This window comes from Massilia sp. Leaf139 (assembly GCF_001424165.1).
GTDB lineage: Bacteria > Pseudomonadota > Gammaproteobacteria > Burkholderiales > Burkholderiaceae_D > Telluria.
The window spans coordinates 1-57,671 of record NZ_LMOJ01000022.1 but is presented as its reverse complement, the minus strand read 5'-3'; the positions used below and the strand labels follow the sequence as shown (position 1 = coordinate 57,671).

General features: G+C 67.3%; 48 protein-coding genes and 1 tRNA gene (1 of these 49 running past the window's edge). 5 read left to right on the top strand and 44 right to left on the bottom strand.

The features are described 5' to 3' along the window. On the top strand, positions 1-746 hold the final stretch of the coding sequence (gene murJ, locus ASF77_RS11690; protein ID WP_056339240.1) for a murein biosynthesis integral membrane protein MurJ. The gene continues 805 nt to the left of window position 1, outside the view; only the last 746 of its 1,551 coding nucleotides appear in the window; its start codon lies off the left edge, out of view; its stop codon occupies positions 744-746. Positions 747-752: 6 nt separating this feature from the next. On the opposite strand, the gene ASF77_RS11685 is transcribed toward murJ, so the two are convergent. From ASF77_RS11685 to ASF77_RS11620, 14 genes are all read right to left on the bottom strand, one after another. Then, on the bottom strand, positions 753-1,484 hold the full coding sequence (locus ASF77_RS11685) for a type II secretion system protein (protein ID WP_056339239.1): 732 nt from the start codon (positions 1,482-1,484) through the stop codon (positions 753-755). A gap of 2 nt (positions 1,485-1,486) precedes the next feature. Then, positions 1,487-1,873 (bottom strand): type II secretion system protein, encoded by a 387-nt coding sequence (locus tag ASF77_RS11680; protein ID WP_056339237.1) that lies wholly within the window; start codon positions 1,871-1,873, stop codon positions 1,487-1,489. Positions 1,874-1,875: 2 nt separating this feature from the next. Then, positions 1,876-2,352 carry a type II secretion system protein gene (locus tag ASF77_RS11675; protein WP_056339234.1) on the bottom strand — a complete coding sequence of 159 codons (477 nt, stop codon included), beginning with the start codon at positions 2,350-2,352 and terminating at the stop codon, positions 1,876-1,878. 2 nt (positions 2,353-2,354) lie between these two features. Then, positions 2,355-4,433 (bottom strand): secretin N-terminal domain-containing protein, encoded by a 2,079-nt coding sequence (locus ASF77_RS11670; RefSeq protein ID WP_156648865.1) that lies wholly within the window; start codon positions 4,431-4,433, stop codon positions 2,355-2,357. After that, the gene (locus ASF77_RS11665; RefSeq protein WP_056339230.1) at positions 4,433-5,017 is read right to left on the bottom strand and encodes a hypothetical protein; all 585 of its coding nucleotides are present in this window, start codon (positions 5,015-5,017) and stop codon (positions 4,433-4,435) included. The genes ASF77_RS11670 and ASF77_RS11665 overlap by 1 nt, the downstream gene beginning before the upstream one ends. Beyond that, positions 5,014-5,625 carry a hypothetical protein gene (locus ASF77_RS11660; protein WP_229445403.1) on the bottom strand — a complete coding sequence of 204 codons (612 nt, stop codon included), beginning with the start codon at positions 5,623-5,625 and terminating at the stop codon, positions 5,014-5,016. Before ASF77_RS11660 ends, ASF77_RS11665 begins: the two co-directional genes overlap by 4 nt. Continuing rightward, positions 5,622-6,179, bottom strand: a complete 558-nt coding sequence (locus ASF77_RS11655; RefSeq protein ID WP_056339229.1) for a hypothetical protein — start codon at positions 6,177-6,179, stop codon at positions 5,622-5,624. The genes ASF77_RS11660 and ASF77_RS11655 overlap by 4 nt, the downstream gene beginning before the upstream one ends. Positions 6,180-6,187: 8 nt before the next feature. After that, positions 6,188-7,012 (bottom strand): hypothetical protein, encoded by an 825-nt coding sequence (locus ASF77_RS11650; RefSeq protein WP_056339227.1) that lies wholly within the window; start codon positions 7,010-7,012, stop codon positions 6,188-6,190. Further along, positions 7,005-8,690 carry a GspE/PulE family protein gene (locus tag ASF77_RS11645; RefSeq protein ID WP_056339224.1) on the bottom strand — a complete coding sequence of 562 codons (1,686 nt, stop codon included), beginning with the start codon at positions 8,688-8,690 and terminating at the stop codon, positions 7,005-7,007. Before ASF77_RS11645 ends, ASF77_RS11650 begins: the two co-directional genes overlap by 8 nt. Further along, complete coding sequence (locus ASF77_RS11640; protein ID WP_056339222.1) at positions 8,687-9,874, bottom strand: type II secretion system F family protein; 1,188 nt, start codon at positions 9,872-9,874, stop codon at positions 8,687-8,689. The genes ASF77_RS11645 and ASF77_RS11640 overlap by 4 nt, the downstream gene beginning before the upstream one ends. Positions 9,875-9,903: 29 nt before the next feature. Next, the gene (gene gspG, locus ASF77_RS11635) at positions 9,904-10,359 is read right to left on the bottom strand and encodes a type II secretion system major pseudopilin GspG (RefSeq protein WP_056339220.1); all 456 of its coding nucleotides are present in this window, start codon (positions 10,357-10,359) and stop codon (positions 9,904-9,906) included. Positions 10,360-10,629: 270 nt separating this feature from the next. Continuing rightward, the gene (locus tag ASF77_RS11630; protein WP_056339218.1) at positions 10,630-13,827 is read right to left on the bottom strand and encodes a S8 family serine peptidase; all 3,198 of its coding nucleotides are present in this window, start codon (positions 13,825-13,827) and stop codon (positions 10,630-10,632) included. A gap of 44 nt (positions 13,828-13,871) precedes the next feature. Then, positions 13,872-14,600, bottom strand: a complete 729-nt coding sequence (locus ASF77_RS11625) for an NF038120 family PEP-CTERM protein (protein ID WP_056339216.1) — start codon at positions 14,598-14,600, stop codon at positions 13,872-13,874. Between the two features lie 496 nt (positions 14,601-15,096). Beyond that, on the bottom strand, positions 15,097-15,570 hold the full coding sequence (locus ASF77_RS11620; protein WP_229445401.1) for a hypothetical protein: 474 nt from the start codon (positions 15,568-15,570) through the stop codon (positions 15,097-15,099). Between the two features lie 262 nt (positions 15,571-15,832). Between ASF77_RS11620 and ASF77_RS11615 the strand changes: the two genes are divergently transcribed. Beyond that, complete coding sequence (locus tag ASF77_RS11615; protein WP_056339211.1) at positions 15,833-16,096, top strand: hypothetical protein; 264 nt, start codon at positions 15,833-15,835, stop codon at positions 16,094-16,096. A gap of 78 nt (positions 16,097-16,174) precedes the next feature. On the opposite strand, the gene ASF77_RS11610 is transcribed toward ASF77_RS11615, so the two are convergent. The 29 genes from ASF77_RS11610 to ASF77_RS11470 all read right to left on the bottom strand — a co-directional run bounded on the left by ASF77_RS11610 (position 16,175) and on the right by ASF77_RS11470 (position 54,106). Further along, positions 16,175-16,738, bottom strand: coding sequence for an NF038129 family PEP-CTERM protein (locus ASF77_RS11610; RefSeq protein WP_056339209.1), 564 nt, complete (start codon positions 16,736-16,738; stop codon positions 16,175-16,177). Between the two features lie 11 nt (positions 16,739-16,749). Beyond that, on the bottom strand, positions 16,750-19,743 hold the full coding sequence (locus ASF77_RS11605; protein WP_056339207.1) for an ExeM/NucH family extracellular endonuclease: 2,994 nt from the start codon (positions 19,741-19,743) through the stop codon (positions 16,750-16,752). A 167-nt stretch (positions 19,744-19,910) separates the two neighbouring features. Continuing rightward, complete coding sequence (locus ASF77_RS11600; protein WP_082493733.1) at positions 19,911-20,990, bottom strand: TIGR03790 family protein; 1,080 nt, start codon at positions 20,988-20,990, stop codon at positions 19,911-19,913. Between the two features lie 10 nt (positions 20,991-21,000). Beyond that, positions 21,001-21,777: a PEP_CTERM-anchored TLD domain-containing protein gene (locus ASF77_RS11595; RefSeq protein ID WP_056340326.1), complete on the bottom strand. Its 777-nt coding sequence runs from the start codon at positions 21,775-21,777 to the stop codon at positions 21,001-21,003. A gap of 165 nt (positions 21,778-21,942) precedes the next feature. Then, positions 21,943-23,361: a mannose-1-phosphate guanylyltransferase/mannose-6-phosphate isomerase gene (locus ASF77_RS11590; protein ID WP_056339205.1), complete on the bottom strand. Its 1,419-nt coding sequence runs from the start codon at positions 23,359-23,361 to the stop codon at positions 21,943-21,945. Positions 23,362-23,372: 11 nt separating this feature from the next. Further along, complete coding sequence (locus ASF77_RS11585; protein ID WP_056339203.1) at positions 23,373-24,536, bottom strand: sugar phosphate nucleotidyltransferase; 1,164 nt, start codon at positions 24,534-24,536, stop codon at positions 23,373-23,375. Positions 24,537-24,650: 114 nt separating this feature from the next. Beyond that, positions 24,651-25,655 (bottom strand): UDP-glucose 4-epimerase GalE, encoded by a 1,005-nt coding sequence (gene galE, locus ASF77_RS11580; RefSeq protein ID WP_056339201.1) that lies wholly within the window; start codon positions 25,653-25,655, stop codon positions 24,651-24,653. Positions 25,656-25,803: 148 nt separating this feature from the next. Then, entirely contained in the window at positions 25,804-26,553 is a 750-nt protein-coding gene (locus tag ASF77_RS11575; RefSeq protein WP_056339199.1) for a WecB/TagA/CpsF family glycosyltransferase, read from the bottom strand. Between the two features lie 8 nt (positions 26,554-26,561). Next, positions 26,562-27,680 (bottom strand): non-hydrolyzing UDP-N-acetylglucosamine 2-epimerase, encoded by a 1,119-nt coding sequence (wecB, locus tag ASF77_RS11570; RefSeq protein ID WP_056339197.1) that lies wholly within the window; start codon positions 27,678-27,680, stop codon positions 26,562-26,564. A gap of 40 nt (positions 27,681-27,720) precedes the next feature. Next, positions 27,721-29,715, bottom strand: a complete 1,995-nt coding sequence (locus tag ASF77_RS11565) for an alginate lyase family protein (RefSeq protein ID WP_056339195.1) — start codon at positions 29,713-29,715, stop codon at positions 27,721-27,723. Then, a complete protein-coding gene (locus ASF77_RS11560; RefSeq protein ID WP_229445397.1) occupies positions 29,712-30,785 on the bottom strand; it encodes a glycosyltransferase family 4 protein in 1,074 nt (357 codons plus the stop codon). Before ASF77_RS11560 ends, ASF77_RS11565 begins: the two co-directional genes overlap by 4 nt. A 118-nt stretch (positions 30,786-30,903) precedes the next feature. Next, entirely contained in the window at positions 30,904-32,193 is a 1,290-nt protein-coding gene (locus ASF77_RS11555) for a phenylacetate--CoA ligase family protein (RefSeq protein ID WP_056339193.1), read from the bottom strand. Then, a complete protein-coding gene (locus ASF77_RS11550) occupies positions 32,175-33,404 on the bottom strand; it encodes a glycosyltransferase (RefSeq protein WP_056339191.1) in 1,230 nt (409 codons plus the stop codon). The genes ASF77_RS11555 and ASF77_RS11550 overlap by 19 nt, the downstream gene beginning before the upstream one ends. A gap of 97 nt (positions 33,405-33,501) precedes the next feature. Further along, complete coding sequence (locus ASF77_RS11545) at positions 33,502-34,401, bottom strand: beta-1,6-N-acetylglucosaminyltransferase (RefSeq protein ID WP_082493731.1); 900 nt, start codon at positions 34,399-34,401, stop codon at positions 33,502-33,504. 116 nt (positions 34,402-34,517) lie between these two features. After that, on the bottom strand, positions 34,518-36,755 hold the full coding sequence (locus tag ASF77_RS11540) for a DUF4962 domain-containing protein (protein ID WP_056339189.1): 2,238 nt from the start codon (positions 36,753-36,755) through the stop codon (positions 34,518-34,520). Between the two features lie 272 nt (positions 36,756-37,027). Beyond that, entirely contained in the window at positions 37,028-37,804 is a 777-nt protein-coding gene (locus ASF77_RS11535) for a glycosyltransferase family 2 protein (protein ID WP_082493730.1), read from the bottom strand. Next, positions 37,794-39,011: a glycosyltransferase family 4 protein gene (locus ASF77_RS11530; RefSeq protein ID WP_056339187.1), complete on the bottom strand. Its 1,218-nt coding sequence runs from the start codon at positions 39,009-39,011 to the stop codon at positions 37,794-37,796. The genes ASF77_RS11535 and ASF77_RS11530 overlap by 11 nt, the downstream gene beginning before the upstream one ends. Before the next feature lie 8 nt (positions 39,012-39,019). Beyond that, positions 39,020-40,507 carry an oligosaccharide flippase family protein gene (locus ASF77_RS11525; RefSeq protein ID WP_056339185.1) on the bottom strand — a complete coding sequence of 496 codons (1,488 nt, stop codon included), beginning with the start codon at positions 40,505-40,507 and terminating at the stop codon, positions 39,020-39,022. 10 nt (positions 40,508-40,517) lie between these two features. Continuing rightward, complete coding sequence (locus ASF77_RS11520) at positions 40,518-42,023, bottom strand: O-antigen ligase (protein WP_056339183.1); 1,506 nt, start codon at positions 42,021-42,023, stop codon at positions 40,518-40,520. Between the two features lie 12 nt (positions 42,024-42,035). Further along, a complete protein-coding gene (gene epsI / locus ASF77_RS11515; protein ID WP_056339181.1) occupies positions 42,036-42,779 on the bottom strand; it encodes an exosortase-associated protein EpsI, B-type in 744 nt (247 codons plus the stop codon). Continuing rightward, positions 42,776-43,807: an exosortase B gene (gene xrtB / locus ASF77_RS11510; RefSeq protein ID WP_082493729.1), complete on the bottom strand. Its 1,032-nt coding sequence runs from the start codon at positions 43,805-43,807 to the stop codon at positions 42,776-42,778. Before xrtB ends, epsI begins: the two co-directional genes overlap by 4 nt. Continuing rightward, positions 43,808-44,689, bottom strand: a complete 882-nt coding sequence (gene epsG / locus ASF77_RS11505; protein ID WP_056339180.1) for a chain length determinant protein tyrosine kinase EpsG — start codon at positions 44,687-44,689, stop codon at positions 43,808-43,810. Positions 44,690-44,702: 13 nt separating this feature from the next. Then, the gene (gene epsF, locus ASF77_RS11500) at positions 44,703-46,112 is read right to left on the bottom strand and encodes a chain length determinant protein EpsF (RefSeq protein WP_056339178.1); all 1,410 of its coding nucleotides are present in this window, start codon (positions 46,110-46,112) and stop codon (positions 44,703-44,705) included. A gap of 19 nt (positions 46,113-46,131) precedes the next feature. After that, positions 46,132-46,929, bottom strand: a complete 798-nt coding sequence (epsE, locus tag ASF77_RS11495) for a polysaccharide export protein EpsE (RefSeq protein WP_056339175.1) — start codon at positions 46,927-46,929, stop codon at positions 46,132-46,134. A gap of 33 nt (positions 46,930-46,962) precedes the next feature. After that, positions 46,963-47,970 (bottom strand): EpsD family peptidyl-prolyl cis-trans isomerase, encoded by a 1,008-nt coding sequence (locus tag ASF77_RS11490; protein WP_056339173.1) that lies wholly within the window; start codon positions 47,968-47,970, stop codon positions 46,963-46,965. A gap of 81 nt (positions 47,971-48,051) precedes the next feature. Next, on the bottom strand, positions 48,052-49,026 hold the full coding sequence (locus ASF77_RS11485; RefSeq protein ID WP_056339172.1) for a GDP-L-fucose synthase: 975 nt from the start codon (positions 49,024-49,026) through the stop codon (positions 48,052-48,054). A 282-nt stretch (positions 49,027-49,308) separates the two neighbouring features. After that, a complete protein-coding gene (locus ASF77_RS11480) occupies positions 49,309-50,691 on the bottom strand; it encodes an undecaprenyl-phosphate glucose phosphotransferase (RefSeq protein ID WP_056339168.1) in 1,383 nt (460 codons plus the stop codon). A gap of 10 nt (positions 50,692-50,701) precedes the next feature. Further along, on the bottom strand, positions 50,702-51,898 hold the full coding sequence (epsL, locus tag ASF77_RS11475) for an XrtB/PEP-CTERM-associated polysaccharide biosynthesis outer membrane protein EpsL (RefSeq protein WP_056339166.1): 1,197 nt from the start codon (positions 51,896-51,898) through the stop codon (positions 50,702-50,704). A 294-nt stretch (positions 51,899-52,192) separates the two neighbouring features. After that, entirely contained in the window at positions 52,193-54,106 is a 1,914-nt protein-coding gene (locus ASF77_RS11470) for an ATP-binding cassette domain-containing protein (RefSeq protein ID WP_056339164.1), read from the bottom strand. 234 nt (positions 54,107-54,340) lie between these two features. Here ASF77_RS11470 and ASF77_RS11465 point away from each other — a divergent pair. After that, positions 54,341-54,415: transfer RNA gene (locus tag ASF77_RS11465), tRNA-Arg, on the top strand. 22 nt (positions 54,416-54,437) lie between these two features. Then, positions 54,438-55,637: an integrase arm-type DNA-binding domain-containing protein gene (locus tag ASF77_RS11460; RefSeq protein ID WP_307180921.1), complete on the top strand. Its 1,200-nt coding sequence runs from the start codon at positions 54,438-54,440 to the stop codon at positions 55,635-55,637. Between the two features lie 171 nt (positions 55,638-55,808). On the opposite strand, the gene ASF77_RS23650 is transcribed toward ASF77_RS11460, so the two are convergent. Further along, a complete protein-coding gene (locus ASF77_RS23650) occupies positions 55,809-56,033 on the bottom strand; it encodes an AlpA family transcriptional regulator (RefSeq protein ID WP_082493727.1) in 225 nt (74 codons plus the stop codon). A gap of 468 nt (positions 56,034-56,501) precedes the next feature. Here ASF77_RS23650 and ASF77_RS11450 point away from each other — a divergent pair. After that, positions 56,502-57,652 (top strand): IS3 family transposase gene (locus ASF77_RS11450; RefSeq protein WP_156648864.1). Its coding sequence is split into 2 segments (ribosomal slippage): positions 56,502-56,739 and positions 56,739-57,652, totalling 1,152 coding nucleotides; the frame shifts between segments, so codons are not numbered across the junction. Positions 57,653-57,671: the final 19 nt, after the last annotated feature.

Below are 57,671 nucleotides of genomic sequence, written 5' to 3'. Positions count from 1 at the left end.
TGCAGTACGCGGATCGCCTGATGGAACTGCCGACCGCCCTGCTCGGCGTGGCGCTGGGCACCATCCTTCTGCCGGGCCTGGCAAAAGCCAATACCGAGGGCGACACCACCGAATACTCGTCCCTGCTCGACTGGGGCCTGCGCCTGACCTTCCTGCTGTCGATCCCGTCGGCAGTGGGCCTGGCGACCCTGGCCACGCCGATGATCGCCACCCTGTTCCACTACGGCGCGTTCGATGCCGCCGACGTCGCCCACTCCTCGCTGCCGCTGATGGCTTACAGCGCGGGCCTGCTCGGCTTCATCCTGGTCAAGACCCTGGCGCCCGCCTTTTTCGCGCGCCAGGAAGTGCGCACGCCGGTGAACATCGCGGTCGGCGTGCTGGTCGCGACCCAGCTCTTGAACCTGGTCTTCGTGCCGCTGTTCGGCGTGGCCGGCCTGGCGCTGTCGATCGGCGTAGGCGCCTGTCTGAATGCCGCGCTGCTCTACAGCGGCCTGCGCCGCCGCCGCATCTACGTGCCGCAGCCCGGCTGGCTGGCCTTCTTCCTGAAGCTGATGGCGGCCGTGGCGGTGATGGGCGCAGTGGCCTGGTTCAGCCAGATCCAGTTCGACTGGATCGCCCTGCGCGCCCGGCCCTTCCTGCGCGGTGGCGCCCTGCTCGGCATCATCGTCCTGAGCGCTGCCAGCTATTTCGCCGTCCTGATCGCGCTGGGCTTCCGTCCGCGCGACTTCAAGCGCCGCGCAAAATAAGTCCCTTCAAAAGCCCGACCGGGTTGCTTCCGATGCGGGTTCGGGCGGCGGCGTTTCTTCTTTCGTTTCTTCTTCTTTCGTTTCTTCTTCTTTCGTTTCTTCTTCCTCGTCGGGCTTGGGCGGTTCCGGCGGCGGTTCCGGTTCGGGCAGCGCGGCCTGCTCCCCGACCGGAGCGGCGGTCGGGGCGGCCGGCGCGGCCGGCGGCGGGAACATCGTCGCTCCAGGCGGGGCGCCCTGCCCCGGCGCGGCGCCGTTCCCGGCCAGCGCCTGGCTATTGGCCACGAAGCGCCATTCCGACAGGTGGCGCTTGTGCTCGAAATTGACGAAGCGCGCGTCGAAGTTGGCGACCTTGAGCGGCTGCGCCTGCGACAGGCTGTGCACCCCGACGATCGGCCCGCCCTCGGCCGCCCGCACCAGCCCCCACTCGGCGCGTCCGGTGATGGGGTCAACGAAGATCCTGCGCAGGTGGCGCCGCGGATTGGGAAAGCGCGGATCGCGCAGGAGGGCCTCGAGCGAGGCCGGCTGCGTCGGCTGGCCTTGCGGCGTGGCCGCTGCATAGCTGGCGAGCGCCGCGCTGAACTCGGCGCCGATGGCCAGCAATTCGTTTTCCGCTTCCGCGCGCTGCAACAGCGCGCCGACTTTCAGCGTGGCCGCGCCGACGAGACCGATGATCGTGACGAACACGATCATGCCGACATAGGTAAAGCCGGCCTGGCGCCGGTGCGGGCACCGCCCCATGCTTACCAGTCGGCGTACGGCTTGCCGCTGCCGTCGTTGCCGGGCGCGCCGCTGCGCAGGTCGTAGACGCCGCCCAGGGTCGTGTCCTCGGGTGGCACCAGCGTCCAGGTCGCGCTGCTTTCGGTCAGCGGATCGAAGGGCGGCGCACGCAGGTATTTCTTCTCCACCAGCTGCTCGAGCGAATCGGGATAGCGTCCCGTGTCGCTGTAGTACTGCCCGATGATCTCGCGCGTGTTGCGCAGGTTCTCGGCCAGGATCGTCTCGCGCGACTTGTCGATGCTCGGGAAAAAGCGCGGTACCGCCAGCGTCAGCAGCAAGGCGATGATGCCGAGCACCACCAGCAGTTCGATCAGGGTAAAGCCGCGCGCTCGCGTGAAGTTGGCGTTCATGGTCACCACCGGTTGTACGGCACGCCGTTCAGGCCCGGCCGCGTCGAGGTCGAATACACGTCGTACACGTCGTCGCCTTCGCGCGGTTCGGCCGCTTCGCTGGCGTAGCTGCGCTTGCCCCAGGTCTCGGCGTCCTGCAGGCCGGGATCCGGATTGAAGGGATCGCGCGGCAGGCGGCGCAGGAAAAAAATCTTGGCGCGCTTCGGGCTGCGCAGATCCGGCACGCCCTCGACCAGCAGTTCCAGCTTCGGCGGATAGCCGCTGGCGCCGACGCGGCGCATGATGCGGCCGTCGTCGAAAGCCTTCTTGTAGGCGTCGATCCCGGCGCGTATCTCGCGCAGCGACCTGCGCAGCTCGCCCTCCTGCTTGCGCTGCGCCGTGACCTGCGCCACCGGCGCCACGAGCGTGCCGAGCAGCGCCAGGATCGCCAGCGTCACCAGCAGTTCGATCAGCGTGAAGCCGCGGGCGGAGCGACGCATGGCTACTGGCCCTGGGGCTGCGGCGCCGCCGGTGGCGTCACGATGGGCGTGACCACGACGCCGGACGGCGCCGGGGTGACCAGCACGCCGGCCGGCGCGGCCGCGGATGCCGGCACCGGCGTGCCCAGCGAGGGCGTGCTTGGCAGCGCCGACGCCGGCACGCTCTGGCCCGAACCCGGCGCCGGCGCCGGCGCGCTCGCAGGCGCGCTTGGGGGCGCATTTGCAGGCGCATTTGCAGGCAAACCTGCAGGCGCCGGCTGGCTGGCCGGGACGCGCACCGGCGTTCCCGTCACCACCACGGCCTGCGACTCCGGACGGCGCCGGAAGTTCGCCTCGGTACCGGCCGTGAACTCCGACGCGCTGGCCGGCGGACGCTGCACCTTGCGCACCAGGTGCGGCGTGATCGACAGCACGATCTCGGTCTTGTCGAACGTATCGTTGGTGCGTCCGAACAGGCGCCCGACGATCGGCAGGTGGCCCAGCCCCGGCACCTTGCTGCCGCTGCTGCGGTCTTCATTGTTGATCAGCCCCGCCAGCACCTGGTTCTCGCCATCCTTCAGCTGCAGCATGGTGTTGGCCGAGCGGGTGCCGATCCGGTAGGCCACCGAACCGGACGCGGTGCGCAGGGTATCGACCACGTTGCTGACCTCGAGCGCAATGCGGATCGCCACTTCATTGTTGAGGTAGATGGTCGGCTCGACGTTGAGCGTGAGGCCGACGTCGACATAGGTGACGGTGTCGGTCGACACACTGTTGGTGCCGCCCAGGGACACGGTGGCCGAGATGTTCGGCACCTTGTCGCCGATGACGACCTTCGCCTTTTCCTTGTTGCGCACGCGGATGCGCGGGTTGGCGAGGGTGTTCGAATCGCCGTCGGTACGGTTCGCGCTCAGGCTGGCCGACACGCCGCTCACGCCGATCCTGCTGCTGGCCAGGCCGCGCAGCGCATCGATCGTCAGCGGTGCGCCGCCGGCCGCCTGCAGCGGCGCGAAGCCCAGCGTCGTCGGCCAGGCAACGCCGAGTTCGGTAATGCTGCTGCGCTTGATCTCGAGGATCTCGACGTCGAGCATCACTTCCGGCTCGGCCACGTCCTGCAGGGCGACCAGCTTGGTGGCCAGGCGGATCGCTTCCGGACTGTCGCGCACGATCACGAGGTTCAGCTTTTCGTCGACCACGACGTCGCGCGACTTGACGATGGTTTTGAGGGTATTGCCGATGGTCTTGGCGTCGGCGTTCGCCAGGTAAAAGGTCTTGACCGTCTGCTCCTGGTATTCGCGCAGCTTGGCCGCGGTGTTCGGATAGATCATCACGGTGTTGCCGTCCATGACCTGCTGCTCGAGCTGATTGCTCATCAAGAGGAAGTAGATGGCGGCTTCGACGTTGCTGTTCTTCAGGAAGATCGAGGTGCGGGCGTCGGTCTTGACGTCCTTGTCGAACACGAAGTTCAGGCCCGAGCGCAGCGCGATCACCTCGAAGGCCTGCTTCAGGGCGACGTCGCGGAATTCGATGCTGATCGGCGTGCGGTAGGCGGCTGCCAGGCCCTTCTCTCCCGGGCGCGCCGCCGCCTCGTTGATCTTCGCCAGCAGCAGGCGCGCCGGCTCGTGATCCGGGCGCTCGGTCAGGATCGCCGTGGCGTGCTGGCGCGCCGTCTCGTGATCCTTTTGCTCGTATGCCTCGTTCGCCGCGTTCATCAGCCTGACGTGGCGGGCATCGGCCTCGACCTGGCGCAGGCCGGCGCGGGCCCGTTCGTTGGCCGGATCGAAGGCGAGCACGCGCGCGTAATCCTGGGCCGCGGCGCCGGCGTCGCCGGCCGCCAGCCGGCGTTCGGCGCTGTCGATGAGGCGCGTGGCGGCGCGGTCGCGCGCGCCCAGCAGGGCGCTGCGGAAAGCGGCATTGCCCGGATCGGCGGCCACGGCTTCGCGGTACTTCGCCAGGCCGGCGTCGATCTGGTCGCGCGCGATCAGCTCGTGGCCCTCGCGGAAGGCGTTCTGGCCGGCGCAACCGGCCAGGAACAAGGCGAGCAGCGATGCGGCGAGTGCGCGCGGCGCGCGCCGCAACATGCCATGCGGATGACTAGCCATCAGTCGAATGCTCCAATATTTAGCTGCTGAATCTGGTTCAGGGGCAGATAGGTCAGGGTCAGGATCGGCGGCGCGATGGCCTCGACCCGGTAGGTGCCGTCGATGACGGTCTTCGGTTTTACGACATAGGTCTTGCCGGCGCGCGCCAGGTAGACTTCCCAGGCGCCGTTCTCGAGCGCCTTGCCGAGCAGGGTAAACGGCAGCGGCGGCGCGCTCGGCGGCGGCGGTGGCGGCGGCGCGGCCGGAGCCGGCGGCGGCGCCGGCGGCGGCGTCCAGTCGCGGCTGCCGAAGACGTCGGCGCCCTCCTTCGCATCGCCCGGCGCGAGCAGCGCATGGCGCGGCAGCAGGCGCAAGATATGCGGTGCGGCCTGCGGTGCGGCGCTTGCCGACGACTCGCTGCGCCCCTGCGCCGGCGCGGGCAGCACGGCCGGCGTCCGCGCGCGCTCGGCCAGCTTGCCGTCCGCCGCCGGCGCGGTGCGCACCACCGCTTCGGCCACCTCGCCCTCGGGGCTGTTGTCGCCAAAGGCGAGCAGCGCCGCCGCTCCGACCAGGGCAGCGCCCATCAGCAGGTGACGCGGCTTCATGGCGCCGCTCCAGGGGTGTCTTGCAAAGGCGTGTCTTGCAGAGGCGTGTCCTGCAGATACAGGGTCAGGCGCAGGCGCGCTTCCACCTGCGCCTCGCCGATCGCATCGCGCCTGAAACTGATGTCGTCGAGCGAGGCGAACGGAATCGCACGCAAGGCCGCCAGCGCGAATTGCCAGATCGCGCCGTAGCTGCCCTTGACCGGCAGGGTCACCTGGTAGGTGTGCAGGCGCGCGTTGCGCTCGAAGGCCGCCTTGTACTCGCCCTGGCGCAGCACCAGGCTTGACTCTTCCGCCAGCGCGAACAGGGTCTTGACCTGCTGCCCGGCGTGACGCCGTTCGCCGAGTGTGCCGTGGAACAGGGACAGGTGATAATCGTCCGTGGCCGGCGCCGCCTGTTCCACGGGCGCCGCCGGCAGGGCCGCCACGCGGCGCGCCAGCACGCGCTGCTGCTCGAGCAGTTCGCGCGCCGGAAGCAGCCAGGCGATGGCCGCCGCCGCGCAGACGGCGAGCAGCAACGCGCCGAGGGCCACCGGGCTGGCCGTGGCCAGCGCGATCCGCAGGCGCAGCCAGGCGGTTCTGGCGCCGTGCGTGTTCATCGTGGCCTTCATCGTTGCGGCCTCCATTGGGCATCGAACTGGAAGCGGATCGGCCGGTTCGGATCCTGTTCGTTGATTTCGTGGCGGGTCAGGGCCACGCCTTCGAACCACGCCAGACTCCCCATGCGCTCCACATAGGCGAGCATGTCGTCGCTGTTGCGCGCTTCGGCCGTGATGCGCAGCACGCGCCGCCTGGCGTCCGGCTCGAGGGCCAGCAGCGCCACCGTGGGCGGGGTCGCGGCCGCGACCGCATCGTGCAGGTCGCGCCAGGGCAGGTTCAATTGCATGATGGCCGCGTTCACGGCGCCGGCCTGGGCCGGGGTGAGGAGCGGCGCGCGGGCGGCGGCCTGCGAAGCCATTGGTGCTGCGGGCGCCCCGGCGGCTGTAGCGCGCGCCGCCAGTTCCGCCTCGAACGCGCGTTCCTCGGCCAGGTACCGGCTGGCGAGCAGCGCGGCCGGCACGCACAGGGCCATCCCGGTTGCGAGCAGCGCCCAGGCCAGGCGCGGCGTATGGAACAGCGTGCGGCGCAGGCTCGGCTCGGCAAAGTCGATGCGGATACGTTTCATTCCCCAGCTCATGCAGCGCTCCCGGTGGCGGCCAGCCGCGCCGCGCCCGACAGCCGGGAATCGTCGCCGGCGCCCAGCAGCATGCAGGCTGGCCCGGTGCCGCCGGCCTGGCACGCCCAGGCGCGTGCGGGGTGGCCCTCGCCCGCGCCGCAGACCTGCACCAGGGCCGGCTCCCCTGCCCCGACCAGCAAGGCTTCGCGCGCGATGTGCGCCTCGAACCAGTCGCGGCCGGCGCCCGCCGGCACCAGCGCGGTGCGCACCGCCGCGGGGGCGCCGGCGTCGAACACGGCCAGCGTCAAGACCGCGCCCTCCACCTGCGCGAACCAGGCGCCGGGGCGGCGCAGCTTGCGCCAGCCGTTCAGGGCGGCGACGAAGCGGGGGGCGATGTCCACCAGGTGCAGGCGCTGCTCGAGGGCGACTTCCTGCAGGCTCGCCAGCAGCGGCGCCGGTACGGCCGCGGCCAGGAAGGGACGGTCGGCATCCCAGTCGGCGCTGATCTTCCAGCCGGCCGCCGGCGCGCCGAACAAGCCCTGGAAGCGCAAGGCTGCCGCTGCCTCGAGGTCGGCCATGCGGCTGGCGCCCCGCGGCGGCGCGACATGCCAGATGCGCGCCAGTTCGTCGGCCAGCACGACCGTCACCGCACGGCCCGCGGCCGGCACCTCGGCCAGCAGGCGGCGCAGGCCGTTGCCGACCGCAGCGCCGCCGTCGGCCGCGTCCATGCGCGCCTCGGCCAGCAGGCGGCTGCGCGGACGCAGGCCGCGCGTGCGTTCCAGCAGGGCCAGGCCGTCGGGCGCCACGCCGATGCGATAGGAATGAGTTAAGCGTTCAAGCATGCAGGGTCACCCGCCTGATTTCGTCGAGGGTGGTGGCGCCGCGCCGCACCAGGTCGAGCGCCGCCAGGCGCAGGCTGCGGGTGCCGTTCGCGTGGGCCGCGGCCTTGATCTGGCGGATCGGGCGCTTGTCGACGATCAGCTCGCGGATCTCGTCGTTCAGGGTCAGGATCTCGGCGATCGAACGGCGGCCCTTGTAGCCGGTGCCGCGGCAGTCGCCGCAGCCCTTGCCGCGCTTGAACACGTAGTCGCCGACGTCCGCGCGCGCCAGGTGCACGCCGTCCAGTTCCGCGTCGGTCGGCGTGTACTCGCTGGCACAGTGCGGACAATTGGTGCGGATCAGGCGCTGGGCCCAGATCCCGTTCAGCGCGGAGACGAAGGCGTACGGATCGATCCCCATGTGAGTGAAGCGGCCGAACACATCGAACACGTTGTTGGCGTGGACGGTCGTGAGCACCAGGTGCCCGGTCAAGGCCGACTGCACCGCGATCTCGGCGGTCTCGCGGTCGCGGATCTCGCCGACCATGATCTTGTCGGGGTCGTGGCGCAGGATCGAACGCAGGCCCTTGGCAAAGGTCAGGCCCTTCTTTTCGTTGACCGGAATCTGCAGGATGCCGGGCAGCTGGTATTCGACCGGGTCTTCGATGGTGATGATCTTTTCGCGTCCGTTGTGGATCTCGGTGAGCGCGGCGTACAGCGTCGTCGTCTTGCCCGAGCCGGTCGGGCCGGTCACCAGCAGCATGCCGTAGGCTTCCTGCGCCAGGGTGCGCAGGGTCGCCAGCGAAGGCGCGTCGAAACCGAGGGCTTCGAGCGTGAGGGCGCCGTAGGCTTCGATCATGGCGCGCTTGTCGAGGATACGGATCACCGCGTCTTCGCCATGGATGCTTGGCATGATCGACACCCGCAGGTCGATCTCGCGCCCGCCCGCCTCGACCCGGAAGCTGCCGTCCTGGGGCACGCGGCGTTCGGCGATGTCGAGTTCGGCCAGCACTTTCAGGCGCGAGATGATCTGCTCGGCCGTCTCGATGCCGCCCACCGAGGTGGCGTGATCGAGCACGCCGTCGATGCGGTATTTCACCGCCAGGCCGCCGGCCGTGCTCTCGAGGTGGATGTCCGAGGCCCCGGCTTTCAGGGCGTCGTACAGGGTCGAGTTGACCAGCTTGACGGCAGGACTGGCCCCTTCCGACACCGAAGCGAAAGACAGCACGGCGGCCGTCTTGCCGTCGCGCCGGCCCTCGCTCGCGCCCGGCGCCAGGGTGTCGACCGCGCGCGCCGATTCCTCCTGCTTCGACAGGTAGGCCTGGATGTCGGACTGCAGCGCCAGGCGCAGGTGCAGGGGCGCGCTGGCGCTGGTACGGGCCTGGGTGGCAAGCCAGGTCTGCAGGTCGAGGTCGAAAGGATCGGGCACCACGCCGGTCAGCCTGCCGTCGGCGCCGCGCAGCAGCACGCAGTGGCGCGCCAGGGCGGAGGCCAGCGGCAGCAGGTCGAAGGCCGGCGCCTGGCTCAGCATCTCGGCCGTTTCCATCACGGACAGGCCGAAGGGCTGGGCCAGCGCCTGCACGATCTGGCGCGGCTCCAGGCCGCTGGCCGCTTCCAGCTCGGCCACCAAAGGGCGGTGCGAGGCGCGGCTGGCGGCGCGGGCGCGCGCCAGCAAGGCCGAATCGAACAGGGGCGCGTTCAGGACATGTCTCCGGCGAGGTCGAAAATCGGCATGTACAGCAAGACCACGATGGCGCCCACGACCAGGCCGATCGCCGCCATCAGCAGCGGCTCGAAGGTGCGGGTGAAGCGGTCGATCCAGCGGCTGATCTCGCCGTCGTAGAACGCGGCGGACTGGGTCAGCATCGGCCCCATGTCGCCGGTGCGCTCGCCGACCCGCAGCATGCGCAGCGAAATCGGGGTGGTCAGGCCATGCGCCTCGAATGCGGTCGACAGCGGCTGGCCCGCTTCGATCGCCGCGCGCGCCGCCGCCAGGCGCGCGCGCACGGCGGGCGAGACCATGCCCTGCACGGTCTCGATCGCCTGCACGATGACGATCCCGCCTTCGGTCAGCATGCCGAGCGTCAGGTACAGGCGCGAGAGTTCGTAGATGCGCACGCGCTCGCCGATGCCCGGCAGGCGCTGCACCAGGCGCGCCAGCGCGCCGCTACGCGCCAGCTGGCGCAGCCCGAGCACGGCGGCGGCCAGCACGGCGCCGGCGCTCGTCGCCAGCAGCGCGCCATGGTTGGCGGCGAACTGGCCCCAGCCGAGCAGCATTTGCGACATCCACGGCAGGTCGCGTCCAGCGCCCTGGTAGACCTCGGCGAAGCGCGGCACCACGTAACCGACCAGGAAGGCGCTCACGCCGCCGCCGACCATCAGCAGGATGGCCGGATAAATGGCGGCGCTCACCAGCTTGGCGCGCACCAGGTCGATGCGCTGCTGGTAATCGATGAAGCGCGCGAGGGAACGCGGCAGGTCGCTGGTTCCTTCGGCGGCGCGCACGATGCCGACGTACAGCGGCGGGAACAGGTCGGGCTGTTCGGCCAGCACTTTCGAGAAGCGCTTGCCTTCGCGCAGGCCGCCAAGCAGGCGCTCGAGCACGCCGCGCGTACCCGGATTGGTTTCCTTTTCGAGCAGGGCTTCCAGTCCCTCGACGATCCCGAGGCCGGCCGACAGCAGCGCCAGCAATTCCTGGCTGAACAGCACCAGCGGCAGGTGGCGCGTGCTCTTGCGGCGCTGGAGACCGCGGCCGACCGGTTCGACCGCGCTGATGTAGAGGCCGCGCGACTCGCACTGGCGGCGCGCGTCGGCCTCGTCGGGCGCGTCGACGACCTGGCTGGCGATCGACATGTCAGGCGCGAGCGTACGGACGACAAACTGCATGGAAGCTGCTTCCGGTGAGCGTAGGGGAATTACTGCGAGCTGACGTCGGCGTCTTCGCCGCTGCCGCCCGGCTGGCCGTCGCGCCCGAGCGAGATGATCTCGTAGTCGCCCTTGCTGCCCGGCGAACGGTACTGGTAAGCATGGCCCCACGGATCGGGCGGGATGCCCTTCTTCAGGTAGGGGCCGTTCCACTTCGGCGCCACCGCCGGCGGCGCGCTCATCAGGGCCGCCAGGCCTTCCTCGGCGGTCGGGTAGCGGCCGACGTCGAGCCGGTAGGTGTCGAGCGACTTTTCGAAGGCTTCGATCTGGGCCTTGGCAATGGTGACCTGGGACTTGCCGAGCTGGCCGAAGTATTTGGGGCCGACATAGGCAGCCAGCAAACCGATGATGACGATCACGACCAACAACTCGAGCAGCGTGAAACCGGCACTGCGCGCACGCGCAACCGATGGCGAGCTTGCTGTGTGTAACGTTACTGCGTGCATCCGTCCGACTCCTCGAAAACTTCTGTTTGACTGGCCGGCCGGCGCCCGCGGCGCGGCTCCAATCTGACACAGCAATGACGCGCAAGGCTACCATGCCGTCAAGCGTTCGGACAACATTTCTTTCAACTTTGGAAGGGGAAAAAAAACGCATACCGCCCCCTTTCCCATAGATATCCTTGCGGCACAAAAAAAAGCGGCCGCCGGCCGGGTTTCCCCGGCAGGCGGCCGCCTTTCGAACCGCGCTTGGTTCGCTTGGTTCGCTTGGTTCGCTTAGTCTCGCAGTTTCAGCTGGGTACGCTCGGATTGCGGCGTCGGGATGCTGGCGCTGCCGGTCTCGACACGCACAGCCGTCGTCGCCTGGATCACGTTGCTGGCATCGGTGAAGTGGACACCGCCGACGTAGCGGCCGTTCGGCGCCAGGCCCGACCAGCTCACGCCGACCGAGGTGTTGTTGCCTGCGACAACCTTGCCCGGCAGGGCCACCTGGAACTTGCTGTTGACGTCAGCCGCGGTCACGACCCACGACGACAGCTTGTGGGTCATGGCGGCGTCTTTCGGCGACGTGCCGAAGGCAACGACGCACACCTTGTAGTTGCCGGCGGCCGGCCCGACGACCTGCACCGCTTCGCCGCTGCCGTCGTTGCCCGAGTAGGTCCAGGTGCCGTCCGGCGACAGCAGGCCCAGGTCGTGATCGTCCGCCGCCGAGCCGACATCGGCCTGGCGCAGGGCGAAGCGCGCAACCATGGCCTTGGCCGGCACGGCCACGTCGTAGACCTTGACCGAATCGGTGCTGGCGCCGGCTGCGCAGATCGTCTTCAGGCTGGCCGAGTTGATCTGGCTCGGTGTCAGCGTTTCCGGCGCGCCCATGGTCACGTCCTTGAGACCGCCTTTGATGTAGCCCATGCGGCCCGAGTAGCCGGTCTTGACGCCGAACAGCTTGCTGCCGGAGACACGGTCGCTGGTCAGCTCGACCGGCGCCGTGATCGGGCGGCCGACGCGTGCCTGGATCGGGCTGCGCACGGTGGCGCCGGCGCCGGTCCAGGTCAGATGGCCAAATTTCCACTCATCCGCGGGCGCCGTGGTGGCCGTCAGCTTGAGCGTGAAACTGCCCTTCGCGCCTGGCGCCAGGGTCAGCGACGCAGGCGATACCGACATTGAGAAGCCCTGCATCGATCCACTCGGGGTGAACGTGGCGGTGGTGCCGCTGACGTTGGTGACGGTGCGGCGCACGGTGACGTTGCCCTGGATGCTGCCGACGGTGATCGACGGCAGGTTCAGGTTATACGTCTCGTCCAGGACGCCGAAGGTGGTGCAATCGGAAGCCGGCGACACGGCCGCGCGGTTCACCTTGCACTGGTAGGCGACGTAGTCGGCCTTGCCCGCGTCATACACGAGGCCGGGGTTGGTGGCCTTGTTCGGGTTCACGTGACCTGCGCCTTGCGACCATGGCAGCAAGCCGTTCTGGGCGCCGGCCAGGCCGTCGTTCAGGGTCGAGTAAGCGGTCGTCATCAGGGCCGACTTGATGGCCGCTGGCGACCAGTCAGGGTGCTGCTGGCGCAGCAGCAGCGCGAGGCCGGCCACGTGCGGGCTCGACATCGAGGTGCCCTGGTAGGACTCGTAGGCTGGCGGCGGCACCAGGGTGCCGGCGGCGACGGCCGCATGCTGGGCCGGGGTCAGCGTCGCCGTGACGCTGGCGATGATGTCGACGCCTGGAGCGGTTAGGTCGGGCTTGAGGATGTTGCTGTCGCCCTGGTTCGGGCCGCGCGAGGAGAAGCCGGCCATGATCGGCGCCGGCTTGGTGCCCGCGTAGAAGGCGCTCAGGCTGGATGTCGCGTTGGCGGCCTGGGCGGCGGCGTAGGCCTTGATCAGAGCGCCGTCGGCGGCGCTGACGTGGATCGTCGGCACCGAGTGCACTTCGCTGACCAGGCCGGCGCCGTTGTCGACCAGGATCATGCCGACGCCGCCGGCCTGCTTGACGGCGAGGCTCTTGTCGACGCGCGCGTTGTTGCCGCGGGTGCAGATCACGATCTTGCCGGCGACCTTGGCCGGGTCGAGGATGACTTGCGGTCTGCCCGGATTGTTGGCGGCGGCGGCGGCGGCATCGCTGTAGCACAGGTCGGCGGCCGAGGAGCCGCCCATGCCGGCGTCTTCCGCGCGGATCAGCGCCGTTTGCGGCAGCGGGATTTCGCTGTAGGACGCGCCGAAGTAGCGGTTGCCGTTACCGAGCACCACGTCGGCCTGGAACTTGCGGTCGTGGGTCGATGCGGCAACCGTCGTCAGCCATGGGCTGATGTGGGCCACGGCATTGGCCGGCCCGCTGTTGCCGGCCGAGGCGGCCACGAACACGTTGGCCAGCGAGGCGCGGTAGAAGGCCTGCTCGACAGGATCGGCGACCGACGTCTGCGAACCGCTGATCGAGTAGTTGATGACGTTGACGCCGTCCTTGACCGCGTCGTCGATCGCCTTGACCGAGTCCGAGTTGTAGCAGGTGTTGGAGGCATTCGTGCCGTCGATCGCGGCCGGGTTGTCGTAGGTCCAGCACACCTTGTAGGCCGCGATGCGCGCGCGAGGAGCCATGCCCGAGGATTCGCCCATCTTCACGCCGCCGATGGTGACGGGCGTGCCGGCATTACCGGCGGCGGTCGAGGCCGTGTGGCTGCCGTGGCCGCCGTGGCCGAAGCTGATGCCGTCGGTGCCGTTGCTCGAATCGCGGGGCGACATGTACTCGCTCCAGTTGGTCGGCAGGCGTGCCGACAAGTAACCGGCGTTGTAGTAGCGCGCGCCGATCAGCTTGTTGTTGCAATGCTTGACGGGGTCGAAGCCCTCGCCCGCCTGGCAGTAGCCGGTGTAGCTGGCCGGACGGCCGGCGTAGGCCAGCGTGCCCGACTGGTCGGTGGTCGGCTTGCCGTCGGCATCGACGCGGTCGGAGAAGGCCGGATCTTCCGGCCAGATGCCGCTGTCGACGATACCGACGACCATGCCCTCGCCCTTGACGAGCGAACCCTGGCCGTATTGCGACCACAGGCCGCCGGTGGCGGACAGGCCGAGGAAGCGCGAGGTCGAAATGGTATCGACCTTGCGCGCGGCGTCGGCCTGGACATCGGCGACGTCCGGATTGCTCTTGAGTGCGAGCACTTGTGCGTCGGTCAGCATCACGGCAAAGCCGTTCAGCACGACGTCGTAGTCGGCAATGATTTCGGCGCCGCCGATGGTGGCCAGGACGGCGCTCTTGCGGTCGCCGAGATAGCGCACATAATCCTGCACCTGCGGTGCGCGGTAGTCGAAGGCGACGCCAGGCGCCGGCTGGGTCGGGGCCAGGCCTTCGACGCCGCCGACGTAGGTCGCCGCGGGCGCATCCTGCAGCTGCACGATGTACGGACGGCGCGTTTCCTGGGCACTGGTGCTGGCGGCGACGCCGGCGAGCATCAGCATGACGGCGAATGAGATAGGACGGAGGCTATGCTTCATTGTTGTTGTCTCGAATAGTTGTTGTAGAAGTAGCGGCGGCCGGCTCAGGCGCGGCGGCGGCGCGACAGGCCCAGGCCGGCGAGGCCAAGACCGAACAGGGCCAGCGTGACCGGCTCGGGAATGACGGTGATGTCGAGGTTGTCGACCGCGAAGTTGGACAGGTTCGCATTGCGGTTGCAGTTGCCGCTGGTATCGCAGGCATAACCCAGCATGCGCACGTACGACACGGCGTTGTCGCCGAAGGCGCCGGTGCTGAGGCTGTTGAACTTGAACGAGCCGCCCTGCAGACCGGACAGCGGCACCTGCATGGCGCTGCCTACGAGGCCACCAGCTGCGTTGAAGCCTTCCAGCAGGATGATGCCGGACAGGGATGGGTAGCTGAGCTGGCCGGCGCCGATGAAGCTCGCCTGCAGGCTGTTGAAGGTGAAGCGGGAGCCGTCGACCAGGCCGAAGTAGAAGTAGCCGTCGTTCAGGCTGGCGTAGTATTTCGACGTGTTGTTCGTTGGGCAGGAAATGCCGTTACTGCAGGCCGTCGGGTCGCTGCCGTCGATGATCATGCCGGACAGATCGCTGGTCAGCGCACCGCCGTAGGACTCGACCCAGTAGTTACCGATCTCGGTGTAGCTGCCGCTGAAGAAGAACGGCGGCGCGTCGCCCTCGAAATCGATCACCCCTGCCTGCGCGAAGGCGCAGGTGCTCAGCGCCGCTGCGGCGATGACGGATTTCAGGAAATGTCCAGCCTTGCGGTCTTGTGTTTTTGCGATGGTAGCCAACGTCGTCCCCAGTTCTAATTAAATCAGCGGTAATTTGTTCCCCGGACTCTTGATCCAAGTCACGCGATAAATACTGCCCCTGCACAACTTCAGGTTTTCTTGATGAAATGCCTGGCGCTCCAGTTAAAGCATGATGCGTGCCCGAAAAAAATCTGGCGGATAATCAATAACTTGCCCTTGCCTAATTTTTAATTTGCAACAGAGTGTAAGAAAAGCCGACAGATAATTACAATTGAAGTTGCCAATTTTGCAAATTTGATTTGGCGAGATTGCTGCAATGCGGCATGAAATGCCAAATGCAAGGCCAGCAGCGATGGGGGTTATCCAACTGGAGAATGTTCGGCGGGAGATGAGGCGGAGGCGAAATCAGGCGAGCGCGATCCGGGCGCCGCCGATGGAGGCGATCCCAGGTGTCAGACGACGACTGGAAGACAGGGGTAAGCGCCGGTCTGAGGCAGGCCGGTGCACGGACGAAGCGTTGGCGCTGCCCTGGCGCTTAACTGGCGGGCTTGCCTGCAGGCGCCAGCTGGCAGGTTCCGGCCACGCACACGGCGCCCGGATCGGGCATGAAGCGGCAATTCGACATCATGCCCGAGGCGGCGTGGATCGCTGCACGCTCCTGCTTATGGCGTTCGGCTAATGCCAGCAACTGCGCCTCGGGACTGCTGCTGGTCGAATACGCGAGATAAGCTTCGGGACCGCCGCATGGACGTGCACCGATGGGCAAGGTGCGGCACTGCGATGCGTCGGTGCAGGCTGCATTGCCGATCAGGGCACGGATTTGCTCGAGCGTACCGCCGGCAGGGTTGGCGGATGCAACCGGTGCGGCGGGGGCCGCTGCTTTGGGCGCGGCCGGCGGCTCTGCGTTGGTCGAACAGGCGGAACAAGCCATGATCAGGGAGAGAAAGAGGGTTCGCATGGGCAGATAATGGCGCGCGCCAAAGCAGGGGTCAAGGACGATTCGTTTCAAGGCTGACAAGTCCGAACCGTAGCGGCGCACCGAACGACGTAGTCAGCTGTGGCAAGGACGCGACGGCCAGCATTTTGATGACTATGAGAACTTTCTATTTCTCGTAGGATACTTCCCACTATCAGCACTCTTCTTCTTCCATCTTGCTGAGATTCTGCGTTCAATATCTCGTATCTGCTTCGATCTTTTTAAGAATCAATTGATATTGGGAAAAACTTGCCGCTACAATGGAACGCATCACTGACGAGCCTGCCTCAACACCATGAACACCTCCAGCCTGCGCAACTTTTTCAGCATCACCCTCCTCGCCGCCGCGCTGTGCGCCTGCGGCGGCACGGCGCCGGAAAACGTCGTCCCTGGCGTCCAGACCGCCGCCATCCGTGTCGTCGACCTCTCGGTCGACCCGGCCGCCGCCGGCGGGATGCCGGCCCCGGATTGCGCCGACCAGAACTGCAGCGGCCTGCGCGTCATCGACGGCAATGCCGAAGCCTTCCGTATCGATGCGATGCGCCGCAACGGCAGCTGAGCACACTTTCGGTGATCGAATAAAAAAGGCACATCCGGCCCGCGCCGGATGTGCCTTTTGTTTTCCCGCCCGAGATGCTTACTTGCGGCGCGCGCGCAGGGACGAGCCCATCAGCGCCAGGCCGAACATCAGCGAGGCCAGGGTAGCCGGTTCTGGCACTTCGCTGGCGCTGGCGAACGCGGCGTCCACTTCCACCAGGGCCGCCTCTCCCGGCGTCAGCAGGATCAAGGCCACGGCGCCGTTCTGGCCCAGCCACTGGTTCAGCTCATCGCTGAACAGTCCCACGTTCAGCCCTACGCTTTCGTCGAACGTACCGGTATCGAAGCGTACATCGAAGCCGAAGCTTCCGCCCAGGTTGAGCGTCTGTGCGAAGTAGCCGAAGCCGTCGGTCGCAGCCACGCGCACACCGGCCGCGAGCTCGCCGGTCGCGCCGGTGTAGTCGCCGCTGAAATTACTCAGGAACAGACTCGCTTCGTCGGACGGCACGAAGGTAGAGAACTGCAAGTCCAGCACGCCGGTGCCGGTGTAGCCCACGCTGTTGATCGTGACGTGGTAGGTCGGGCCGGCCAGCGCGGCGCCGGCGCCGGTGACGAGCATCAGCGCCAGCAGCGCGCGGGTGAACAGGTTTTTCAGGTTAAACATGGGTCAGTTCCTTAGAAAGTGCCGCTGAACAGCACCGGGGTGTAACCGATGCCGATTTTCGCTGGGTTGGTGAAGGTGGTCGTCACGCTGATCGACGCGCCGGCCGCCAGCGTGGCGTTCGGCAGGGTCAGATAAGGCGAACCATCGCGCTCACCGCTCTTGCCGTCCAGCGTCACGCCGGCCGTCAGGCCCTGGAGCACCAGCTGCAGCGGGCCCGTGAGCGCCGCGCCGCTGGTGTTGGTGATCTTGACGGTCGAGCTGTACTTGCCGGTCAGGCGGTTCAGCACCGGTGCAGTACGGGTGATCGTCGTCGACGCGGTCACGTCGGCAAAGGTCGCTTTCAGGTTCAGACTGATCACCACCGGGTCGTGATCCGAGGCGCGGTACGGGCCGGCCTGGTACGGATCCTGGCCGCCGCCCGATTCGATGTTGTAGTCGATCGCTTCCGGCTCGTCGGCGTTGTTGTGCCACTCGGTCACGCCCGCCACCTGCGGCGACAGGCTGCTGCTGGCCAGCGCGTGGTCGAGGTAGCCGCTCTCGGCGCCGAACACATACGAGTAAGGAATGCCGTACGGACGCACGTGGCGCTCGATCTCGTTGACGTAGCCGGCCGCGTTCAGCAGGCGGATCGGGTCTTCCATGCCGTAGGCGTTCATGTCGCCGACCACCAGCACGTCGCTGTCGCTGGCCGCTGCCGTCACGAGCGGCAGGAAGTAGTCGCGCAGGCGCGCGGCCTGTTCGACGCGCGAAGCGTTCCAGCAGCCCTGGCCGTCGCCGCTGTCGGCGTCGCCGCCGCTGGAGCCGCCGCAGCCGCCCTTCGACTTCAGGTGGTTCACGACCAGCGAGAACTTGCCGCCGTTGGCTGCCTTGAAGGTGGCCGCGATCGGGGCGCGGTTGTTGACGCTGTCGCCGTCCGAGAGCGCGCTGCCGACCATGGTGACCGACTTCGGCTTGTAGATCATGGCGACGCGAATGGCGTCGGTGCCGGTCGCGGCAGGCTTGGGCACGACGGCATAGGTACCGGCGCCCATCCTGGCGTTGAGCTGCTCGGCCAGGTAGTCGACGGCGACGTCGCCGTTGTTCTGGATTTCCATCAGGCCCACGACGTCGGCATTCACCGCAACGAGGGAGTCGACGATCTTGTCACGCTGGCGCACGAATTCGGCCAGGTTGTCGGCACCGCGGCAATTCGATGGACGCGTCGTGCTGCCGATCTTGCAGCCCGGGCTGGCGCGGCCCCAGGCGTCGGTGCCGTTGGTAAATTCGGTGAAGAAGTTCAGCACGTTGGCGCTGGCGACGCGCACGTTGCCGGCGGCGATCACCGGCGCCGGCAAACGCTCGTTGGTGCGCGAGAAGCGCGGGGTCTCCGTCGGCTGCAGCTTGAAGGCCGCGCCTGCGTCACCGCTGGCGCCGTAATCGAGCACGCCGGTCAGGCCGGTGACGGTGTCGCCGCTACGCACGGTGCCGTCCTGGAACAGGTAGGGAATGCTCGGCGGCGTGACAAAAATGCCGTCGTCCAGCACGACCAAGTCAGCCGCATTCGCCTTGGCCAGCGCGCGCGCTTCGTCCGAACCCGGTACATAACGGTTGGTCGGGATCTCGCGGCGGCCGCTCGAGAGCACCAGTTCGCCGCGGTTGGCGATCGAGCCGTTGCCGTTGACGACCAGCGGCGTCGTGAAGCGCACCAGCATGGCTTCGAAGCGCGCCAGGTCGGTCGGCATCTCGATATTGGTCGGGGTGATGCTGCCGCTGCCGATCTTGCTCGCTGCCGTCACGTTCGTCAGTTCGGTGTACGAACGGGGCGCGCCGGTCGGCGTGTATTCGGTGATGGTGCCGGTGACGCGCACCAGGTCGCCCACGGCGACGCCGGCGCTCGAGCCGAACACGAACAGGCCGTCCGAGGTGGCCGGATTGCCGTCGCCATTCTGATCCTGCAGGAAGTAGCCGCTGCCGACGATGGCGGTGACCACGCCCTGGGTCGTCTGCACGCTGTTGGCGTACGCGCTCTTCGCGTCCGCACCCTGGATTTGCGGGATCGTCAGCTGGCCGGCGACGCGCACGGCGACCGTACAGCTGGCGCTCTGGCCGTCGTTATTGCCGAAGCTGATCACGACCGGGTAGCTGCCGGCGGCGACGCCCGCGTCGACGCTCAGGGTGACGCTGGCGCTGGCACCGGCGTTCGCCGCGGCGATGAAGTTGCGCAGCTCGATGCCGCCGACGGCGCCCGAGGTCAGGGTCGCGCTGGTGACGATGCTGTCGGTGTCGCGCGCGCTCAGCGCGGCGCTGCCGCTGCTGCCCTGCATCACCTGCAGGTTGGCCGGGCAAGTGGCGACGATCGCCTGCGGCTGCGGTTCGACCGGGCCGGTGCCGCCGCAGACGTTGAGCGGCGAGGTGGAATGGCGCGGCAGTGATGCCGGTTCGACGGTGAAGTCGGCGCCGTTGTTGTCGGTATCCGTGCAGCCGTTGCTTGCGCGCCGCAGCATGGTAGTGACCGATGGCGTCGGCGCGCGGGTGGTTTCGAACTGGGTGGCCGAGGTGCCGTAGCCGACCATGTCGATGGTCGCGGCAGCTTCGGTCGCGCTCGTCATCAGGGCCGTCTGGTTTGACAGTGCCACCTTTGCCGACGTGGCCTGCAGGCTCATGGCCCAGTTATGGTCGATCGGGGTGGTGATATTGGCGCCGGACGACTGCACATTGCCCGCCACGAGGAAGTACTGGCCTGGCTGCAGCATTACATCCGGCAAGGCATTGGTTCCGCTCCAGCTCTTGTCCGCCGCCGCATACTGCAGGCTCTTGCCCTTCAATGGGACTGCAACGCTGCCGCGATTGAACAGTTCGATGAAGTCGCGGTTATAGGTCGAGCCGCCACTGGCGCCGCCAGTGAAGATCTGGCTGATGACGAGATCGGGCGAGGCGGCAAACGCGCTGGTCGACAGTCCGGCCAGCAATGCGGCCAGGATGGTCAGCCGGCCGGCCGAGGTGTGCGTTGCAACGGGCATTTTCATGGGCTTCCTAATGAGATAAGAGGACAGAACAACTGTTGTCGATGCTGATAGTCATTTTATTACCAGAAACAATATTACGGAGGCAATTTGACAGGAGAATGACAACAAGCAAGACAGAGTCGCGCCGGATGAGGTAAGCCGACAACACATTGATTCCATACGGAAACTTAACGCACGGGCGTTCGTGCATGAGGGCGGAACGGCGCCGCCAGCGGCTCGCCGATGAACACCCCCTGCCCCGGCCAGGCGACGCTCTTCCAGTAGGCTTCGATGGCGCTGGCGCCCCGCAGGTAATGGCGCAGCAGGACTGCGGGATTCGGGAATTTCTGCCAGTGGTTGCAGGGCTCGCCCACCGTGCCGTAGCTGGCCGTGGCGCCGGCCTGCAGCCAGCGCAGGCTGCTCATCTGGGTGCCGCCCAGCAGTTCGCCGCCGTGCGAGGTGAGATGGTCGGCCAGCGCGCCGGGCAGGAAGCCGATCGTGTCGAGTTTATCTACCTGCGCCTTGCCGGTCTGGTAGACCAGCACGTCAGAAGCCCCCTCGAGCGCATCGGCGCGCAGGCGATGCACGGTCAGACCCAGGTGCGGGCGATGGCCGGGACGGGGAAAGAAGGCTGCGCGCGAATTGCGCGCCGCCTCCGAGGTCGTCAGGTACCAGGCATGCGCCGGCATGCGCCGCAGCCCGCTGACGACGCCGCGGTCGACCAGCGTCCTGGCCTCCTCGCGCGAGGCGATCGGCAGCAGCATCGACAGGCGCATGCCGTGGTCGCGCCAGGGACGCCTGCCGGGCGCGTTGAAGTAGCGGCTCGGCCGCCCGGCGGCGCAGGTGTCCGCGCACAGGCCGGGATCGAGCCCCAAGGTATAGGCCGCCGTGATTCCCTGGCAGCCGACCTTCCAGGGCGCCGTCCAGACCATGAGCACGGCCTGCACCTGCGGCCCCAGGCGGCTGTCGATCTCCTCCTTCAGTTGGCGAAAGCGTTCCGGGTCGAGCGCCTGCGGCCGTCCGGGAATGCGCACGTGGACGACATTCGCCGCGGGGATCGCGCGCCGGCGCCGGTAATAGGCGCCGATGGCGACGCTGTCCGGATCGTCGTCGTTGATGACGATGGCGAGGTGGCGCGCAGCCAGCACCTCGTCTCGATCGTCCGCCTGCGCCGTTGTTGCCTCGGGCGCGGCGCACAGCGGCTGCGCGCCAAACAGGCAAGCCAACAAGCAGGCAAGCAGGTTGGCGGGCAGCGGCGTGCGGGCCATGGCCCGCCCGTCAGGCGGGCTTGGCGCCGTTCGCGGCGGCAGGCCGCACCGTCCCCGCACTGCCCAGGCCGCGGCGGCGCGCGGCCAGCGCCAGCACGCCCAGCCCGCCGGCCAGCATGGCCGCCCCGACGGGCTCGGGAATCGGCGAGACCGCGTAGATCTCCATCGCATCGACCGCGAAGAACCGGCCGCCGACGGAACCATCGATGATGCTGCGCCCTTCCCCGGCCGGATCGCCATAGCTCAGGCGCCAGGACAAGGCCGTGTCGAGGCGCTCGTCGACCAGCAGGTCGGGGCCGGCGCCGAAGGTCGGGCCCTGGTCGATCGCATTGAAGGTCTGGAAGCTGCCCTGGCTGGGCAATTCGAAGCTGCCGGGCACTTGCCGGTAGACGGCGGGCTCGGTGTAGTTGAAGAGAAAGGCGGTGCGCTGGAACTCGCGCGGCGTGAAATGCCAGCCGTCGTCGCTGTCCCAGCTTTGCGGATTGTAGCCGCCCACCAGCCAGGCCCGGCCCGCCGGGTCGCTCACCCGCAGCAGGGTGAAAGTCGGCCCGCGGCCGTCGGCGGCGGCGTGGAAGTCGAGAGAATCGTCGACCTCTCCCTGGCGCGTGTAGACGTTCTCGAAGATCTGGTCGCCGGCGCCGAGCCAGCGTTCGAGCTGGCCTTCGAGAACCGGATCCAGCGGCGGCGCGCCGCTCTGGGCGGCGGCTGGCGGCACGGCCAGCGCGCAGGCAAGCGTACATACAAACGCAGCAGTGGCGGGTGCGAAGGGTGCAAGGCGGGTCTTCACGATCACCTCCTGACAAGGTCTACTTCCCGCATATTGTATGCCCCACCCGCAGGGGGCTTCACACTGTTGACTTGGGAACCTTGCCCAATCGAAGAGAGGCGATCGGAATGCCGGGACGAAAAAAAACGGACGTTGCCGTCCGTTTTTCCTGTGCTACGCAGCGTCTTACGACCGCTTGTAGATGTCTTCGAAGCGGACGATATCGTCCTCGCCGAGGTAGCTGCCCGACTGCACTTCGATGATATGCAGCGGCAGTTTGCCCGGGTTCTCGAGGCGGTGGTTCATGCCGATCGGGATATAGGTCGACTCGTTTTCCGACAGCAGACTGATCTTCTCGCCGCAGGTCACGCGTGCCGTGCCCGACACCACGACCCAGTGCTCGGCGCGGTGATGATGCATCTGCAGCGACAGCTTCTCGCCCGGCTTGACCGTGATGCGCTTGACCTGGAAACGGTCGCCCGCATCGATCCCTTCGTAATGGCCCCACGGACGGTAGACCTTGGTGTGGTGCAGGTGCTCGGTGCGCTCCTTCGACTTCAGGTGGTCGACCACCTGCTTGACGCGCTGCACCGCGCTCTTGTGCGCGACCAGCACGGCGTCGTTGGTCTCGACCACGACCACGTCTTCCAGGCCGACCACGGCCACGATGCGGCTCTCGGCGCGCACCAGCGAGTTCTTCACGCCATCGAGGTAGACATCGCCGCGCTGCGAGTTGCCGTGCTCGTCGTGCGGCTGCACTTCCCACAGGGCCGACCACGAACCGACGTCGCTCCAGCCGATGTCGGCCGGGACGACGACCGCGTTGGCGGTGTGTTCCATGACCGCGTAGTCGATCGAGTCCGACGGGCAGTTCGAGAACGCGGTTTCGTCAAGACGGCAAAAATCGAGATCGCGGTAGCCGGTGCCGATGGCCTGTTCGGCCGCGGCGGCGATCTTCGGCGCGTACTGCGCCAGTTCGCTCAGGTATTGCTCGGCGGCGAACATGAACATGCCGCTGTTCCAGTAATAGCCGCCGTCGGCGACGAAGCCTTCGGCCGTGGCCAGATCCGGCTTCTCGACGAAGCGCTCGACCTGGTAGCAGCCGTCGCAGGCGGCCAGGGGCGCGCCGCGGCGGATGTAGCCGTAGCCGGTTTCAGGCGACTTCGGCACGATGCCGAAGGTAGCCAGGCCGCCACCCTGCACCAGGGACGCGGCACGGGCAACCGCTTCCTTGAACGCTTCCGTGTTTTCGATCACGTGGTCGGCCGGCAGTACCAGCATGACCGCTTCCGGATCGATCGACTTCAGGAAGTGCGCCGCGGCGGCCACCGCCGGCGCGGTGTTGCGGCCGACCGGCTCGAGCAGGATCCCCAAGGGCGTGATGCCGGCCGCGCGCAGCTGCTCGGCCACCATGAAGCGGTGGTCGTTGCCGCACACGACGAGCGGCGCCTGCAGACCCGGCAGGCCGGCCACGCGCAGCGCGGTGTCCTGCAGCATGGTCTTGTCGGCCACGATCGGCAGCAGCTGCTTCGGCAGCACGGCGCGCGACAGCGGCCACAGACGGGTGCCGGCGCCGCCGGAGAGGATCACTGGGTAGATTTTCATGCGTTCGCTTTCTATTGGCTGGTACCGCTTACTGCTTTTACTTGGCTTGCGTTTTCTTTTCGGCTGCTGCGGCGGCGATCGCGCGCATTCAACCATTCTTCGGAACTGTACTCGGACGCGTGCTTCATTTCTCCGGCGCGGTCGACACTATATTCCTTGAAGACGATCATTTCGTTGAGCGTTACATCGTGCAACACACGAGTATATTCAAACAATACACTCCTGACAACTTCGGCGCCTTCACAAATGTGGCTGCCGTGGCCGATCCACGTCGGCCCGACGATGTGCACGCCCGCTTCGATGCGTACGCCCGAACCGATATAGACCGGCCCTTCGATGGTGGTGCCGTTCCAGTCGATGCTGGTGTTCAGGCCGACCCACAGGCCCGGCTCGATCTGGGTGCCCGGCACGTCCATGTGATTGACTTCGCCCGTCAGCACGGTCTGCAGCACTTCCCAGTAGTCGGACATGGTGCCGATGTCGAGCCAGTTGAACGGGCGGCCCTGCGCGTAGAACGGCAGGCCGCGCTCGGCCAGCAGCGGGAACAGTTCGGAACCGATGTCGAAGGTGACGCCCGACGGAATCAGGTCGATCACTTCGGGTTCGAAGATATAGATCCCGGTGCTGATGAAGTTCGACTTCGCTTCTTCCTGGCTCGGTTTTTCCTGGAACTCGGTAATGCGGCCGTTCGCGTCGCTGACCACGACGCCATACGAGGACACCTTGTCCCACGGGACTTCCTTGGTGATGACCGAGGCCATCGCACCCTTGCGGCGGTGTTCCAGCAGGGCCGCCTTCAAGTCCAGGTCGATCAGCGCGTCGCCGCACATCACGATCGTGGTGTCGTCGAAGAACTGGCCGAATTCCTGGATCTTCTTCATGCCGCCGGCCGACCCGATCGGCTCGGGCACGATGGTGCCGTCGTCGGTCGTATAGCCTTCGAAGGAATAACCGATCTGGACGCCGAATTGCTCGCCCTCGCCGAAATACTCCTCGATCTTTTCGTGCAGCCAGCTGACGTTGACCATGATTTCGGTCACGCCGTGCTTCTTCAGATGTTCCACCAGGTAGGCCATCACCGGCTTGCCCAGGAGGGGAATCATCGGCTTCGGAAGGTCGTACGTGAGCGGGCGAACGCGCGTGCCCTTGCCTGCCGCGAGAATCATTGCTTTCATCAAAACCGTCCTATTCTGTGTGCTATCGGGCTGGCAGGCTGTAAAACATTGTCGTGTTTTGGTCAGCGTCTGTCGCCCGGATTCATGTGTCGGGTGTCTGTCGTGCCGGGAAGCTCAGGCCTGCCCGGACTGCGTCTGGTAGCGCCAGGTGTCGGCGCACATCTGGGCGACGTCGCGCGTGGCGACCCAGCCCAGTTCATCGCGCGCCTTGGCCGGATCGGCGTAGCACTTGGCGATGTCGCCCGGGCGGCGGTCGACGATCTGGTAGGCCACCTTGCGGCCGCTGGCCGCCTCGAAGGCGCGCACCATTTCCAGCACGCTGTTGCCGCGGCCCGTACCCAGGTTATAGGTCACGAGGCCAGGGCCCTGCGCCAGCTTGTCCAGGGTCTTCACGTGGCCGATCGACAGGTCGACGACGTGGATGTAGTCGCGCATGCCGGTGCCGTCCGGGGTCGGATAGTCTCCGCCGAAGACCGACAGCTTCTCGCGCTGGCCGGTGGCAACCTGGGCGATGTAGGGCACGAGGTTGTTCGGGATGCCCGACGGCGACTCGCCGATCAGGCCGCTTTCATGGGCGCCGACCGGGTTGAAATAGCGCAGCAGCGCGATGCGCCAGTCCGGCTCGGCCTTGATCAGGTCGCGCAGGATGTCTTCGATCATCAGCTTGCTGCGGCCATAGGGATTGGTGGCCGACAGCGGGAAGTCTTCCAGGATCGGCACCGAGGCCGGATCGCCGTAGACCGTGGCCGAGGAGCTGAACACGAGCGTCTTGACGCCGAACTTGGCCATCGTCTCGAACAGCACGACGCTGCCGGAGACGTTGTTGTCGTAGTAGCGCAGCGGCTGCGCCACCGATTCGCCGACGGCTTTCAGGCCGGCGAAATGGATCACGGCGTCGACCTTGTGGGCGGCAAAGGCCGCTTCCATGGCGGCGCGGTCGCGGATGTCGGCTTCGATGAAGTCGAAGGATTTGCCCGTGATTTTCTGCACCGACTCCTGCACCGAGCGCTGGGCATTGGAGAGATTGTCGACCACGACCACGTCGTACCCGGCATTTTGCAACTCGACGACGGTGTGGGAACCGATGTAGCCCACGCCGCCCGTAACCAGAATCTTCATTGTCGTCACTCTCATTCACTGTTGATGCGCGCCTGTTTCGGCGCTCCAGAACGGCGTCCTGCCGTCCCCCTCTTTGTCTTTCGGCCGCGGCTCTTTGACCGCGTCGTCTTCCCTAATCCGGTTGCATCCCGCGGGACGCCCATCGTGTTCAGTGCCTGCGCGCGTGCGCGAATTCCTTGGCCAGCAGCCAGACAAACGCCATGTCCTCGATGAAGTAGCGGCGGAACATGCGCCGCGGCTCCTGCAGGAAGCGGTAAAACCATTCGAGGCCGGCGCGCTGCATCCAGCGCGGGGCACGCTTGACGCGGCCGATCGCCACGTCGAAGGTGCCGCCCACGCCCATCGCGAACGGGATGCGCATCGTTTCCTGCCAGCGTCCGAGAAACTGTTCCTTCTTCGGCGAACCGATCGCCACGAACAGCAGGTCGGCGCCGCTGGCGCGCACCTGCTCGGCGACCGCCGCTTCTTCCGCCTCGTCCTGCCAGTAGCCGTCGCGCCAGCCGGCGACGACCAGCTGCGGATAACGGCGCCGGTAGGTTTCGGCCACCGCCGCCACCACCTCGGCGCGCGCGCCCAGCAGGAATACCCGCCAGCCGCGTTCGCCGGCGCGGCGCATCAGCGCCTCGAACAGGTCGACGCCGGCGACCCGCTCCTTGAGCGGCTTGCCCAGCAGGCGCGACGCCCATACCACCGGCATGCCGTCGACGTTCACCAGCGCGCAGGCGTTGATGATGCGGCGCAGTTCGGGGTCGCGGCCGGCCTTGACCAGCTTGTCCACATTCACCACCACGTGCTGATGGGGCTTGCCGGAGCGGATGAACCCTTCGATCCGGCCGAGGGTTTCCTCCATCGACAGGTTGTCGATCCTGCAGCCCATCAGCGTGATGGCGGCATCCATTCCATTTCCTAGGCCGTTTTAGCAGCCAGTTCGCGTGCCAGTACGTCCACGATGCGTTCGGCGGCCTTGCCGTCCCACAGGTGCGGACGGCGGCCCTGCTTGCCTTCGCCACGCAAGACCTTGCGCGCTTCCAGCATGATCTTTTCCGGGTCGGTGCCGGCCAGCACGTTCGAGCCCTCTTCCACCGTCACCGGACGCTCGGTGTTCTCGCGGATGGTCACGCAAGGCACGCCCAGGGCCGTCGTTTCTTCCTGCAGGCCGCCGGAATCGGTCAGCACGACCGCGGCATCCTTCCACAGGTTGAGGAAGGCCATGTAGGCTTGCGGGCCGGCCAGGGTCACGTTCGGGCCCAGGTCGATGCCGAACTTCTCGATGTTGGCGCGGGTGCGCGGGTGCACCGGGAAGATCAGCGGCAGTTCGTTCGCGATTTCCTTCAGGGCGCCGGCGATGCGGGCGAACATGACCGGGTCGTCGACATTGCTCGGGCGGTGCATGGTGACGACGCCGTACTTGCCGCCATCTTTCTGCGCAGTGGCCTTGAAGGCGGCGGTCTCGAAGCCGGAGGTGTCGGCGCGGGTCAGCTTGTCGGCCTGGAACAGGACGTTATCGACCATCACATGGCCGACATAGTGCACGGCCGAGTCCGCCTTGCCTTCGCGTTTCAGGTGCTCGACGGCGGCCGGTTCGGTGGCGAAGAACCAGTCCGAGATGCTGTCGGTGACGAGGCGATTGATTTCCTCGGGCATCGACATGTCGCCGCTGCGCAGGCCCGCTTCGACGTGGGCGACCGGGATGTTGAGTTTCTTGGCGACGATCGAGCAGGCCAGCGTCGAATTGACGTCGCCGACGACCAGCACGGCGGCCGGGCGCTCGGCGGTGCACAGTTCCTCGAAGCCGACCATGATTTTCGCGGTCTGCTGGGCGTGGCTGCCGCCGCCGGCGGCCATGAAGACGTCCGGTTGCGGAATGCCGAGTTCCTCGAAGAAGACGTCGTTCATCTCGCGGTCGTAGTGCTGACCCGTATGGATGATCTTGAACGACAGCGCCGACTGCGCCTGCAGGGCACGCACGATCGGTGCGATCTTCATGAAATTGGGCCTAGCGCCCGCGACCAGATAAATAAGCATTTTGGACAAATCCTGAAACTATAGTAATTATGGAAACAAATTAGAAAAACGTTATTGTAAACCTGCACTCGACCGGAACGGCGGACGATACGGTTGAGATACGGAGCACGTCGCTGGGCTCCTTCGACTCGTAACAGCGCGAGTACCAGCCCAGCGGCGGATTCTCGGCGCCGCGCACGAGTTCGAGTTTCAGATCGGCGCCGGTGGCATGCATCTGCAGCGCGAAGCGCTTGCCGCGCACGTGCAGGCCGGTGCTGGTCAGGCGCACGTTCAGTTCGGGCGCAAAGTGCCAGAAAAGCTCCAGCGGATGGGCTTTTCTCGCCGCCACTTCGTCGCGCACGACCAGGGTGCTGCTGGCGGCATCGAAGCGCACGCTGCGCAGGTGGCGCACCGGATCGGTCAGGCGCGTGTAGCCGTCGTGCGAACCGCGGAAATCGAATTCGTGGGGCGAGGCCGGCATGCGCTCGATGACGGCGCGCGCCTTTCTCAGCCACATGAAGCGCCCGCCCGAGACCGACTGGTCGCGCCCGTCGACGCGCACCGTGTTGTGGGCCGAGGTGCCGCGGAAGTAGTCGCGCCACTTCTGCTCCTGCCAGTAGGAATAGGTGCCGGGATCGACCAGCACCTGTTCGCCGGCCACCGAGAGCGTCATCGACAGCGCGTCGGCGTGGCCGTGCGCGGCGATGCCGAGGTAGCCGAGCGGGCCGCAATCGAGCATGCCCTTGATTTCGTTCTCTTCGCCGAACTGCGAGCCGAACAGCAGGTAGCCGCCGTCCGGAAAGGCCCAGCCGGTGTCGGCTTCGTGCGGGTCGGCGTCGGGGCGTTTGCCGGGCAGCGCGTGCAGCAGCCAGCGCACGCCCGGATGTTCGGCCTGATACGCGGCCTGGTGCACCGCCGGCTGGGCGCCGAACACGGTCTCGCCCAGGGCCAGCAGCTGGGCCGCGCGGTCGCTGCCGGCGGCATCGAGCCGGAACACGCTGCCGTCGTCGCTGTCGCCCACCATCGGCACATGCCCGCCGACGTCGCGCACCGAACGCAGGAAGCGCAGCGCACGCTGCAGCACGCTCCAGTAGGTGCGCGAAAAGGCCACGTCGCAGCTCTGGCCCACCAAGCCGGCAACGAACAGGAACTCGGCCGAGAACACGTGGTACCCGAAAGCCTGCTCGCGGTTCACGCCGTCGAGCGAATACTGCAGGCGCGCCTGCTGCTCGAGTTCGCGGCGCGCCTGCTCCATCCAGGCGCCGGACGCCTTCCAGCAGGGCCAGACGGAACTGGCCACGAACAGGCCGGCCAGCTCGCCGATCAGGTGGTTGTTGGCCGAGGAATGGCGCGACAGGTTGCGCGAGATGGTGCGGCAGTGGGCATGGATGCTATCTAACCAGTCAGCGCGCAGGCGCTGGCCGGACTCGCCTGCGAACAGCGTGCTGGCCTCGCCGCCCACCAGTTGCCACAGCAGCGCCCAGTTGATCAGGCGGATGCCCAGTTCCATCGGGCTCGTCCAGTTGGGGCCGGTCAGCGGCGGGCACTGGTCGAGCCAGCTGCGCAGCTGCTGTTCCAGCGCGTGCAGCCAGCGCACGTCGCCGGAAACGCACCAGGCCTGCGCCAGGCGCACCAGGTGCAGGTGGCGGTTCAGTTCCCAGACGTGCTTGATGTCGCCGACCAGCTCGGGGTTGTCGATGGCGATGTCGCCGGCGAACACGGCGGGGCCGGTGACACCGCTGTCCGGATCGCGGTTCCAGACGGTAGGCACGCCGACGTCGAAGCTGCGGTCGGCGAACAGCACCACGTGGCCGGCGCAGATGCGGTCGGCCTCGGCCAGCAGGGCCTCGACCTGGGCCGGACTGAGGGCGGGTGCGCCCTGGACGTTGAAGGTGCGGGCGCGCGGCAGCGGCGCGGCTGCGGCGGACACGGCGCGCAAGGCGGCCCCACGGGCCATTTTCGTGCGTGCCGCCCGGCGCACCCGGTAGCCGATTTCGGCCACCGACATGCAGCGCAGACGATTCACCCACCACACCATGCGTACTGTTGCGTTCATCGAGTCCCCGCCAAGTCGTTGTAGATCGCAGCCAGCCGGCCGCAGACCGCTTCGGTTGAATAGTGTTGCGCCACCCGCGCGCGCGCGCCCGTGCCCAGCCGTGCCCGCAGGCCGGCGTCGTCCAGCACGCGCGCCAGCGCCGCCGCCAGCGCCGCACTGTCGCACGGCGCCACCAGCAAGCCTTCCGCACCGTCGCGCACGGCTTCGGGGATGCCCCCGACCGCGCTCGCGACTACGGCCTTGCCCGCCGCCATCGCTTCGAGCAGCGCCATCGGCAAGCCCTCGGCGTGCGAAGGCAGGCAGAACACGCCCGCCCGCGCCAGTTGTTCCGCGCGCGCGCCGGCATCGAGCCAGCCGGTCAGTTCGACCCGCGCGCCGATGCCGCGCGCATCCGCGGCGCGGCGCCAGGCCGCCGGGTCGCCCTCGCCCGCCAGCACCAGGCGCAGGTTCGGGAAACGCGGGGCCAGCAGGGCGACGGCGTCCAGCAGTTCGTGCACGCCCTTGGCCGCCTCGAGGCGGCCAAGGAACAGCACGCGGCCGGGTTCGGCCAGGTGCACGCTGGCCGGCGCCAGGGGCACCGCATTCGGCACCACTGTGACGCGCGCGCGCGGCGCGAAGCTGCGGACAAAACCGGCCCAGCCTTCGGTGAGCGCGATCACGAGCGAGCTGCGCTCGAGCGTATGGCGGATCCAGCGCCGCATCAGAACGCCCGACTCGAGCGTGGCGAACTGGCGAAAACCGCCGCCGTGCAGGTGGAAAATGGTCTGGCAGCCGGCGCAGCGCGCCAGCCACAGGAGCAGGGACTTGCGCGTGAAGCTCGCATGCGAAGCCGCATGCGCATGGACGATGGCCGGAGGGCGCCACAGGCAGGCCCGGACGGCCTGCCAGAAACCGCCCGCCGCCGTCCTCAGCTTCGTTCCGAAGCTGCCTTCGCGGTGGGTGCAGACGTAATGCACCTGCGCCCGTTCGAACAGGCCGCTGCCGCGCAATACCGCCACCAGTGCCGCCACGCCGCCCCGCCCCTCGGGAGCGGTACCCAGCATCAGGATGCGCGGCGCGCACGCTTTCATGCGCGCGCTCCGACGGCGGCAGGGCCCGACAATCTGATGGCGGTGGACGGTCTCACTATTCTTGATAAAGGCACAATATTTCGATCATACATCAACAGTTGCCGTTTCCGCGCACGGTTCAGCCTTCGACGGCAATAAACTCGAACTTGCCGTTCGGCCCGCGCGGGATCGCCGGAACGCGCTCCACCACTACTTCTACGCCCGGTACGCGCAATAGGAAAGCGGCGATCAAAGCCCGCTCGTGGGTGGCGGCAAACGCGTCCGTTGCGACAATCCGAAGGCGGAAGCGGCCGTCGCTGGCGTACAACACCTGTCCCTCGATCAGGTGCCGGTCGTGTCCCTGGAACACGCGGTCCAGGCGCGTGACGATGCGCCCGTCCGGCAAGACCACGCTGCGTTCCTGGCGCCCGATCACCGCCTGCACCGTCGGAAACACCCGGCCGCAGGGACAAGGCCGGCCCTCGCCAGGCAGCACCCGGTCGCCGGTGCGGTAGCGCTGCAGGGGCATGGCCGGGTTGTTCAACGTGGTGCCGACCAGCTCGCAGCTGCCGTCCGCGTCGCCGGTGTCCAGCAGCTCGACCCCGCCGTAGTCCGTCAGCACGTGGTAACTGCCCTCTTCGCAACTGCCGATCGCCACGACCCGCTCGGCTTGCCCGTACCAGTCGTAGACGCGCACGCCAAAGGCGCCTTCGACCTGCGCGCGCACGGCCGGTTCGAGCGTCTCGGACGAGGTCAGCACCCCACGCAGCGCCGGTCCCCGGTAGCGCCGCCCGTGCGCCTCCAGCCAGGCCGCCAGCGCCGCAACCGACGAGGGGTAGGCATGCAGCACGGCCGGATTCCAGGCTTCGAGCGCGTCGAGATAGCGGCCCATGCTCGCCTCCGACAGGTGGTAGGAGGACATCAGGAGCATCCTGCCGCACCAGTCGTGGCACCAGTAGCGGCTGTCGGGCGGGCGCGCGGCGCAGACGACGTCGCCCCGGATCCAGGCGCGGCGCTCGCCCGGCCSCCAGCCGATCCAGCGCAACTGGCGCTGGATGAAGCCCTCCTCGCGGATGGTTGCCCCCAGGGTCTGCACCAGCGAGAGCGGTGTGCCCGAGGTGCCGCTGGTGCGGATCGTGTTGCGCAGCAGGGAACCCGGCCCGCGTGGGCGTACGAAGCGCTCCGGCTGGTCGCGCAGCATGGCCTTGGTAACGAAGCGCGCGTCCGGATCGACCCGCCCCAGCCGGGTGCCGTCCGCCGGCACCGCGACGGCCAGGCGCCGCGCGCGGCGGGCGATGTCGGCGTTCAAGTCCACAGCCGAACGCTCGTGCCGGGCCAGGCGCGGCGCCACCATCAACTGGCCCCACAGGCCGCGCAGCAGCGTGCGCGCCAGCGAGCGCAGCGTGGCTTTCAGCGACCAGATCCACATGGCGTCAGGATGCGGTGGTAGGCGCCGGCGACCTCGCGCGCCAGGATGTCGTAGGTGCGGTGCGCCGCCACCCAGGACGGCCCGCGGGCAGCGCAGCGCGCAGCCAGCTCGGGCTCGCGCAGCAGGCGCAGCGTGGCGGCGGCAAAGGCCCCGGGCTGCATCGGCACGCACAGGCCGGCGCCGCTGTCGGCGATCACCTGCTGCTGGTCGGGGATGTCGTTGGCCACGCCGGGAATGCCGAGCGCCAGGTATTCGACCAGTTTCGTCGGCGAGGACACGTCGAACAGCGTCCCGCGTGGTATCGGCGACAGGCCGACCTCGGCGCGCACCGCGTAGCCCAGCGCCGCCGCCTGCGGCAGCCAGCCCGTCAGCAGCACGTGGTGGCCGAGCCGGTGCGCCGCGATGGCGCCGCGCATCCACGCCATCTCGTCCTGCGAAGGCGCGTCGCCGGCGATCACGAGCAGGACGTCCGGCAGTTCCCGGCGCAGGCGGTCGGCCACCGCGAGCAGGAAGTCCGAGCGACGCGAGCGCGCCACCCGCCCGAGGTAGAGCACGACCCGGCGGCCGTCGAGGCGCGGATCCTGGCTGGGCCGGATGGCGGCGCGGTCGAACACGGTGGCATCGACGCCCATCGGCACCGCCGTCATACGCGCGCGCGCGATGCCGCGCGCGGCCAGCCAGTCGCGCATGGCCTCGCTCTGCACGAACACGTGATCGGCGCGCGGCAGCGCCAGCCGGTACAGCAGGGGCCGCGCAAGCGCTGCGCGCAATGCATGCGCGAGCCAGGCGCGGCGGCGGCCGTCGCGCCGGATGGCATCGCGGCGCGCCTCGAAGCCCTCGACGATGGGAAAGGACATCCAGTACAGGAAGGGAATGCGCAGCAGCCGCGCCGCTAACATGGCAAGCAGCGCGCTGGCGACCTTGTCGCGCACCTGGATGCAGTCCGGCCGCACGCGGCGCCAGGCGCGCAGCAGGCCAAGCGCATCCCAGAGCGGCGCCAGCAGGCTGGCAAAGCGGCTGCTCAGGCTGCCGACGACATGAATGCCGCCGCCGTGCCAGGGCGTGCCGCCGGGGCCGCCGCCCTGCCCCACCAGTTCGGTTCGCACGCCATGGCGCGGCATCTCGGCGCCGAACAGGGTCGCGACGTCGGCGCGCAGGGGCGGCAGCGGGTCGCGGACGATGTAGGTGATCGAAAATGGCCGGGTGTGCATGGGAGCCCTGTCGAGATGTCCCGGTCGATACTAGCGCGCGCCACCCGTAAAAAGGGCCGCCGTGGGGCAAGCGCGCGGGGCGCGCGTTTGAGGCCGATCAAGGACGAACGGGCGTCGTCGGGTGTTGTAATCCTTCGTTCACGCTCCCAGCGCCCTCGCCGGCCCAGGCATCCAGGCGCGCGCGCAGGCCCGCGCTCGTGCTGCCGTCGAGCTTGCGGCAGAAATGCGCACCCGAGGCCAGGATGCGCCCGAAGTCGTCTTCCACCAGGATCTGCGGATTGCGCGCTCCGCCGGCCGGCCATTGCACGTAGCGGTAATTGCCCGCGACGCGCCCTGCGAAGGGCGAAGCCATGATCAGGGTCTGGAAGAACAGCTCGTCGGGACAGAGCACGCTGCGAAAGAAGCGCGCCAGCGCGGGATGCAGGTCGACGCGCACCAGTAGTTCGTGCAGGCAAGGCCGCGACAGCGACCACCAGGTCGCGCCGCCATACGGGCGCAGGCCGGCGGGAAAGGAACGGGTGCGCCCGGCCAGGCGCAGGGCGCGGTTGGCCAGCGCGCAGGCCAGGCGCAGCGGCAGCGTGCCGCCCTCGCGGTAAAAATACTGGTAGCGATAACCCGCCGGCCAGCCCTCCGGCCCGATCGGCACGGCGTCGATCAGTTCGCGCTCGCGGAGCGCTGCCAGCGCCGCCTTGAGCGCTCCGTTGGACAGCACCGGATAGTCCTGGCCCGACAGGAAGGTCAATTTGTCGAAGGCGGACTCGTGCGCCAGCACATGGCGCAGCGAGGCCAGCGTGGCCGCGACCTGGCTGTAGGCGCCCCAGCGCACGTCCAGGCGCGGCAGCACCTGGCGCGCTCGTGCATCCACCCGGGCCGGGTCGACCCGCCATTTGCGGTCGAGGTGGACATACAGGACGAAGTCGGGATCGGCGAGCCGGGACAGCAGCGCGTTGAGCTGGGCCAGATCCTGGTGCGCGTGGATCAGGAAGACCTGTTTCATCGCCTTCTCCTTGGGGAGCCGACTGACGCAAAAAAAACGTCCCCGCAGCACAGGCCGCGGGGACGTTCGCGGTGCGGGCACACCGACTATAGCGTGGGATATAAGCCCAGCTACGTTCAGTTCAGCGTGACACTTTGCCCCGCGACAGTGACGGTACGCACCGTGCCGGAGGTGCTCACCTGCACCGCCGGACGCTTGCAGCCGACGTCGAGCAGCACCAGAAATTCAGCCACCGACTTGCCGTCGTTCGGCAGGTAGAAGGCGCCGTGATCCTCGACCACGTTGGTCTTGGCGCCCGGCCCGATCCACTGGGCAAAGGTCGCGTTGCTGTTGAGCGAGCGCACGCACACCGACTGGCCGTTGATCGCGATCTTCACCGCGCTCGGGCTTTCCACCGTCATCGCCACCGGGGCGTGCAGGTTGAACTCGTAGGTATGCGGCACGGTGGCCGCCAGGCGGTCGCGCACCAGGATCGCGTTGCTGGCATTACGCAGGTGCCAGACCTGGCGCTTGGCCATGGTCAGCTGGCCACCGTAGGCCGCGGTCGCATCGCCTTCGGCGAAGTCGTAGCTCGGCTGGGCGGCAAAGCCGATGATCTTGCCGTTGCGCTGCAGCTGCTCGCGGTAGCCGGTCACCAGCTGGCCCTTGCCGCCGTCGAAGGTGATCGCATTCTGCGAACGGGTCTGGTGATACCAGTCCGTCCAGTAAGGCGAACCGTACCAGTCGTACCAGCCTGCTTTCACCAGCAGCGGTTGCCCCGCCACCGACAGCAGCAGGCCGTTCTGGTCGCCATGGCTATGGTTGAACGAGCCGTAGGGACTGGACTTGAAGAACAGCGAGCTGCGCGAGGACAGGCCGATATCGCTGTGCATCGACACCCAGCCGATGCTCGGGTAGTAGGCGCTCGACGATGGCGGCGACAGGGTCTTGGTGTCGGCCACCGGCATCGGGTATGGCGCCTGCAGCAGCGACAGCGTGTCTTCGGTGCCGCCCAGCTTCGAGACATACCAGGCCGCGCGCGGCGAGACCATGCGCGAACCGAAGGCGTGGAAGACGCGGGTATCCGGTTTCGTTTCCGAGCCGTCGCCAAAGGCGTGGATCTTCGAGCCCGGCGGCGTGAACTGGGTGGCGAAATCGAGGAAGCCGAGCGCCCATGGCTTGGCGTAGAAATTCACGCCGGTCGCCTGGGTGAGCGGATCCCACAGCTGCACCAGGTAGCCCGCCGCGTATTCGGCATAGGCCGTGCCGTTGGCGAAGCCGCCTTCCGGGCCGGCCCAGGGCGACGGCGCGTTGGCGTAGGCACGGAAGGAGAAATCGAACCACTTCTGCGCTTCCGGGATGTCCCCCAGCGACAGCAAGGAAATCAGCACCAGGAACACCAGGCTCGTGTTGCCGTGCGAGTCGAAGGGATACTGGTCGAGGCGGCCATTGTCGCCTGCCAGGTTGCGGTAGATTTCCTCGGTGCGTACGCGCACCGTCTCCAGCCAGCGCGCCTTGCGCGTGACGTCGAGGTCTCCGGCCAGCGAATCGATCGCCTTGATCAGCGAGACCGAGATCTGGCGCGTCGCCTGATCCTGGTTGACATAGCTGGTCGGGCCCTTCGGGTCGAGGCTGGCCAGCTGGTCGCCTTTTCTGAGCGCTTCGTTCAGGAACAGCGGATCGCGCTTCATGCGCCACATCACGGCCGCCGCTTCGAGCTGGCGGCTCGCTTCGTTGATGCGCTGGCGGATGTCGGTCTGCTGCGAAGCCATGGCGGCCGTCAGCGGGGTGGCGATCGTGATCGGCCAGCGCGCGTCGCTCAGCACCGGCAAGGCGTTGATCTGCAGCTTGATCTCGTTGGTCATGCGGCTGACGTAGGGATCGAGCTCGGCTTTCTTGGCCGCGTTCCAGGTCGAGTACAGCGTGAACGAGGGCGGCAAGGCGCGCGGGCGGGCCTTGTTCGCGATGCGCGAGCGCAGGGTGGCGTTGTCGGGCACCTCGAAGACGGTCGAGCGCGTCGTCAGCGAGAAGCTGCGCGCTTGTGACCAGTCGCTGCCGCCGCTCGGACGCACGCGCCAGGTGTAGTTACCGAGCGGCAGCGCCTTGGTCGGCAGGTACCAGTTGCGCTCGACGACGGCGACGATCGGCGCGCCGCCGGCGGGCGTGATTTCGATGTCGTAGGAGGCCGGCCCGGTCGGGTGGCGCGCCCAGGTAAAGCCCGGCGGATTCTGCGCCTGGATGGCGCCGCCCGCCGGCCCCGGCTGGACGATCAGCGGGTCGGTTGCCTGTGCCCAGTCCGCATGCGCATTGAGCGAAACCGCGCACAGCGATGCCAGGGCGAGGGCCTGGATCAGGCCCCGAAGATGGGATTTCATGGGTGATGCTCCGAGTACGATGGATGAGTTTCGGGCAGGCTGGAGGGCCTGCGGACTGCGTGGGAGCGGCGTAGAAACCAAGTGTGGAAGCAGACTGCGCCGTTCGAAACAAATTGATGTTACCGCAGTAAGAAATTGAACAACGGCAACTTTTTTCCCAAACTCATCAATTTTTTGGATTGCACCACAGAAATCTAGCGCCAAAGCAACACAGTTATTTGACGTGCATTCCACACATGTAACGGCTGTGTGTTGTTCACAAAGACAAAGCGTCAAGCGGCCGTTTCCAGGCCGCCATCGGGGGTCGCGCGCAGCGCCCGCATGCGCTTGAGATAACGCATGCAATAGACGGCAAAGGCAAGCGGCGCATACCGCACGTAGCGCCGGCGCACCCGGAATTCCTCTTCGCGCGCGCATATCCGGTTGTTCGACGAAACGCTGCCGGCATGTTCGCGGAACACGGCCAGGGTCGCGTCGAGCTGAACCGGCGGCGTGCGCCGCGCCAGGCGCAGCCAGAGATCGATGTCCATCGCGTAGCGCAGCCCTGGATCGAAGGCGCCGACCCGCTCGAACCATTCACGCCGTACGAAGACGGCCGGATGCGGGATCGTCACGCTGCCCGCCGCATAGGCCCGGTAGCTGAAGGGCCGCATCGGGTACGGCGGCGCCAGACGCTCGCCGCGCAGGGTCTGGATGTTGCCGATCACCCAAGCGGCGCCGGTCGCCTCGAAGCAGTCCGCGACCTGGGCCAGTACGGCGGGGCCGGCATAGTAATCGTCTGCGTGCAGGTGGGCGACGATGGCGCCGCGCGCGGCTTCGATGCCCGCGTTCATGGCGCGGCTGATCCCGCCGTCGACGCCGCGCAGGATGCGCTTGGGCCCCGCACAAGCCTCCAGCAGATCCAGGGTGGCGTCGGTCGAGCCGCCGTCGACGAACACGTGTTCGAAGTCGCGCCAGGTTTGCCGATCCAGCGAGGCCAGCGTGTCGCCCAGCGTGGCGGCACTGTTCCAGGTGCAGGTGACGATCGAAAAGCGCGGTTCATTCGGCATACAAGTCCACCAGACGGGAGAGGATGGCGGCGGCGTCGGCGCCGAAACGGAGAGCGGGCGCCGTGTGCCGCGGCGCCTGTTCCAGGATGCGCCACAGGCGCTCGACCAGTTCCGGCATGCCGGCCGCCAGTTGCAACTGCCCCGGATATTGCTGGTAGCTGGCCAGCTCCGGCGTGCCGCCGCGCGCCAGGGCGAGCACCGGTTTACCCAGCGCCAGCGCCTCGAGCACCGTGGTGCTGCAGGCCTCCTCGCACACCGAGGGTACGACGCAGGCATGGCTGCCGGCCGCCAGCGCCAGCGCCGCCGGATAGCTTTGCCAGCCGAGAAAGCGCACCTGCGCCCCGCCGTAGCGTGCTTCGAGCGCGGCGCGTTCCGGGCCGTCGCCGGCGATCGCGATGCGGGCATGCGGCGGCACCCGGCTGGCGGAGGCCAGGAATTCGCCGAAGCCCTTGCCGGCGTCGACGCGCCCGACCAGGGCCACCTGCCCCGGCCTGGGCGGCGGCGCCACGCGCGCCACCTGGCGCAGCATGGCGTAGTCGACGAAATTCGGGATCACGCGGCAGCGCCCCAGGTCGGCGCCCGGCACCGCGCGCAGGAACTGGCGGCGCAGGAAATCGGACACGAACACGGTCTTGTGCGCGGCAAAGGCCTGGGCGCTGGCGCGGCGGTAGCCGTCCACCGCCAGGCCGGTGACAGCGCGGCGCAGCGCGCCGGCATCGTGCCGGATGCAGGCCGCGCAGTCGCGCGCGGCGCGCGTGGTGCACACGGCGCCCTCGCGAAAGCGCAGGTGCACCAGGCATTCGCTGCCCTGGTCGTGGCGGGTCTGCACTAAATTGATGGCCGGGTCGACGTAGACGCCGATTAGCGGCAGGTGGCCGTGGTAGTGCACGGCGTCGAAACCGGCGGCATGGCGGCCAATGGCGGCAGCGACCTTGCGCGCGAAGTAAGGGCGTTTCAGAGGATTGAACACGCCCAGCTGCTTTTCCTTCCAGCCCGGATGGGCAAAATCGAAGCCGGGCTCGAAGCGGCCGTGGAAACCGATCTGCGCCGCAGCGCCCGGCCCGCCGCTGTGCTCACGATCCTTGCGTCCCAGGATGCGCACCGTGTGGCCCTGCGCCAGCAGCGCGTTGCCGAGCGTGACCACGTGCTTGCCGAGCCCGCCGATTTGCGCGCCGGGCAAGTCTTCGGAGACGAGCAGGATGCGCATCGCTCCTCCTAGCCGCCCGCCAGCGCCTTGACGCGCGCCCAGGCCCAGCGCCGGTCTTGCGGCAGGACGACGACGGCCATGCCCAGCACGGCCAGCAAGGCCACTGTCATGCCGAGGATCAGCACGAAGTGAGCCAGCCCGACGGCCAGCGCCACCGCCGCTGCCGCGGCAGCTGCCCCCATGCCCGGCAAATAGGCATGCGCACACAGCCGCCCGAGCCGCGTCGGCACGGTGCGGCCATGCACCACGGCCAGGAAGGCCAGCGTGAACACGCTCGCGGCCAGCAGGTGGCCCCAGGCCGCGCCGACGATGCCCCAGCCGGCCACCCCCGCGGCTACGCAGCCCAGCCCGGCCAGCGCGCGCGCCACCGCGAACAGCCCGGACAGGCGCGGATGGCCCATGCCGTCGTTCACCAGCGTCGGCAGGCTGGTCAGCGAATCGACGAATTGCGAGGAGGCCGTCAGGGCCAGCACGGCCGCGCCCTGGCGCGCGAAATCGGGCCCGATCCAGAGCGTCAGCAGCGGATAGGCGAACACGGCCAGCAGCACCAGCATCGAAGCGTTCAGGTAGACGACGTAGCGCGTCGCCTTCAGATAGGCGCGATCCAGGCGCGCCAGTTCGCCGCCCGCCGCCAGCGCGCTGGCCGCAGGAAAGAAGATGCCGGACAGGCGAAAGCTCAGCCCGAGCACGCGGTTGGCCAGGGTCGCCGCCACCGTGAAATAGGCCAGGCCGGTGACGCCGACCAGGGCGCCGATGACGAGCTTGTCCGCATGTGCATACGACAGCGCCGCGAAGCGCGACAGGAAAGACCAGCTTGAGAAGCCGAGGATGTCGCGGCGCAGGCTGCGTCCGGGCCAGCGCCAGCGCAGATCGGGCAGCAGGCGCCGCACGCCCAGCCAGAGCACGCCGCAATGCAGAAGGCTGGCGAGTACGCGCAGCGCAATCACCTCGAACAGCCCCTGCCCCAGCAGCAGCACGGCCACCGTCGACAAGGGCACCAGGGTGCCGAACACCATCTCGATCAGCCCGGAGACGTCGAAGCGCATCAGCCCCTGGGGCACGCTGTTGAGGTAGCTTTGCAGCTGGCCGAACAGGAAGCCAAGCGCGGCCAGGCGCAGGCAGTCGACCGCCTCGCTGACCAGTGCCGGCGCTACGGCGAACACGCGGGTGACGAGCAGCTCGGCGCAGACGTAGATCGCCACCGCCCCGGCCGCCCCGACCAGCAGGTAGACGACCAGGCCGAAGCACAGGGTCTCGGCCACCCGCTCATGTTCGCCGCGCGCATGCTGGCCAGCGATGTATTTGACCGAGCCGGCAGTGACGTTGATGTCGATCACCGCGAAGTAGCCGACGATGGCCGTCACCAGCGCGTACAGCCCGTAGCCGGCTTCGCCCAGCCCGGCGACCACCAGCGGCACGGTCGCGAGCGCCGCCAGGGCCGGCACGGCGGCGCCGAGCAGGTTCGACCAGGCGTTGCGCAGCAGGCGCAGGTTCATGCCGGCCTCCTCATGCCGGCGCCTCGGCGGGACGCAGGCGCACGTGCAGGCTGCGCCTGGCGGCCGCGGGGACGCTGCTTGCCGCCAGCGCCACATACGGCAGCGCCAGCGCCACCGCCAGCATCTGCGTCGTGCGCACCTGGGGGAAAGGCGTACCGATCAGGATGTCGGGAATCATGAAGGCGACCGCTGCGACGCCGGCCGTACCCAGGCCCAGCAACTCGGGCGGCAGGCTGCGCAGGGCCCGGCGCGCCACCAGCACGAAGGCCCAGACCGTGCCGGCCAGAAGCGCGATGCCCGGCAGGCCGCTCTTGAGGGCGATATGCAGCACGCCGCTGTGCACGAACAAGCCGCCGTCCGGATTGGCCTGCCAGGAAATCTGCTGGTAGCCCGTGTAGCGGCCCCAGGCGCCGATGCCGGTGAAGGGCCGCGCCAGGATGTCGGCCAGCACCAGCTTCAGCTCCAGCACGCGCTCGCTTTCGGGGCCGAAGCGGCGCGACTGCATGTCGTAGAACAGGCTGGCCAGTCCCCCGCTGCCCTGCGCCTGCCCCAACCGGCGCAGGGCGGCATAGCCGAGCGCGGCGCCGACCAGGGGCAGGGCCGCCAGCGCCAGCTGTACCCGGCGCCGGGGCGGAAAGCGCAGCAGCACGACGCCGCAGCCGAGCATGAAGCCGATCCAGGCGCTGCGCCGGAAGGACAGCACGATGCAGGCCGCCGTCGCCAGCAGGGTCAGCCAGGCCAGGGCGCGCCAGACCGGCTGGCGTGCCGGCGCCGGCTTGAACGAAGACCCCGGCCTGGCAGCAGGCGCCAGCGCGGCCGGCTGCGACCCGAACAGGGTCACGGCGGCGATCGCGCAGGCCATCATGCACACCAGGCTGTCGTTGATGTCGAAGAAGGTCAGGCGGATGCGGATCGCGTTCATGTTCGCATACACATTGTTCGGGTCGCCGCCAAAGGCGGCCCAGCGGCCCAGGCCGTACAGGGCGCGCGCCAGGCCGGCGAGCATGATGAAGCGGCCCAGCTCGACCGCGTCCTCGCGCGTGCGGAAGGCCAGCAGCAGCGCCGCGACGAGCGGCCCCATCCAGACGATGTTCGAAAAGCCCGAGGGCGCCAGCGCCTCCTTCGGCGGGATGCCTGCCAACACGGCCGCGCCCAGGTGGGCGGCCAGCAGCGCCGTCCAGCCCCAGAACCAGGGCCGCAGGTTGCACTCGGGCGCGGCGTCGCGGCGGAAGATCGCGGCCACGCGCGCGCAGAACCAGATGCCCAGCATGACCCACAGCACGAGCGGAAACAGCAGCAGCCCGGAACCGCGGCTATACACGCCGGGCGTGACGAACACGGCCAGGCTGCCGTAATTGGTCGACGTAATCCAGAAGAAGGCGCACAGGTAGGGATAGACGAGCAGGCGCGGCCACACCATGCCGACGCCGGCGGCCAGCACCCCGGCCAGCGCCAGCAGCACCACGACGACGAAGGGCAGCGAGGTAAAGACGTACTGGACGAGGTTGTCGAGCATGACGGCTGCCGATCACGGCTTCAGGGCGCTGCGGGTGCCTGCACCGCTGCCGATGCCGCTGCCGATGCCGCTGCCAACTAAGCGGACGCGGTCGGCGCCGCCCAGGGCGGCGAGCAGCTCGCCGATGAAGCCGTCCTGCACGCGCCAGGCGGCGCGTTCGTCGTTCGCGAGGCTCGACACCCGCACCAGCATGCCGTCCGGGATCTCGCCGGACAGGCCATAGGCCAGGCGCCGCAGTTTCTGTTCGATGCCGGAGCGGGTCGCGTGTTCGCCGATCGTGATCCAGTAGGTGATCGGCTCGTTGCGCTCCTGCTGGCGCGCCACCAGCCGCTGCACCGGCAGCACGCCGTAGCGCGTGGCGAGGCGGTCGCTGCCCTCGCCCACCAGCTCGAAGCCCTGGGCCACGTAGCACACCTCGGGCAGGTGCAGCTGCAGCGCCTTGCTCTGGTCGCCGCCATAGGCGATCGACAGCATGATGCGCCGCCCCTCGCCGTCGACATAGGTGCGCGACAGGGTCTGGTCGTAGATCTTCTCGAGCACGCCCTGCTGCTCCGGATTCGGCGTGAGCGGGACGATGTGCGGATCGATGCGCCAGGCGCCGAACTGCGCCGGGATCATCGCTTCCAGGCTGAAGGCCGCCTGGGCCGCGGCCGCCTTGGGCGAAGGCGTCAGCGCAGATGTCAGCAACAGCGTCAGCGCCGAGGCCGCGGCCATGGCCAGGCCCAGCAGCAGGCTGGAGACGGAGGCGCGCTTCATGCCCCCCGCTCCCGCGTCTGGCCGGACTGCGCGGCGCGCCGGCGCACGATCCACTGCAGGCTGGAGTCGACCGCCAGGATCAGGGCCAGCGCCGTCAGAAACAGCACCATGCCTGCGAAACCGTGCAAGAAGCCCTGGCCGGCAGCGTCCCCCAGGTAATAGGTGACAAGCGTCAGCACGATCACGCGGACGACATTGGCCGAGAACGAGATCGGGATGATCAGGATTGCCAGCCCGACGTTGCGCAGCGCCGACGGGTGGCGCATCAGGTTCAGGTAGAACAGGCCGAGCGCCTCGAGCGTGAGCAAGGTCTGCAGGCCGGCGCAGGCGTCGGCCACCAGCAGCTGGTACTGGCCGATCTGCAGGATGACGCCCGAGCGCGCCACCGGATAGCCGGCCGCGAACAGGATCTGCTCGGTGGCCCAGGACACCGCCATCTTCATCGGCATGGTCACGGCCGCGACGAATTCGCTTGGCAGCGGCACCATGAACAGCATGAAGAAGAAGGGAAACCACAGCACGCGCAAGGCACGCGCGCCGCGCTTGACCAGCAGCACGGCCGTCATCACCAGCAGGATGGCGCCGATCTCGAACATCAGGATGTGCTGGGTGCGTCCCATCAGATGCAGCAGCAGGCCGGCAGCCAGCACCGGCCAGCCCAGTGCCGACGTGGCCGGCGCCAGCGCCCTCACCTGCGGCCACTTCCGATAAATCAGCCACAAGGCCAGGCCGAAGATCATCGGGCCATGCCCCTGCTCCTCGCCGATCCAGGCGCCGCCGAACAGGTCGATAAAAGTAGGCAGGAACAGCACGGCCAGGCCGAGCCAGACCGGCCACCAGTCGGGCGCGGCGTCTTTCAATGCCACGCGGGTGGCGGCCAAGAGCGAGCGCGCCCGAGTGCCGTCCCGGGCGCCACGCGGCTTGCCATCGCCCGCAACGCTGCGTGCGGCTTCCGCGTCGGAGCCGGCCGCACGACTCCCGCCCGACGGGCCGGACAGCGTGACGCCGGAACGTGTTTCCCCGGCCATTCAGAACTCCATCATGACGGCGCCGACCAGCTCGGCTCCCGCCTCGACCAGGTGTTCGGCCATCTTCGCCACGTCGGCCACCCGCGTATGATCCTTGCGCGTGGCCAGCAGCACGCCCCCGGCCTGCCGCGCCGCGGCCAGCGCGTCCGCGCCGGCGCCGAACGGGGCCAGGTCGTAAAGCAGGATGTCGTAACGGCTTTCCAGGTGGGTATGCAGCAGGTGGAAGGCGTCCCGGCTGAGCAGTTCCTGGGGATTCGGCGGCAGGGTGCCGGCGGGCAGCACCGACAGGTCGACGAAATCAGGCACGCGCACGACCACCTCGAGCCCGGTGCGGCCGGCCAGCAGGTCGGACAGGCCCTGGCGCGGCTTCAGTCCGAAGATGTCGTGCTGGTGCGGCGTGCGCAGGTTGGCGTCGACCAGCAGGGTCTGCTCGCCGAGCTGGGACAAGACCACCGCCAGGTTGGCGGCGAACAGGGCCGCCCCATCCTCGGGGTCGGCGCCGACCACGGCCAGCGCGCGCCGTCCGCGTGCGAACCAGCGCAGCATCAGCTGGCTGCGGATCGCGCGCAGGGCCTCGACCTGGGGCGAAAACGGCTCGTAGGCGGCGACCAGCCGCGCCGAGTAGCCGGCCTGCCCCGGCAGCACGTAGGGATAGGCGAATTGCCGGGCCAGCGCCTGGCGGATGTCGTCCTCGCCCACCAGCCCCAGGCGCAGGGCCGCCTCGCCGTAGCGGATGCCGAGGTCGCGGTGCATGCGCAGCACGCGCTCGGCGTCGTCGAGGGTGAGCTTGCCGGCTTCGACCAGGAGCATGCCCATGCGCGAATAGGCGACGTCGGCGGCGTCGGCGCCGGCAGGCAGGGGCGACAGGATCGGTGAATTCATCGGGAGATCCTTTTCAGTTCAGGCGCAGGGGTTCGCGCGGCCTGAACAGCGCGCGCAGGCCCTTGCCCCGCGGCGCCGCATGCCATTCGATGGTGCCGAGCACGGGAATGCCGAGCAGCTCCTGCATGTCGCCGGCCGAGCGCAGCGGACGCTGCAGCAGTTCGAGCAGCAGGGCCAGGCCGAGCCCCAGCACGGTGCCGAGCAGGATCGCCACCAGCGTATTCAATAGCACGCGCGGGCCGGACGGTTCGCTCGGCGTCACCGCCGGATTCAGGACGGCGATGTCGGATTGCTCCGCTTGCGCCTCGATCCGGGTCTGGGAAAAGCGCCCGCTGGCGGCATCGAACGCGCGTTGCGCACTGTCGAGGTCTTTCAACAGGACGCCGAGTTCGTCGCGCGTGCGGTTCAGTTCGAGCACGCGCGTCTTCTGCGCGGCCAGCGCCGCGCGCAACTGGTCTTCGCGCTGGCGCAGCACCTCGGCATTGCCGCCCACGCTGCGCGAAACCATCCCCAGCGCCGCGTTCAAGTCGGCGCGCATTTTGTCGACCTCGGCGCGCGCGGCCCGGTATTGCGGATGGTTGGCGCCATAGCGCGCCGCCCCTTCCGCCAGTTTGGCCTCGGCCGCCGCCAGCCCCACGCGCAGGTTCTGGATCAGCGGATTGTTGGCCACGTCGGGCGAATGCGCGGCCCCGGCCCCGGCCATGCGTTCGCGCGAACTGGCCTCGAGCGCGGCCGCCTGGGCCGCCACCAGCTGGCTCGACAGGTCGTTCAGGCGCGACAGCTCGACGTCGACCCGGTTGTTGTCGAGGCTGACGATGCCCTTCTCCTGCTGGTATTTCGACAGGCGCGACTGGGCGGCCTCGACGTTGTCGCGCAATTGCTTGGTCTGTTCGTTGAAATAGGACGCAGCCTTTTTCATGGGCTCGGTCTTCAATTGCACGCTGGCGTTCTGGTATTCCTCGGCGAAGGCATTCGCCACCGCCGCCGAGAAGGCGGGGTCGGCCCCCTTGAAGCTGATCTCGACCACGCTCGACTCGCGCGCCGGCTTGATGTCCAGGCGCCTGAGCAGCAGGTCGGCCAGCCAGTCGCGCACCGTGCCCTTGCCCTCGGTCGCTTCCTGGAACTGGGCGATGACGGCCGGGCTGCTCGCCAGGCGCAGGCGGTCGACCACGCGCAGCGCCACGTTCTTGCTGCTGATGATGTCGATCTGGGTCGCCATATAGCCTGGCAGCAGCTGCCCCGGCGTCGTCACCCCGGTCAGCGGGTCGACGCCCTTGTAGTTCAGCAGCACCGAGGCGGTCGCCGTATAGGTCTTGCTCTGCACCAGGCTCCAGCCGAGCGCCAGCAGCACGGTGGCGAACAGCGTCGACAGAATTAGGCGCCGGCGCGCACGCAGCAGCGACAGGAATTGGCGCAGGTTCATGACGACTCCAGACCCGCGCTCAGAACCAGCTCTCGCGCACCGTGATCACGTCGTCGACCTGCACCGGATCGCTGGCGCGCGCCTCGCGCGTGACGGCGCGTCCGTCCGGGTCGCGCCGGGTGATGCGCATGCCGCTGTCGCTGCCGCGCGGCGTGAGTCCGCCGCCGGCCGAGATCGCCTGCAGCACCGTCATGCCGCGTTCGATGCGGAAGGCGCCCGGCCGCTGCACTTCGCCGGTCACGTAGGCGCGCGGGGCCCGCTCGACGAAGATGATGTCGCCGCCGGCCACCTCGACATCCTTGTCGAGCTCGCCGCGGCGCACCATGTCGACGATGTCGATGGTCTCGCGTTGCGTCTTGCCGTCGCGCGTGCGCACCAGGCTGATGAGGTCGCTTCCCTCGGCGCTGACGCCGCCCGCCATCGCCAGCAGGTCGAGCACCTTGCGCCGCCCCTCGACCGGGTAGCGCCCCGGCCGGTTGACCTGGCCCAGCACCGACACCTGCTGGCTCGCGAGCGTCGTCACCAGCATGTTGACCTCGGCCTTCTTCAAATAGCCTCCCTTTTCCAGCAAGGTGCCGATCTTCTTCTCGGCCGCCGCCACCGACAGGCCGCCCACGGCGACCTGGCCCAGCAGCGGGAAGGTGATGGCGCCGCCCTCGCTCACGCGGGTCTCGACCGACAGGTCGGGGCTGCCGTAGACGGACAGGCGCACCACGTCGCCCGGGCCGAGCAGCACCTCGGCCGCGCCGGCCAAACTCGCCAGGCCGGCGCCGAGCAGCAGCAGGGCGGCGGCTATCCAGTGTCGCAGTGTTTTCATGATCGCTCCTGTCGATGGCTGCATGATCCGCGTTTACTTCAGGCCGGCGACGCCCCGGTCGACGGCCGCCTTGTCGGGCACGCCCTGCGCCGTGCCGCCCGCTGGCGCGGCACTCGCGGCGGGTGCGGGGGGCGAAGGCGGCGCTTTGGCGCCAGCCGCACCCTCCCCCGCAGCGGGCGCGGCTGCGGGGCTGGGCCGTGCCGGCGCCGTGCCCACCGGCGCAGCGGGGCCCTGCGCCAGCGTCTTGTTCAGGTATTCGATCTTCGCGCCCTGGCGCAGGCGTTCGACCTCGGCCGCCGCCAGTTCCTTGTTCTTGCGGGTAATGAGAAACTGCGCGATCTGGGGCACGGCCACCGTCAGCGGCACCGGCGCGTCGCGCACCTCGATCAGCGAGAGCAGCATGGCGCGCCCGCCTTCGCGCACGCTGAACAGCTGGCCCTTGGGCATGGCCAGCAGTTTCTTCGCGAGCCCGGCATTGAGATCGGAGGTGCTGCGCGTCACCTGCGAGCGTCCGTACTTGACGCCCTGGGCGTCGAGCCAGACCGCCACCTCCTCCAGCGAGCGGGCGTTGTCGGCCGCCGCGCGCAGTTCGGGCGTCAGGTCGGACGCGGCGATCACGAGCTGCTCCATGCGGAACTGCTTGCGCTTGTCGAAGTAGTCGGGATGCTCTTTGTAATAGGCCTCGACCTCGGCCGGCGTCGGCGGCGGGATCTTGGCCAGGCGCTTTTGCATGTAGGCCTGGGCCACGATCAGCGAACGCGCCCGCTCGATCGCGCCCATGACCTTCGGATCGCGGTCGAGTTTTTCGCCGACGGCCGCGTGCTCGAGCAATTCGCGGTCGATCAGCGCCTGCAGCAGCTGCTTGCCCGCTTCCTGCTGGCGCGCGGCCGGCACCCCGGCGCGCTGCATTTCCTCGTTCAGTTGCAGCACCGTGATCTCTTCGCCGTTGACGTTGGCCAGCGCCTGTCCCGGCTTGGCCGGCGGCGCCCTGTCGCCGCAGCCGGACAGCACCGCCAGCAGCGCTGTCAACAACGCCAGCATGCCCGCCCTTCCTTTCGATCCTCCCCTGCAAGCCCTGGTCAGCATATGTCCTCGCAATGGTAAGCGCGCCGGATGGCCGCATCAGGCCGCAACTTCGGCGACCTGCGCGGCGAGAAAGGCCGCATAGGCCTGGTGCAGGCCGTCGCGCAGGGGCGTCGTCGCGCTCCACCCGAGCGCGCGCAGCTTCGACACGTCGAGCAGCTTGCGCGGTGTCCCGTCGGGCTTGCCGGCATCGAACACGATCCGTCCCTCGAAGCCAACGACCTCGCGCACCAGGTGCGCCAGCTCGCTGATGCTGACGTCGACGCCGCTGCCGACGTTGATGTGCGAATGCATCGGCTCGGTGCTGGCCGCATAGACTTCGGGCGCCAGGTTCATCACGTGGACGCTGGCTGCGGCCATGTCGTCGACGTACAGGAATTCGCGCATTGGCTTGCCGCTGCCCCAGATCACGACCTCCTCCGCGCCATTCGCTTTGGCATCGTGGAAGCGTCTGACCAGGGCCGGAACCACATGGCTGTTTTGCGGATGGTAGTTGTCGCCGGGGCCATACAGGTTGGTGGGCATGACGCTGCGGAAGTCCGTGCCGTACTGGCGGTTGTAGCTTTCGCAGAGCTTGATGCCGGCGATCTTGGCCACCGCATAGGGTTCGTTGGTCGGCTCGAGCGCGCCCTCCATCAGGAACTCTTCGCGGATCGGCTGGCGCGCCAGGCGCGGATAGATGCACGACGAACCCAGGAACAGCAGGCGCTTCACGCCGGCGCGCCAGGCCTCGTGCACGACATTGGTCTGCACCATCAGGTTGTCGTAGATGAATTGTGCCGGATAGGTGTTGTTGGCGTGGATGCCGCCCACCCGGGCGGCTGCCAGGTAGACCTGGTCGATGCGCTCGCTGCGGAAGAAGGCGCGCACCGCCGGCTGGTCGGTCAGCTCGAGCTCGGCGTGGGTACGCGTGACGAGCTGGGTGTGGCCGCGGGCACGCAGGACGCGCACGATGGCGGAGCCGACGAGACCGCGATGGCCGGCGACATAGATACGGGGTTCAGGATGATCCATGGCTTCCTCCATCCGCTTGTCCACTTGCCCCTGCCGTTCAAAGCCTACCTGTCGCATACTGCACACTGCTTGACGAACGTCGCCGTTTTTCGGGGAACCAAACACGGTCTCAGATGACGCCCGGCTGAACATGCTGAATGGCCAGATACTCCGGGATCTTGCATCGCGTTCCCGACGGGGCCCGTCCAGCACGCGACAACCCATCTTAGGCAGGCGCCCGGCGGCGGCGAAGCGGCGATCCCCTTGCCGCAGGATGTTTAAGCCGGCATTAAGCGCGTCGCTTCAAAACGCGTTCTCACGCGTCAAAATCACGCGGATTGTCTTCAAAATGATCCACAGATCCAGCCACACCGACCAGTTGCGCAGGTAGTCGAGGTCGTACTGGATGCGCGCCTCCATGCGGTCGAGGGTCGCGGTTTCGCCGCGCAGGCCGTTCACCTGGGCCCAGCCGGTGATGCCCGGCTTCACCTTGTGGCGCAGCATGTAGCCCTTGATCAGCTTGCGGTATTGCTCGTTGTGGGCAACCGCGTGCGGACGCGGCCCGACGATGCTCATGCTTCCCTGCAGCACGTTGACGAACTGCGGCAGTTCGTCGAGCGAGGTGCGGCGCAGGAAGCGGCCGATCGGGGTCACCCGCGCATCGTTGCGCGTGGCCTGCGCCACCTGGTTGCCGTCGTCGAGCGTCCACATCGAGCGGAACTTGTAGACCATGATTTCCTCGCCATACAACCCGTAGCGGCGCTGGCGGAAAATGACCGGCCCCGGCGAGGTACATTTCACCGCCACGGCGATGCTCAGCATCAGCGGCGCCAGCAGGAGCAGGATGATGCTGCCGAAGACGAGGTCGCTGGCACGCTTGACCATGCTGTTCAGTCCCATGAAGGGGGTTTCGCGGATCGCGATGACGGGCATGCCGCCGACGTTGTCGAAGCGCGCCTGCATCAGGTCGAAGACATAGACGTCGGGCAGGAAATATACCGAGGCCGTGGTGTCCTGCAATTCGTCGATCAGGTGGCGGATACGCGGCTGGCCCGAGATCGGCTGGCTGATGAAGATGAGCTTGATGTTGCTCTCGCGCACGTAGCCGATCACATCGGCCACCTTGCCGAGCACCGGATAGCGCAGGCCGGGCGGATGGCGCACCCCGGTGCGGTCGTCGAAATAGCCGTGCATCTGCATGAACAGGTTCGGATGGCGCTCGCAGATGCCGGCGAACCTGGCGCCGATTTCATTGGCGCCGACGATCACGACCGAGCGCACCTCGCCCCTGCGCACGGGCCGCCCCGCCGCTTGCCGCACCAGGAGATGGCTGGCCAGCAAGGTCAGCGGGGTGGCAATGGCCCAGGCCAGCAGCACGCGTTTATCGTAATAGTATTTGAGGCCACTGGCCGAACCGAGGAAGTAGAGCACGCCGATCGTCAGGCACCAGCCGAAGACGGTATCGCGCGCATAGGCCAGCATGCGCCCGCTGCGCCAGGTGCGGTAGGGGTCGACGTGCTGGTAGACGGCCGAGGAAATGAAGAAGGCGAGGATCATCAGCACGAGCAGATAGCCCGAGAACGGTTCCCGATAGACGGCCGAGGCCACGTACAGCGACCCCATGATGATCAGGGGATCGAGTACGCGCTGGAAGAACGAGATGAGCGGAATGTCGTTGACCGTCATCGCTCGGGGTTCAGAACTGGAGGCTGGCGTTGACGGCGACCGTGTTGGCCTTGAAGTTGCCGATCCCGAGGACGGGCGAACCGCTGCGGGACTGGCGGAGCAAGGCCGCCGACAGCGTCAGCTTGCGCTTGACTGCCCAGCTTGCCTTGATGCTGGCCGAACGCAAAGTATCGTCCAGCCCGCCGGATGCATTGAAGCCGGCGCGCGGATTGTAGTTGCGCCGCTCGCGCACGGCGTCGGCCTCGACCCGGATCTTGGCGCTGGCGTTCCAGGTGGCGCCCAGGCTGATGCCCTTGTTGAGCGTATAGCTGACGACGGAACTCTCGAGCGGGGCGAAGTCGCGCCACAGCGAACCGCGCCATGCCAGCTTGCCGGCGGGCTCGTAGAGCAGCGTGACGCGGCCGTTGGCGCCGCTCGTGCGCCCCGTCCCGAACGAGGGCTGGCTGCGCCGCGCATAGCCGGCCAGGCCCTGCACCGGGAGCGAACCGCCGGCCTTCCAGTCGACCCGCGCCTTGAGTTCTTCCTGCTTGAAATCGTCGGTCAGCAAGCCCTGCCCGAAGGGCCTGCGGTTCGGATAGCTGCCGTCGATGCGGCGCAAAACCAGCCCGACCGTGCTGCCGCTGCGCGCCAGGTATCGCCCCTCGAGCTCGACCACCTCCTCGGTGCGGTCGTTGAAGGATTGCGCGCTCAGCTCGTAATCGAAGCGGTCGCGCACGAGCCTGGTGCGTGCCTCCCAGCGCGGATGAAGCTTCCAGGCGCCTTCGAAGAAGGCGTTGCGCTGCTTTCTCAGGTTGCGCTCGTCGCTGGGAAAATCGGTATAGGGCGCCAGCGTCTGCGTGTAGGCGCCGCCGAGCTGTCCGGAGAAGCGGTTGCCGAGCTGCCAGTGCCAGGTGGCCTGCAGGTCGCGCCCGTCGTAGTCGAGCTGGCGGAAATGGTCGAACTTCACTTTCGACAGCTTGGCGACCGCGACCAGGCGCTGGCGCCGGATCGGCTTGTCGAGCACCGCGCCGAACTCGTAGGTGACCCAGGAATCGGCGCGCCGGCCGTCGAAGGCCGGCGCATTCTCGGGGATGCGCAGCAGGTTGTCGTCGCGCGCCCAGCCGACCCGCCCGTACAGGTCGAGCACGCTGCCGGGTATGGCCCAGGCCGGGGCGAGCGCGAGGGCGCCGGCCAGGAAAACGAGGGGGTGGGAGCGGATACTCGGCATGTCCTTGCCTTTCGAAAGGCGCTGCTGGTGTGTGCAAGGCGGATCACAACACCCTGCTCTGCGTCGGCAGAATTCTGACCACCGCCGACACGCATGAGTTCCGCCCGCGCGTTTGACGCAACGGGGTGGCCGCATCGTGGACGATGCTAATGTTGATCGGGACGTGGCGGCCGGGAACGGCAGTCGGGAAGACGGGTTCGGATGCGCCGGGGCAGGCGCCCGATAGCGGGACGCAGGGCGCGTCCGCTGTCGATAAGCGCCCCGGGCCGGGAGCCCGAGGCGCCGGAGGGAGGCTTAGCCTTCGCCGCGCGAGCGCGCTTCGATTTTTTCCCAGCGCTCGAGGGCGTCGAGCAGCTGCTCGTCGATCTCGGCATAGCGGGCGTTGATGCGGCGCGCGTCGGCCGGGTTGGTTTTATAGAAGTCGGGCGCGTTGAGCTGGGCCGTGATGGCCGACTGCTCGTCCTCGAGCGAGGCGATCAGCTTCGGCAATTCGTCCAGTTCGCGCTGCTCCTTGTTGCTGAGCTTGACCTTCTTCTGCGCGGCTTCCGGCGCCGGCGCGTCGGCGGCCTTGGCGGGCGCGGGCTTGGACGGCGCGGCCGACTGCTGCGGCGCGCTTGCCTTGACGCGTTCCCAGTCGGTGTAGCCGCCCACGTATTCGCGCCACAGGCCCTCGCCTTCGGCGACGATTACCTGGGTCACCACATTGTCGAGGAAGGTGCGGTCGTGGCTGACGAGAAAAACGGTGCCGGTGTATTCCTCGAGCAGCTCTTCGAGCAGTTCGAGGGTGTCGATGTCGAGGTCGTTGGTCGGCTCGTCGAGCACCAGGCAGTTGGCCGGCTTGGCGAACAGGCGCGCCAGCAGCAGGCGGTTGCGCTCGCCGCCGGAGAGCGACTTGACCGGCGAACGGGCGCGCTCGGGGGCGAACAGGAAGTCGTTCAGGTAAGTCATCACATGCTTGCGCTGGCCGTTGACTTCGACCCAGTCGCTGCCGGGCGCGATGGTGTCGGCCAGGCTCGCCTCTTCGTTGAGCTGGGTGCGCATCTGGTCGAAGTACGCGACGTTGAGCTTGGTGCCCAGGCGCGTGGTGCCGCTGTCGGCGGTTTCCTCGCCGAGAATGATTTTCAGCAGCGTGGTCTTGCCGGCGCCGTTCGGGCCGATCAGGCCGACCTTGTCGCCACGCAGGACGGTGCCGGTGAAGTTCGACACGATCACCTTCTCGCCATAGGACTTCGAGACGTTCTCGAGTTCGGCGACGATCTTGCCCGAGCGCTCGCCCATGCCGACGTCGAGCTTGATCTGGCCTTGCGTCTCGCGGCGCGCCGCGCGTTGCAGGCGCAGGGCTTCCAGGCGGCGCACGCGGCCTTCGTCGCGGGTGCGCCGTGCCTGCACGCCCTTGCGGATCCAGACTTCTTCCTGGGCCAGGAACTTGTCGAACTTGGCGTTCTCGACTTCCTCGTTGGCCAGCAGTTCGCGCTTGCGTTCCTGGTAGGTCGTGAAATTGCCCGGGAAGGAAAGCAGGCGGCCGCGGTCGAGTTCGACGATGCGGGTGGCGACGTTGTCGAGGAAGCTGCGGTCGTGGGTGATGAACAGGATCGAGCCGCGGAATTCGCGCAGCAGGCCTTCCAGCCACATGATCGACTTGAAGTCGAGGTGGTTGGTCGGCTCGTCGAGCAGCAGCACGTCCGGCGCCGACACCAGCGCCACGGCCAGGGCCACGCGCTTTTGCATGCCGCCGGAGAGCGTGCCCATCTTCGCTTCTGCCGCCAGGCCAAGGCGGTCGAGCGTGGTGTCGACCTTGTTGCTCAGGTTCCAGCCGTCGGTGGCGTCGAGCTTGACCTGGATGACGTGCATGCGCTCCATCAGCGCATCGTCGTCGCCCTGGCCGAACTGGCCAGTCAGGGCTTCGTATTCGGCGAGCATGCCTTGCAGTTCGCCCATGCCGGCGGCCACGGCGTCGAACACGGTCGACTCCGGATCGAAGGTCGGCTCCTGTTCGACGTAAGCGATCTTGATGCCCTGCTGCATGACGAGCAAACCGTCGTCGAGCTTGAAGCGGCCCGCGATCGTCTTCAGCAGCGAGGATTTGCCGGTGCCGTTACGCCCGATGAGGCCGACGCGCTCGCCGGTTTCGAGGGAAAAGTCCGCATGGTCGAGCAGTGCGACGTGACCGAACGCGAGTTGCGCGGACGAGAGGGAAATGACAGCCATAATCTGTGAACGGGGCCCGCCGCCAGGTCGCGAAGACCTGCGGCGCAGCGAAAGAAGGTGAAAGAAGCCGCCATTGTACCGATTGCGGCCCCGACACTTCCAAGAGTCTTTCAAAAAGCCCGCTTTCGTCGGCTATAATTGCACCCGGTTCACGATACCGGCCTGCCCTGCAGGGCCCGCTCGCCGAACCGCAGGCCTGCCCTGCTTCGTGCCGCCCTCGGCGTCACGTGCGTCCTCCCCGTAGCACAATGGATAGTGCACATGCCTCCTAAGCGTGGGATACTGGTTCGATTCCAGTCGGGGGGACCACCCCTTCAAATCGGGATGTCTCATGGCATCTCAACATCCCGCCCCTTCCTCTGACGTGGCGCAAAACGCCAATCTCATCAGGAACCATCCTGAGTCCGGTCATCTCAAAATACTGTTGGTACTTTTGTTGGTACCTTCATGTCGACGTCACACACATACCAACGGGGCGGACCAGATGGCACTTACAGACACGTTCATTCGGCAGGCAAAGTGGAGCGGCACGAAAGCCGGCGACAAGCACAGTGACGGCGGCGGGCTGTATCTACTGGTCAATGCAGTCGGCAAGTATTGGCGGTTGAACTACCGTTTTGTCGGTAAGCAGAAGACGCTCGCCATTGGCGTCTACCCTGCCGTCCCTCTGTCTGCCGCCCGCAAGACGAGAGACCGGGCTCGTGAGCTTCTGGCTGCGGGCAAGAACCCCGGCGCAGAAAAGCAGGAAGCGGCGAAGCTGGCCAAGCGGGCAGCAGGCGCACTGTTCGAAGTGGTTGCACGTGAATGGCTGGCGACCTCGGCAAGTACGCGCGGCGCAGCAACGCAACAGCGCGTCGTGAGCTGGTTCGAACGCGATGTCTTTCCGCTCATCGGCAATGTACCGGTCAACAGCGTGCGCCCGCCCGACATCCTGGATGTCATGCAGCGGATGCAGGCACGCGGCATCATCGATTCGATGCGCCGTGTGCTTGCTTACATCAGTAAGGTTTTCGAGCTTGCGATGGTCAAGGAACTCGTCGAGCGTGACCCGACTACAGGCATTGCGGCACAACTCCAGCAGCGCAACGAGGGGCATTTCGCCGCGCTTACGAAACCGGTCGAGGTCGGGGGATTGATCCGCGCGATTCATGGCTACCAGGGCCATCCATATTGCCGGGCGGCGCTCAAACTGGCGCCGCTGGTGTTCGTCCGCCCTCACATGTTGCGTCACGCGGAATGGTCGGAAATTAATCTAGAGGCCGGCGAGTGGCGCATTCCGGCCGAGAAAATGAAAATGCAGAACGATCATATCGTGCCACTGGCCTGGCAGGCGGTCGGCATCCTGCGTGACATCCACGCGGTTACCGGTAGCCGGCAATACGTCTTCCCCAGTATTCGCCATGACGGGCGCCCAATGAGCGAAAACACGATCAACGCTGCGCTGCGCTCGTTGGGATACGACGGCGAGGTGATGACGGGGCACGGCTTTCGGGCAATGGCACGCACGCTACTGGATGAAGAGCTTGGCTAACGTGTCGACCTGATCGAGCATCAACTGGCACATGCGGTCAAGGACGCAAACGGGCGCGCCTATAACCGGACTACTCACTTGGCCGCACGTCGGGAGATAATGCAGCGATGGGCCGACTATCTCGACAAGCTGCGCCTCGGCGCCAACGTGGTGCCGTTACGGAGCGCCTGATCAACGCGGCGTATCCAGCCAAGCGCGTACATCTTCGACGCGCCAAGCAGTGACGCCAGCAGACAGCTTGACCGGGGCCGGAAACTGTCCCGCCGCGACTTTACGCCAAAGGGTCGCGGGCGAGAACGGAATGATGCCGGGCGCCCCTTTCTTACCGACGAGCTGGCTTTGCCGGACATAACCGGTTTCGTGCAAGGTAACAGGATTTCTTGCGGTGGTAGACATTGGACTGTGCAATAGAAGTTAACAATTTGCTAGCAGTTTGAAGGTGGCTACCTGAGGCCGCAACCACAACCTCTACAATCTTTTAGTTGCGTCAATCGTGCGGGCTTGACTATTGACGGTCAATAGTATTTGGCTTGTCATCTATAGTTTAGCGTCGAACTGTTCATCCCGGTAACGTCGGACAAAGATGTATTTTGAATCGCCACGAATTCAGTAGACACTCCTGAGCCTATAATTATAGGTTCAAGGAGAAAGTATGAGCGGCAAGCGGTATCCCGAAGAATTCAAGATCGAAGCAGTCAAGCAGTGACGGAGCGCGGACACGCGGCTACNTAGCCGGTCCCAAGGGTATGGTATAGTTTAGCGTCGAACTGTTCATCCCGGTAACGTCGGACAAAGATGTATTTTGAATCGCCACGAATTCAGTAGACACTCCTGAGCCTATAATTATAGGTTCAAGGAGAAAGTATGAGCGGCAAGCGGTATCCCGAAGAATTCAAGATCGAAGCAGTCAAGCAAGTGACGGAGCGCGGACACGCGGCTACGGAAGTCGCTGCACGGTTGGGCGTAAGCTCACACAGCCTGTACCAGTGGGTAAAGCGCTACAGCGCACCGCCGGCCGAGCGGCAGAAGGTGGACGATCAGCAAGCTGAGATGAAGCGCCTGAAGGCCGAGCTCAAGCGCGTTACCGAGGAGCGCGATATCCTAAAAAAGGCCGCCGCGTACTTTGCCAAGATGTCCGGGTAAGGTACGCCTTCATTCGCAATGCTCGCCATGAGCATTCGATCCGGCAGCTTTGCAAAATGATGGCGGTGCATCCCAGCGGTTTCTATGCTTGGTGTGCCGAGCCGGAAAGCCAGCGGGCCCAGGAAGATCGGCGCCTGCTCGTGCACATCAAGCAGTCCTGGCTGGAAAGCGGCGCGGTGTACGGCTACAGGAAAGTTTCGGACGACCTGCGCGACCTGGGCGAGCAATGCGGGATCAATCGTATTCATCGAATCATGCGCGCCTCTGGGCTGCGCTCCCAGACGGGCTACGGCAAGCGCCGCTTTAAACGCGGCGGCACTCCATCCGTTGTGGCGCCAAACCACCTGCAGCGGCAATTCGATGTCACCGAGCCAAACAAGGTCTGGGTTACGGACATCACGTACATCCGCACCCATGAGGGTTGGTTGTACCTGGCTGCGGTTCTTGACCTGTTTTCACGTCAGGTCATCGGATGGTCGATGGGGTCGAGAATGGATCGCGAGTTGGCATTGAACGCTTTGCTGATGGCTGTCTGGCGACGCCAGCCGAAGCAAACCGTTATGGTTCATTCGGATCAGGGCAGTCAGTTCAGCAGCTACGACTGGCGCGATTTTCTGAAGGCGCACAACCTCGAACAGAGCATGAGCCGACGCGGCAACTGCCACGACAATGCTGTCGCAGAGAGCTTTTTCCAGTTACTGAAACGGGAGCGAGTTCGCCGTCGAATCTACATTACCCGCGACGAGGCTAGACAGGACATCTTCGACTATATCGAGATGTTCTACAATCCAAAGCGCCGGCACAGCTTCAGCAATGACATGTCGCCGGCCGAGTATGAAAAGCAGTATTTTCAGCGGCTCTCGAGTGTCTAGAAAAGCCGTGGCGATTCAT

Coding starts and splice junctions, on each gene's coding strand:
- ASF77_RS11545 (WP_082493731.1), bottom strand. CDS start 34,401: ATGAAACAGGTCTTCCTGATCCACGCGCACCAGGATCTGGCCCAGCTC.
- ASF77_RS11540 (WP_056339189.1), bottom strand. CDS start 36,755: ATGAAATCCCATCTTCGGGGCCTGATCCAGGCCCTCGCCCTGGCATCG.
- gspG (WP_056339220.1), bottom strand. CDS start 10,359: ATGCACGCAGTAACGTTACACACAGCAAGCTCGCCATCGGTTGCGCGT.
- ASF77_RS11520 (WP_056339183.1), bottom strand. CDS start 42,023: ATGCTCGACAACCTCGTCCAGTACGTCTTTACCTCGCTGCCCTTCGTC.
- ASF77_RS11565 (WP_056339195.1), bottom strand. CDS start 29,715: ATGAACGCAACAGTACGCATGGTGTGGTGGGTGAATCGTCTGCGCTGC.
- ASF77_RS11490 (WP_056339173.1), bottom strand. CDS start 47,970: ATGCTGGCGTTGTTGACAGCGCTGCTGGCGGTGCTGTCCGGCTGCGGC.
- ASF77_RS11470 (WP_056339164.1), bottom strand. CDS start 54,106: ATGGCTGTCATTTCCCTCTCGTCCGCGCAACTCGCGTTCGGTCACGTC.
- epsE (WP_056339175.1), bottom strand. CDS start 46,929: ATGAAAACACTGCGACACTGGATAGCCGCCGCCCTGCTGCTGCTCGGC.
- ASF77_RS11680 (WP_056339237.1), bottom strand. CDS start 1,873: ATGAACGCCAACTTCACGCGAGCGCGCGGCTTTACCCTGATCGAACTG.
- ASF77_RS11615 (WP_056339211.1), top strand. CDS start 15,833: ATGAACACCTCCAGCCTGCGCAACTTTTTCAGCATCACCCTCCTCGCC.
- ASF77_RS11590 (WP_056339205.1), bottom strand. CDS start 23,361: ATGAAAATCTACCCAGTGATCCTCTCCGGCGGCGCCGGCACCCGTCTG.
- ASF77_RS11575 (WP_056339199.1), bottom strand. CDS start 26,553: ATGGATGCCGCCATCACGCTGATGGGCTGCAGGATCGACAACCTGTCG.
- epsL (WP_056339166.1), bottom strand. CDS start 51,898: ATGCCGAGTATCCGCTCCCACCCCCTCGTTTTCCTGGCCGGCGCCCTC.
- epsG (WP_056339180.1), bottom strand. CDS start 44,689: ATGAATTCACCGATCCTGTCGCCCCTGCCTGCCGGCGCCGACGCCGCC.
- ASF77_RS11610 (WP_056339209.1), bottom strand. CDS start 16,738: ATGTTTAACCTGAAAAACCTGTTCACCCGCGCGCTGCTGGCGCTGATG.
- ASF77_RS11550 (WP_056339191.1), bottom strand. CDS start 33,404: ATGCACACCCGGCCATTTTCGATCACCTACATCGTCCGCGACCCGCTG.
- galE (WP_056339201.1), bottom strand. CDS start 25,655: ATGAAGATTCTGGTTACGGGCGGCGTGGGCTACATCGGTTCCCACACC.
- ASF77_RS11560 (WP_229445397.1), bottom strand. CDS start 30,785: ATGAAAGCGTGCGCGCCGCGCATCCTGATGCTGGGTACCGCTCCCGAG.
- ASF77_RS23650 (WP_082493727.1), bottom strand. CDS start 56,033: ATGTCTACCACCGCAAGAAATCCTGTTACCTTGCACGAAACCGGTTAT.
- wecB (WP_056339197.1), bottom strand. CDS start 27,680: ATGCTTATTTATCTGGTCGCGGGCGCTAGGCCCAATTTCATGAAGATC.
- ASF77_RS11630 (WP_056339218.1), bottom strand. CDS start 13,827: ATGAAGCATAGCCTCCGTCCTATCTCATTCGCCGTCATGCTGATGCTC.
- ASF77_RS11485 (WP_056339172.1), bottom strand. CDS start 49,026: ATGGATCATCCTGAACCCCGTATCTATGTCGCCGGCCATCGCGGTCTC.
- ASF77_RS11605 (WP_056339207.1), bottom strand. CDS start 19,743: ATGAAAATGCCCGTTGCAACGCACACCTCGGCCGGCCGGCTGACCATC.
- ASF77_RS11600 (WP_082493733.1), bottom strand. CDS start 20,990: ATGGCCCGCACGCCGCTGCCCGCCAACCTGCTTGCCTGCTTGTTGGCT.
- epsF (WP_056339178.1), bottom strand. CDS start 46,112: ATGAACCTGCGCCAATTCCTGTCGCTGCTGCGTGCGCGCCGGCGCCTA.
- ASF77_RS11650 (WP_056339227.1), bottom strand. CDS start 7,012: ATGCTTGAACGCTTAACTCATTCCTATCGCATCGGCGTGGCGCCCGAC.
- ASF77_RS11670 (WP_156648865.1), bottom strand. CDS start 4,433: ATGGCTAGTCATCCGCATGGCATGTTGCGGCGCGCGCCGCGCGCACTC.
- ASF77_RS11585 (WP_056339203.1), bottom strand. CDS start 24,536: ATGAAAGCAATGATTCTCGCGGCAGGCAAGGGCACGCGCGTTCGCCCG.
- ASF77_RS11480 (WP_056339168.1), bottom strand. CDS start 50,691: ATGACGGTCAACGACATTCCGCTCATCTCGTTCTTCCAGCGCGTACTC.
- xrtB (WP_082493729.1), bottom strand. CDS start 43,807: ATGGCCGGGGAAACACGTTCCGGCGTCACGCTGTCCGGCCCGTCGGGC.
- ASF77_RS11535 (WP_082493730.1), bottom strand. CDS start 37,804: ATGCCGAATGAACCGCGCTTTTCGATCGTCACCTGCACCTGGAACAGT.
- ASF77_RS11685 (WP_056339239.1), bottom strand. CDS start 1,484: ATGGGGCGGTGCCCGCACCGGCGCCAGGCCGGCTTTACCTATGTCGGC.
- epsI (WP_056339181.1), bottom strand. CDS start 42,779: ATGAAGCGCGCCTCCGTCTCCAGCCTGCTGCTGGGCCTGGCCATGGCC.
- ASF77_RS11525 (WP_056339185.1), bottom strand. CDS start 40,507: ATGAACCTGCGCCTGCTGCGCAACGCCTGGTCGAACCTGCTCGGCGCC.
- ASF77_RS11640 (WP_056339222.1), bottom strand. CDS start 9,874: ATGCAGTTTGTCGTCCGTACGCTCGCGCCTGACATGTCGATCGCCAGC.
- ASF77_RS11660 (WP_229445403.1), bottom strand. CDS start 5,625: ATGAAGGCCACGATGAACACGCACGGCGCCAGAACCGCCTGGCTGCGC.
- ASF77_RS11665 (WP_056339230.1), bottom strand. CDS start 5,017: ATGAAGCCGCGTCACCTGCTGATGGGCGCTGCCCTGGTCGGAGCGGCG.
- ASF77_RS11655 (WP_056339229.1), bottom strand. CDS start 6,179: ATGAAACGTATCCGCATCGACTTTGCCGAGCCGAGCCTGCGCCGCACG.
- ASF77_RS11530 (WP_056339187.1), bottom strand. CDS start 39,011: ATGCGCATCCTGCTCGTCTCCGAAGACTTGCCCGGCGCGCAAATCGGC.
- ASF77_RS11675 (WP_056339234.1), bottom strand. CDS start 2,352: ATGCGTCGCTCCGCCCGCGGCTTCACGCTGATCGAACTGCTGGTGACG.
- ASF77_RS11460 (WP_307180921.1), top strand. CDS start 54,438: ATGGCATCTCAACATCCCGCCCCTTCCTCTGACGTGGCGCAAAACGCC.